We start from the raw sequence: 55416 nt of genomic DNA on the forward strand, positions 1-55416 counted from the left end.
GTTGGACCGTGCGCCAAGGTGTGGCGGGGGTGGTGCCCGGCAGTTGAAAAGACCCGCCGGTATACAAGGGTAACCCTTGAGTCATTTTTTGGGGTTGCACGGCTAAAATGAACCGATGCAAATAGAAACCCCGTCCGCGCCCAAAAAATCATTCAAAGTTCAGATGCTCGCTGCCCGCGAGGTCGCGATCATCCAGTCGGTCAACCGTTTGTTGGCTGAAAAAGGCTTTGATGCGATGACGGTGGACGAGGTCGCGGCGGAGGTGGGTATCGCCAAGGCCAGCCTGTACAAGCACTTCACCAGCAAAGAAGAGCTGGCCTGCGCCGCCATGGTCACCGCCATGCGCCGGGCGCAAGAAGTCATCCAAAGCACCGATGCCAGCTTGGCCCCGCTGGAAAAACTCAAATTCGTGACCCGCTGGACCATGACGCTCAAGCTGCAAGGCTTGATGCCCTCATTGCCCAGCCAAAACTCCAGCCTTCGCTCGACCCTCATGGGCAGCAAAGATTACATGGACGGTTTGATGGAGGTCAGCGACGCTTTGGGCGGTTGGATCGAAGAGGCCCAAGCGCAGGGCCAGATCAACAAAGCCTTGCCAGCCGTGGCCGTGCTCTACACCTTGTTTGCCCGCGCCTGCGACCCGGTGCTGGAATTCCTCAAGATGGGTGAGCAGCACACCGATGAGCAGATCCTCGATTTGGTCATGAGCACCTGCTTTGATGGACTGAACGCCCGCTGAGGTCAGGCGTTGGCATTCGGGGATTTTGACAAAGCCCCAAACCGTTCATAAGCGCTTTGACGTATCTCATCCGACACCCTTTGTATGGATTCGGAAGATTGGGTGTCAACGCGGAGGGTCAAACCGACGGGTCCCTCTGTGGCGCTCGTATCGATCTGTAGGCGCACCAGCGAACCTTGAAGCAAATCATTTTCTATGGCGCCCAGTGGAACAAACCACACAGCGTCGCTGTGCAGCACATAGCTGCGGCCGAATGACAGGTCTATGGTTTCAATGACTTTCAAAGGCAGCCCCGTGCCCACGGCCATGAAAAAGCGGTCTGCAGCTTCTCTGGCCCGCGTCCCTGCATCGGGCAGAACCAAACGGTAGCCGTCCAAAAGGGCGGGATCGATTTTCTGTCGCAAAGACAGATCATGCCCCGGGCGAACGACGAGCAGCAAAGGCTCGGTGTACAGGTGTTCAAAGGTCAAACCTTGCATGTCCGATGGCTCTGCGAGGCGACCAATCACCATGTCCAGAACCCCTTGTTTCAAGGCGGCAATCAGCTGTGCATTGCTGCCTGTTCGCACGGCTACGCGGGCCCGTGGCGCCGCGGCGGCAAAGCGCACCAGAGCGGGCGCCAGCACCGTGGCACCGACATTGGGCAAGGCGCCAATCACAAGGGCAGGGGCCTCGCCCTCTTCTTCGGCAGACAGGCTGGACAGCCCATCGTGGATCGCCCGCAAGCCGGATCCCGTGTGCCTGACCAAAATTTGACCCGCCCCGGTCAATGTGACGCCTTTGGGTGAGCGTTCAAAAAGTCGATGGCCTGCAATGTCTTCGAGCTCGGCCAGGGTTTTGGTGACAGCGGGTTGCGAAATGCTCAAGGCTTTGGCGGCGCGAACCAGTGAGCCGTGTTCGGCAATCGCCACCAAGGTGCGCAGGTGACGCATTTTGAGGCGGTCTTTCAATGACATCAGACAAGCATAACCTGCAAAAAACGCGGTCGATGTGGGCACAGACCGTATGCCCTGTTGGCATTCAGGTCAGTCGTGCCAACAAACTGGCGGCGTTGCCAGACATGACCTGGGCCTGATCGGCCGCCGACAGTCGAGATTGTTGAATGCCCGCCAGAGTTCTGGCGGTATCGAAAATGGGGCAATCCGTGCCCAGCACAACCCGATCGGCACCGAATACCGCCACAGCTTGTTCCAAGGCCTGAGGGCCCAGCGATGCGCAATCCACCCACACGGCGCGCGCCCGGCTCGATGGCATGGCGCGGGCCGGGTCGCGCAGGGCCAGCATGTGGTCCATGCGTTCGACCACAGCAGGAAAGGTGCCACCCAGGTTGGCCACCTGAACGGTGATGTTGCGCCACGGTTGCAAAAAGTCCGACAGCAGCAGGGTCACCATGGCTTGACCGACCTCGTGCTGAACGGCCAGCGCACGGCGTGCCAGATCGTGGTCAGGAGGCGCATCGGGCAAGGCACCGCTGTCGGGCATGCGTCCGGGGTGTACAAAGAAGTGCGCCCCCAGCGCCTCGGCCGCTTCAAACAAGGGTCGGATGCGAGCGCTGGCGGCTTCGCTGCGAAAGGCGTCCACCGGCAAAATGGCCCCCAGCAGCCCCAGCTCCCGTCGCGCTCGGCGCAGTTCTGCCACGGCCGCGTCCATATCGGCCAAGGGCAGCGCGGCGAGTCCGCAAAATCGGTCGGGGTGGGTCTGGCACAACTGCCCACAAGCATCATTGAAGGCGCGCACCAGCGGCGCTGACTGGTCAAAAGGCAAACTGTCGATGCCAAACAGACCGGGCAATGACAGCATTTGTTTGGCCACGCCTTGTTGCACCATGTGCTGAAGTCGCTGTGACGGGTCGGTGTGAGCCTCGCTGAAACCCAGGGTGCCAATCGGCATGACCAAGCGCTCGGCCCCATCGGTAAGCACCTCTAGGCGTGGCACCTGACCTTGACGCTGGCGCAGCGCATGGGCCACCTGCGGGGGCACCCAGTGCGCATGCATGTCGATGGCCTGGGCGCCCATGATCACTCCGCTTTGGCGCCAGACGCTTTGACGACTTCAGCCCAACGTGTGACTTCGCTGTCAATGAATTTGCCGAACTCCTGCGGTGATGAGATCGAGGGCGCAGCACCGACGCTGGCCAGCATCTCTTTGACGTCGTTTTGCTGCATGATTTTGCCGATCTCGGCGTTCAGCCGGTTGACGATGGCTGCTGGTGTGCCTGCGGGCGCCACAATGCCGAACCAAGGCTCAACGTCAAATCCGGGCAGGCCGCTCTCCGCAATGGTGGGCACATCCGGTATGGCTGCCGATCGTTTCCCGCTGGGCGTTGCCAGCATGACCAGCTTGCCGCCGGCTATATGCGGTTTCGCGACGGCGTATTGCAAAAACATGGCCGAAACTTGGCCGCCCAGAAGGTCGGAAGTGGCCGGGCCATTGCCCTTGTAGGGGACATGCGTCACGTCGACACCAGCACGGGTTTTGAACAACTCCAATGCCAGGTGTGCACCCGTTCCGATGCCACCCGAGGCGAAGTTGATTTTGCCGGGTCGGGCCTTGGCCAGGGCCAGAAACTCACTCACGTTTTTAGCAGGGACAGAGGGGTGGGTGACCAGAACCATGGGCGACCAAGCCGCTCGGATCACAGGGCTGAAGTCCTTGCGAGCGTCATAGCTGAGCCGAGTCGCCATCAAACTTTCATTGATCGCCAAATCGGGTGCGACCAACAGCAGTGTGTAGCCATCGGCAGGCGCGCGCGCGACCAGGGCACTGCCAATGGTGCTGCCGCCACCGCCTTTGTTGTCCACGATCACGGTCTGCCCAAGTCGGGTCTGAAGTTGGGCGGAGAGCAGGCGGCCCAGAATGTCCGTGAACCCGCCGGGCGGGTACGGCACCACCAAACGGATGGGTTTGTCGGGGTAGGCGGTTTGGCTGAAAACACCTGTGCAGGCACTCAGTGCCAGCGCAGCAAAAATGGCACGTCGTGAAAAACGGAACATGGCAGTCTCCTCATTTGAATGGCCAACAGATTGCTTGGGGTTTATCACAAAAGGCGTTGATGCGCCAACAAGCTCAAAGGTCGAGTTGTCTCTTTTGGGCGGTACCCGCCTGGCGAAATTGCGACAAAGGAGGCATCAGATACCGTCGCAGGTCTTTGGGGTCGGCGGCCGGGTCGGCAGCCACAGGGCGGGTACCGGCGATGGTCACGCGCTCCATCAGGCGACGCTGCGGGTAGTAATCGTGCAAGGCGGAATGCTGTACATGGCGGTTGTCCCAGAACACCACCATGTTCGGTTCCCAGCAGTGCCGGTACTGGTATTCATGAATCAGGGTCTTGCGGTACAGCATGTCCAGGATCATGCGGCTCTCATCTTCCGCCATGCCCTTGATGTAAAGCGTGAACTGGGGGTTGACAAAAATAACCCTTTTGCCCGTGATGGGGTGCACCGACACCACCGGATGGGTGACGGCAGGGTAGCGGTCTTCAAAGCGGCGCAACTTTTCGATGCCATCGGCGTCGGTGGGGAAAAGGCTGCGAAAAGGCTTGAAGTCGTGGACGGCTTCCAGACCCGATAAAAAGCGCTGCCAGCGGTCGGACAATCCTTCGTACACCGCCGACATGCTGGCAAATGCGGTGTTGCCGCCGTGTTCAGGAATGATTTTGGAGCACAGCGCCGTACCCATGGGCGGCGCCTCTCGAAAGGTTTCGTCGGTGTGCCAGATGTCTGTGGGCGCGGGGGGATTGCCCTCCTTGTTGTCATAGACGATCAACTCGGGGGCGTCGTTGCTGCTGGTGGAAAAGGGGTGAACGCTCAGGGTCCCGAAATAGCGGCCAAACCGGCGCAGGTCTTCTGAGGAAATCACCTGATCCGGAAAGACCAACACGCCATGCTGGGCGTGGGCCAGTTTGAGGGCCTCGACCGTGGCGTCGTCCAGCGTCTGCTTGAGGTCGATGCCGGTAATGCGGGCGCCCAGAAAAACGCCGGCACGGCGAATTTCCAATGCCGAGGAAGCCGCCGTTGCGGGGGCCTGTTGCGGGGTATCCATGTCCATGACCTATAACTCCTTTGGAGCTGCGAAAGCAGCCAGATTGGACTGTATGCGCAGGAGTCGGTCAAATAAATTGAAATTCCAAGGGCAGCGGTATTCCCTAAGGTTATACCCAGAAGGGCAAGCCCATCGATACAAGGCCCGCCCAGCCGGGTAAGCAGCGGTCTTCAGCGCACCAGCAATACGGGCACTTTGCTGTTGGCCAGCACTTGGGTGGCGACCGAGCCCATGACCAGGTTGCCCAAGGTGCCGTGGCCGTGTGAGCCCATCACCACCAAATCAAACTTGCCGCTGTCGGCTGTTTTGGAGATGGTTTCGCCAGCGTGCCCGACTTTGCTCATGGTTTTGGCGTCGATGTTGTGGCGCAGCAAGAACTTGGTGACCGGGGCCAACACTTTTTCAGCTTCTTCGCGGTGGTAAGCATCCACCATCTCTTTGCCCACGGCGGCGCGCGCGCGGGGGGGCAATTGGGGGTTCACGGTCAGCAGTGTGTAGCTGTTTTTGGCGCTGAAGAGCTCGTCGTGCGTGGTCAGGTAAGCCAGCATTTTTTTGGTGAATTCGCTGCCGTCGATGGCCAATAAGATTTTCATGAGGGTCTCCTGTTGCAAATCAAACAAGGCTTGACCATAAGACTTGTCTGACCGTGCGGCCTTGACTTGGGTCATGAAACGCGCTGTTTGGCAACGGGGGGCCTTGGCCCAATGTGGCAAGCCTTGTGCCGCGCTTTCAAAGGCTGATCAGCTCAATGGGTTTGAAGGTCTTTTGCTCGTTTTTGTGGGCATAGCCCAAAGGGTTGGCCACCACGCGGCAGCCATTCAAGGTGTAGTCGCTGGGGCAATGCAAATGCCCATGCAGCCAAAGTTGCGCCTGCGGCAGCAGTGCGTCCAGCGCATTGCAAAACCCGGCGGTGCCTGGAACCCGGCCGTAGCGTGGATCGGCACTGTGCAAGCTGGGCGCAAAGTGTGTGATGACCACGGTGCGCCCATCAAAGGGGGTGTTCAGTGCCTGGCTTAACCATTCTTGGCATTGCAGCGCTTGCGCGCGCAGCCCTTCGGCCAACCAAGCTTCGCCCTGACGCGTGGTCATGGCTTTGCGCAGGTAATAGTTGGCGGCCCTGAAAGCCTTGTCGCGGGCTTTGATTTGGCGAGTGAACTGGCTGTTGGGGTGGCTGAAGTGCGCCGGAATTTTGTCCACCAGTGGGTCGGGTATCTTCTGCCCCGCCAATGGCCCCAGCGCGTCAAAGTCGGTCCACAGCGTGGTGCCCACAAAACGCACTTGGCCCATTTGCACCACTTCTCGTTCTAGCCAGGTGATGCCCAGCCGGGCGCAACTGTCTTGCAGCCGGGCGTGGGCCTCGTCAAAGTCCAAGCCGTCGTACTCGTGGTTGCCCGGCACAAACAGCACCGGTGTGGGCCAGCCGTGCAGGGGTGAAAATCGCGCCAAGCCAAAGTCGGTATCGCCGGTTTTGCTCAAGGCCGAACCCGCTTGGTAGGAGCCAATGTCACCCGCCAGCACCAGCACATCCGTACCGGGTGCGGGGCTGGGCATGAAACCGGGGTTGGATTCCAGGTGCAGGTCAGAAAGCAGTTGGATCTTCATGCGCAGTCCTCGGCGCGAAAGGCTTGTTGCGCCGCTTGTTGCAATTGGGCGCGCAGCCACTGGTGCGCGCTGTCGTGTTCGCGTTTCCGGTGCCACAGGGCGTGCACCTGAACGGGCGGTACGTCAAAGGGCAAGTCGTGCAATGCCAATTCTTTGGCCATGCCGGTGGTGGGCACGAAGTGGCGCGGCAGCACGGTGAGCAAGTCGGAGTTCACCACCACCCGCCCAGCCGTGAAGAACTGATTCACCGTGAGCACGATGCGCCTTTGTTGACCGATCACAGCCAAGGCCTCGTCCACAAAGCCATAGGCTCGCCCCGAAAAGCTCACCAGCAAATGGCGTGCGTTGCAATAGTCCTGCAGGGTGATGGGGCGTTTGGCCAAAGGGTGGTCTTTGCGCATCACACACACGTATTCGCCCGAATACAGGCGTTGGTGCGCATAGGGAATGGCTTCGCCTGATTGGGCCCGGGCCGTCAAGTCAGCCAACACGGCCGGAAAGTAGCCCAGTGCGATGTCTGCGGCATCTTCGCCCAACAGTTTGCGGGGGTCTCGGGTGGTCAAAGGCACCACACGCAGTGACACGTCGGGCGCTTGCTCTTCCATTTGCTTGGCCAAGCCGCCCATGAGTTCGGCCGCGGTGGCGTCGGCCATGGCCAGCACAAAAGTGCTGTTGGCCTGCTGCGGCTCAAAAGCACTGGGCACGATGGCCGCTTGCAGCTGTCGCAAGGCTTCGCGCACGCTCGGCCACAAAGCCAAGGCCCGAGGCGTGGGTTCAATGCCGTGGCCCTGCCGGCGCACCAGTTCATCGCCCAAGGCATCGCGCAACCGCCGCAAGGCATTGCTCACGGCGGGCTGGGTCAAAGACAGGTTGTTGGCGGCCCGGGTCAGACTGCGTTCGGCCATGACTTCGTCAAAGACCCGCAGCAAATTCAGGTCCAGCGTGCGAAAGGCGGCAGGAATGGGGGTGTTCATGTTGGCAGACCTATCTATCACCATTATGAATGATGGGCATCATGAATATAAAGTTGAACAATATACACGTAAACCCTATGATGAGTTCTGATTTTAATGATTAGCAATGCCAAATTGCACAGAATCAATTCTAGGGAAAACACAATGAACACCGCCACCAAAACCATATTGGGTCAGCCAACGCTGCTGCCCACTGCCGCTGAAGCGCCTCTGGCGCTCACCCAACGCTTGGCCACGGTCTTGCTTGCCGCCGGCGTTTCCGCTTTGCTGGTGCTGACCTACCGGCTTTTGGATGGCTGGGCCGAGTCTCATCTGTTGGCCGCTTGGCTGGCTTTGTGGGCCGTGGCTGTTTTGGCCATTGTGCTGTTGCGTGGGCTGACCCGCGTTTTGGCGCAAAACTTGATGACATTCTTTGACACATGGTCAGCGCAGTTGGCCCGTCGCCGTGCAGACGAGCGTCTGTGGGCCATGGCTCAAAACGACCCGCGTCTGATGCGTGACTTGGAAGTGGCCATGGACCGCGCCCCTGAGCAGCGCAGCGCATTGCAGGGGTTTGAAGACCGCATGTCCCGCCGTGCCGCCCGTTTGGTGCGCGATCGTCTTTATTACATCTGAGCACCGGCGCTTTCAGCGCTTGGAGGCCAGGTAGATGCCCGGCAAGATCAACGCAGCGCCCATGACGTGGTGCCAGCCCATGGCTTCTCCCAAAACGACCCATCCTGCCAAACCACCATACAAAGGCCCCAGGTACAAACTGGCGGCCACACGGCTGGCGCCCAGCACCTTTTGGCAAAAGCCATAGGCCCAATAAGCCCCGAGGCCGGGCAACAGCCCAGCGGCCACAACGAGCAGCGTGGCTTGCACTGTCCAGGCCGGGCGCTCAGGTTGAAGGAATTCCCACAGGCTGAAGGGCAGCAGCACGATCACACCACCCATGCAAATGGCGGCCAGTCGCGCCGTCGAACCCAGAGGCGTGGGCCACTTTTTTTGCAACAAGGCAAAAGCCGCCCAGGCCGCCATGGCCAGCACAATCCAGCCGTCCCCGGCCACCCATTGCACCTGAGCCAAAACCAACCACTGCCCTTTGACCACCACATGGAATACCCCGGCCATGGCCACGACAACGCCCAGTCCTTGGCGCCATGAAAAGCGCTCGCCCAGCCACAGGACGGCGCCCAGCGCAATCAAAACGGGCGAGGCGGCATAAATCAGGGCGATGTTCATGGCCGTGGTGGTCTTGCCCCCTTGGTAGACCCAGGCCCCGCAAATCAGCATGCCCAAGGCCCCCAGCAGCAGATACCTGCCACCGTCTGCCAGAGTGCTGCGCCTTTCTCGCCACAGCTCACTGCGTGCGATAAAGGCCAGGATCACGCCTGCCAAAGCCCAGCGGCCCAAGGCCAGCATGTGGGGCTCTACCACGCCCGGCGCTGAGCGCGCCACGATGTAGTTGACGGACCACAAGGCGGGCGTGACCCATATCAGCCATAAGGCGATGCGGGTTCGGGATTCAGCGGTTTGAAACAAAGACATGACACCGATTGTGCAGGCCAGAAAAAACCGCCCCGGTTTGTGGCCGGGGCGGTTGGAGACTCAGACGCCGAATGGGCGCAGAGCCGGAGCTTTAAGCCAGACGCGCTTGCAATGCGGCCTTGGTGTCCAGCAAAGCTTGGGGCAGGTGGTAGCTCAATTGCGCAAAGTGCTCGTCGTGCAGTTTGAACTCGGCCTGCCAAGAGGCCTTGTCGATGTTGGTGACCGACTTGAACTGTTCGGCGCTGAACGCGATGCCGTTCCAGTTGATTTCAGCGTAAGTGGGCGCAATGCCAAACATGGTTTCTTCGCCCTGGGCTTTGCCCTCCAGGCGGTCGATCATCCACTTGAGGACGCGCATGTTGTCGCCATAGCCGGGCCAGACAAACGAGCCGTCTTCGCCCTTGCGGAACCAGTTGACGCAGTACATGGCGGGCAGTTTGTGGCCAGCGGCTTGGGCCTTGGCGCCGGTGTTGAGCCAGTGCTGGAAGTAGTCGCTCATGTTGTAGCCACAGAAGGGCAGCATGGCGAAGGGGTCGCGGCGCACCACGCCTTGCGCGCCAAAGGCTGCGGCAGTCGTCTCAGAGCCCATGGTCGCAGCCATGTAAACACCTTCGGCCCAGCTGCGCGCTTCGGTGACCAATGGCACAGTGCTTGAGCGGCGGCCACCGAACATGAAGGCATCGATCGGCACGCCTGCAGCGTCGTCCCAAGCGGGGTCGAGCGCGGGGTTGTTGGTCGCGGACACGGTGAAGCGGGCGTTGGGGTGGGCGGCTTTGGCGCCGGTCTCTTTGGCGATCTGGGGGGTCCAGTCCTTGCCTTGCCAGTCGATCAAATGGTCGGGCAACTTGCCGGTGTCTTTTTCCATGCCTTCCCACCACACGTCGCCGTCGTCGGTCAGGGCCACGTTGGTGAAGATCACGTCTTTGTTCAGACTCAACATGCAGTTGGGGTTGGTTTTCATGTTGGTGCCGGGGGCCACGCCAAAGTAACCCGCTTCGGGGTTGATGGCGTACATCTTGCCGTCGGTGTGCGGCTTGACCCAGGCAATGTCATCACCAATGGTGGTGACTTTCCAGCCGTCAAACGCAGCAGGCGGTACCAGCATCGAGAAGTTGGTTTTGCCGCAAGCGCTGGGGAAAGCCGCTGCCACGTGGTACTTCTTGCCTTCAGGATTGGTCACGCCCAAGATGAGCATGTGCTCGGCCAACCAACCTTGGTCTTTGCCCATGTTGGAGGCAATGCGCAGCGCAAAGCACTTTTTGCCCAGCAATGCGTTGCCGCCGTAGCCTGAGCCATAAGACCAGATTTCGCGGGTCTCTGGGAAGTGCACGATGTACTTGGTGCTGGGGTTGCAAGGCCAAGAGGTTTTGTCTTTTTCGCCAGCGGCCAAAGGCGCGCCCACGGTGTGCATGCAAGGCACAAACTCACCATCGGTGCCCAGCACGTCGTACACGGCTTTGCCCATGCGCGTCATGATTTTTTGGTTGACGGCCACATAAGCGCTGTCGCTCAATTCGATGCCGATGTGGCTGATGTGCGACCCCAAGGGGCCCATCGAGAAAGGCACCACATACAGGGTGCGGCCGGCCATGCAACCGTCAAACAAGGGGTTCAGGGTGGCGCGCATTTGCGCGGGATCCATCCAGTTGTTGGTGGGGCCGGCGTCTTCTTTTTGGGCAGAGCAAATGTAGGTGCGGTCTTCCACGCGGGCCACGTCCGACGGGTCGGACCAAGCCAAGAAAGAGTTGGTGCGCTTGGCGGGGTTGAGTTTTTTGAAGGTGCCGGCAGCCACCAGTTCGGCGCACAGGCGATCGTATTCTTCTTGGGAGCCGTCGCACCAGTAAATGTTCGCGGGTTTGCACAGGGCGGCCATTTCTGCGACCCAGGCGATCAATTTGGCGTTCTTCACATAGGCGGGCGTGTTGAGGTTCAGGCCCTGCATCGCGGGTGAATTCATGGGGAAAGCTCCAAAGTTTAAAAATCGTTTTTCCAAAAGCCCAGGGAGGGGATTTTGGAAAAACGGCTTGCAGGCTGAGATACTGAGCGCTGGACATGGACGGGTCGCCAGCAGGGTCTCGATTTTAGGGAGACCGCCTGTTTCTTGCTTGTCAGATTGGCCGAAAACCCCTTTATATCTATGCAAAATAATCATGAAAGTATGCGAGGTGCTCGCTGGCCCATGGCGCGCCAGCGGCGGCGTTGGCTCGGCTTCATGGGGGCCCTGTCGGGGGCTTTGCTGGGGCCATCCTGGGCTTTGGCGCCAACCCGAATCAAGGTGGCGGCCGCCAGCAATCTGAAGTTTGTACTTGCTGACTTGACGGCTCTTTACAGGCAACAAACAGGCGTTCAAGTGGATGTTAACTTGGGCGCTTCGGGCAATTTGGCGCGGCAAATTTTGCAAGGGCTGCCCGTTGAACAGTTCATTTCGGCGGACGAAGCATGGGTGGCCGAGCTGGTCAAAGCAGGCCGGACGCTGGACGCCGGGCAGCGCTACGCCACGGGCCAATTGGCCTTGGTGGTCCCTCAAAATTCAGCATTGCCACTGAGCCAAGGCTTGGCCGCAGTGGTCCGAGCGATGAAGACGGGCGACAAATTCGCCATCGCCAACCCAGCGCTGGCCCCCTATGGCGTGGCCGCCGAGGAGGCCTTGCTGCGCGCAGGCGTTGGGCCCTTACCGGCGCCGAAAAAAGTGTTGGGCGACAACATTGGCCAAGCCACCCAGTTTGTCGCCACGGGTGCAGCGCAAGCCGGCATCACGGCTTTGGCACTGGCAAGTGCGCCCGAAATCGCCAGCGCATTGCAGGTCTTGCCCTTGCCCGTGCATCTGCATTCACCCCTGCACCAGCGCATGGTGTTGTTACAAGGCGCCAGTGCGGCCGCTGTGAATTGGCACCGGTTTTTGCTCAGCCCGCCAGCCCAGACGGTCTTGGTGCGCCACGGCTATGCCTTGCCGCAATAATCAGAACCCCGCATACGCCTTCTTCACCCCATGGATTGGTCCGCCCTTCACGTTTCGCTGACATTGGCCGTTTTGACCACCTTGGTTTTGCTGCCCGTGGGCTTGGCGCTGGCCCGTTGGCTGGCGGTGACCGCTTGGGCAGGGCGGCCCGTGGTCGAGGCCTTGTTGTTGTTGCCTTTGCTGTTGCCGCCCACCGTCATTGGTTTTTACTTTTTGGTGGCCTTTGGCCAAGGTGGCGCTTTGGGCGCCTGGCTCGCGGCCTCGGGTGTGCGTTTGGTTTTCACGCTCGAAGGCCTGCTCTTGGTCAGTGTGTTGGTCAATTTGCCCTTCATGGTGCAACCGATTCAACGCGCGTTTGCCGCGGTGCCCCACAGCCTGCGCGAGGCGGCGTGGGTCTCGGGCCTGTCGAGCTGGCAGACCTTTTGGCGCATTGAGTTGCCGCTGGCCTGGCCCGGTTTGCTGGCGGGCATGGCCCTCACCGTGGCCCACACACTGGGTGAATTTGGCGTGGTGCTCATGGTGGGTGGCAACATCGAGGGCGAGACCCGCACCCTGTCGGTATCGCTCTACGACAAGGTGCAGGGCATGGATTTGCAGTCGGCCCATGTGATGGCGCTGGCGCTGGTGAGTGTGTCCTTGTTGGCGCTGACCGTGGTGTTGGCCTTTGACCGGGTGGGCCAACGCGGCCGCGCCCTGCAGGAGCGCTGATGACCGGCCTGCAAGTGCAATTGCGCTCGGCCAGCCCAATCCGGCTGGCCGCTGAATTTGAATGCGGCGCGGGCGAGTTGGTGGCCTTGGTTGGGCCGTCCGGCAGTGGCAAAACCAGCATGTTGCGCGCCATTGCCGGGCTGTGGACGCCGGCCGATGTGCAAGGCCATATTCGGGTGGGGGAACAGGCTTGGCTGGACACGGCAGCGGGCGTGCAGCTCAGTCCGCAGGCGCGTCGGGCGGGCTTGGTGTTCCAGCAGTACGCTTTGTTTCCGCACATGACCGCCCACGCCAATGTCTCGCTGGCAGCTGGCGCAGGTTGGACCCGTGCGGATGTGCAGGCCTTGCTGTCGCGACTGGGCTTGGCCGAACTGAGTGCGCGCAGGCCCGCGCAACTGTCTGGCGGTCAGCAGCAGCGCGTGGCTTTGGCGCGTGCCTTGGTGCGGGTCATGCCCACGCCCATGGACGCATCGGCTTCAAGCCCCGCCCACTTGCCCGGTGTTTTGTTGTTGGACGAGCCGTTTTCTGCGGTGGATGCACCCACACGGCAGACGCTTTACCGCGAGTTGGCCGCATTGCGTCAAAAGGTGTCGGTGCCCATGGTGCTGGTCACGCACGATTTGGCCGAGGCCCGTCGCCTGGCCGATCGGGTGGTGATTGTGGACGCGGGCCAGACCCTCCAAACCGGTGAGCCCGCCCGTGTGTTCGCCAGCCCGCGCAACGCGCGTGTGGCCGAGTTGGTCGGCATTCAAAACCATTTTGAAGGATGCTTTTTCAAGGACAGGCCGGGTTGGGGCCGCTTGCGCTGGACCGATGCAAGCCATCCTGAATGCCATGTCGAGTTGCCAGTGCCCGATAAAAACAAGATTGACGACGGCATGCCGGTGACTTGGGTGATGAACGGCGAACAAGTCGATGTGCTGGGCGATGGCGATTTGCCCAGCCTGGAAGAGCCGGGTCACACCCGCTTGCGCTGCCAGCTGCTGGAGGTCTTGTCGCTGGGCGAAATCAGCCTGTGCACACTCATGCCCGAAGCCTTGCCCAGCCAAACCATCACCTTGAACCTGACCAGCCGCCTGCTGCAGCGTTTGCAGGTGGGTTCTGGAGGCTGGGTTCAACTCCAGATCGCGCCTGGCGCCTTGCACATCATGCCGGTGCGCACAAACTAACAGGTCTGGCAGCTTGCCCGGTCTGAGGTGCCAAAAAAGCAAGCCATGTTGCTCCACTTGACATGCCAGAGGGCCTGACTCAGAGACAATGGCCTTTTGTTCCATTCATGAAAGAGCCTGCAATGAATACCCACGCCGTGCGACGCATCCTCGGTCTCCTGGCCTGCGCAATGGCTGCCGTCAGCCCCTTGGCCCATGCCCAGACCGACAACTACCCCGCCAAGCCCATCACCATCGTGGTCGGTTATCCGCCGGGCGGCAGCACCGACCTGACCGGGCGCGTGGTGGCCGCAGCCCTGGCCAAAAGCCTGAACGCCACGGTCGTGGTCGAGAACATCGGGGGTGCCGGCGGCGCCATCGGTGCGCAAAAGGTGCTCGGTGCGGCGCCTGACGGTTACACCCTGTTGGTGGGCGCCAACAACGAAGTGGCCATCAACCGGCTGGTTTCGTCCACCATCAAGTACAGCTGGCAGGACTTCACCCCCATTGGGCTGATCGCCTCGCAGCCCTTGGTGCTGGTGACATCGCCCAAGATGGGCGTGAAAAACACCGATGAGTTCCTCAAGCTGGCCAAGTCCAACCCGGGTCGCTTCAGCTATGGCAGCTCGGGCGTGGGCACTTCATTGCACCTGGCCGGTGAAATGGTCAAGGAGCAAGCGGGCATCTTCATGACGCACATTCCTTACCGCGGTGTGGCCCCGTTGGCCACCGACGTGATCGGCAACAACTTGGAGGTTGGCGTGTTCGTGCTCTCCAGTGGTCTGCCCCATATCCGCAGCGGCAAGGTGGTGGCCCTGGGCACCACCGAAAAGAACCGGTCGAAGGTCACTCCGGAGATTCCCGCATTGGCCGAGCATCCGCTCCTGAAGAACACCGACATCAGCACCTGGTTTGTGCTGATGGGCCCTGGCAAGCTGCCAGAGCCGATTGCCGCCAAATTGAAAAAAGGTCTGGCCGATGCCCTGCAAAACCCCGAATTGCGCAGCAAGCTTGAAGCCTCCGGCTCGGCCGTGGCCCAAGGCGCGGTGGACATGAACAAGTTCCTGCGCGAAGAGACCGCCAAGTACCAGCGCATCGTTGACTTTGCCAAGATCCGCGAATGACACCCCTTCCATTTGATCTGCCCTGCCCCGACATCTCGATGTGGCGCCAGGGCAACACCGGCACCGAAGGCGTCTGGCATTTCGATTCGGGACAACCCGGCCGGCATGTCCTGATCAGCGCCCTCATCCACGGCAACGAACTGTGTGGCGCCTGGGCGCTCAAGGGCCTGCTGGAGGCGGGCGTTCGCCCCGCGGTGGGTCAGCTCACCTTGATGTTCGCGAACCTGAGGGCATTCGAGCGCTTTGACGAGGCGAACCACGATGCATCGCGTTTTGTCGACGAAGACATGAACCGCCAATGGATGGACGATCGCATCGCTGAACCCCGCACGCTCGAGCGCCAGCGCGTGGCCGCGCTCGCCCCTTGGGTGCAACAGGCCGACTGGGTGCTGGACCTGCATTCCATGCACGAACCTGGCGCGCCGCTGCTGCTGACCGGTGTGCAGCCACGCAACCTGCAACTGGCACGCCAGCTGGCCAACCCGGTTCACATCGTGGTCGATGCCGGTCACAAGGACGGCGTGCGCATGCGCGACTACGGGCGCTTTGGCCTGCCCGATGACGAGGCGCCCGGGACGCGTTCGCTGCTGATCGAATGTGGCTTCCATGGCGACCCGGCCAGCCGCGATGTGGCGCGTGACCTGAGCATCCGTTTCCTTGAGGTGTCGGGTGTGCTCTCGGCCTCCGCCTTGCAAGCGGCATTGCCCGGCTGGAGACAGGCCGACGCCCAGCAACAGTGGGCCCTCGAAGTGACCGGACCGGTGGTGGCGCGCAGCGAGAAATTCCGTTTCACCGAGCCGTTCAAGGGACTGGAATGCATCGCTCAGGCGGGTACGGTGATTGGCGACAACGATGGCGAGCCTGTCACCACGCCTTATGACGACTGCGTGCTGGTCATGCCCTCGGTGCGACAGGCCCGGGCGGGCGTGACCGTGGTGCGTTTCGCACGGCGGCGGCCCTTGTAGCCAAGCCACCGCCCCAGACCCGCCGCTGGCCGTGCCGGGGCGGTGTGCATCACGCCGGAGCGCACAAAGCAAAACCCGCAAAGCTTGCGCTGTTGCGGGTTTTGTTGTGAAGGGTGCGGTTGAGCGATCAGCGCACCTGCGACTTCAAGAAGCTTCAGGCCATGAAGATGGCAATGAAAGCCAGCAAGAAAATCAGCACCGCACCGGCGGCTGGAATGACCACGGGAATGTGCTTGACCACGTTTTCCACGGGATCGTCAGATGTATGAGAGTCGTTGTGAGCAGACATGGGGTACCCCGAAACAAGAATGCACATATTGTAGCCAAGCGCTCATGGCATTCTTTTCACAAGGCTGACGGGTTGATGGACGCACTCACTCGGCCACGATCTTGCGTTCACGGATGACCCGGCCCCACATGGCCGTGTCGGCGGCCATGTAGCGTGCCAATTCATCTCGGCTGCCAGGCATGGGCGTCAATCCGTGTTTGTTGAGCTGGTCGACCACTTCGGGCGTGGTCAGAACTTTGACCAGCTCGGTGTTCCATCGGTCGAGCAGCGGCTTGGGCACTTTGGAGGAGGCCACAAACGCGTACCAGTTGGTGGCGTTAAAACCCGCTAAGCCCGACTCGGCAATCGTCGGCACCTTGGGCAAGCTGGCCACGCGTTGCGCGCCTGTGCTGGCCAGCGGAATCAACTTGCCCGCCTCAATGTGCGGGGCTGCGGTGGCCATGGTGGCGTACCAACCGGTCACCCGGCCACCCAGTACGTCTTGAAGTGCAGCGGCACCCCCTTTGTAAGGGACGTGCACGGTGTCCAGATTGGCCATGTCATTGACCAATTCACCCGCCAGGTGCGACGCAGAGCCGGGTCCGGTGGAGGCAAAAGTGATCGTGCCTGGGTTCTTGCGGGCACTGGCCAAAAATTCTGCAAAGGTCTTGATGCCCGCACCGGCATGGACCACCAGGACGTTCGGAAAATTAACGGCCATGGTCAGAGGCGCCAGGTCCTTGACGGGGTCGTAAGGCAGTTTCATCATGTGTGGCGCAATGGCCAAGGGTCCCACCGAACCCAACAACAAAACACTGCCGTCGGCTGGGCCGCTGGCGGTGAACTGGTGCGCGATGTTGCCGCCAGCGCCGGCTTTGTTCTCCACGGTGACCGAAATGCCCAGGTTTTCGCCCAAACGTTTGGCGATGATGCGCGCACCCATGTCGGCCGCACCGCCCGCGACAAAGCCCACGACCATGGTCACGTTCTTTTTGGGTGGAAACTCTTGGGCATGGGCTGGGTTGGCCTGCAAGCCCCAAACACCTGCCAGCAATCCAGCGCAGGCCAAAAGCCATGAACGCCGCGCTGTCTGCCCTGCGGCTGTGGTATCCAATCTGAGGTATTTCATGTTCAAGCTCCAATCCATAGAGCCATAAGCCTAACAGGCCAGACCCCAGGCTGCAGTCGCTTGCGTTGCCCTTGCCTGCGGTTTTTTGAGGTCTGGTTGTTGCTAATAGACGGGGCTGTCACCGTCTCTATACTGATCCAAAGCGGCGCTTTTCGGCTCATGTCAGCGCGCTTCCAACTTCGTTGCACAAGCGGTATTCATCGGTATGGCTTCATCGGTTCTTATTTTGGGCGCGGGCATGGTCGGCATCAGCACCGCCTTGCATTTGCAGCAACGCGGGTTCGATGTGGTGCTGGTGGACCGGCGTGCGCCGGGCCAAGAAACGTCCATGGGCAATGCCGGTTTGATCCAGCGCGAAGCGGTTGAGCCCTACCCTTTCCCAAGGGAGCCCGGCTTTTTGCTGGATGTGGCTTTGGGGCGCGGTGCCAAGGTGCATTGGCACGCTCAAGGGCTGTGGCACATGGGCAAAGAGCTGATGGGCTATCTGCACCATTCGCATCCTTTGCGCCATGCCGTGGCCACTGCGGCCTACAGCCGCCTGATTGCCCATTCCAACAATGAGCATGCCCCATTGATCGCGGCCGCAGGCGCACAGGAGTTGGTGGGGCATGAAGGTTACCGCTATGTTTTTCGCACGCCCGAGGCCTTCGACAAAGCGGCACAGCGGGCCGAAGATTTGCTGACACGTTTCGGTGTGCGCTTCCAAGCAGAAAACGCTGCCCAACTCGCGCAGGCCGAGCCTGCTTTGCACAGGCCGCTGGCGGGCGCCGTCCACTGGCTGGACACCTGGGCTGTGAATGACCCGGGTGCTTTGGTGCAGCGTTATGCCGATTTGTTGGAGGCGCGTGGCGGCTGTCTGATGGTGGGCGACGCGGCCAGTTTGCAGGCGCAAGGCGCGGGCTGGTCGGTCAACACCACCGATGGCCCGGTGCACGCCCAGCACGCTGTGCTGGCCCTGGGCCCTTGGTCCGATGGCTTGATCCGCACACTGGGCTACCGATTTCCTCTGTTCATCAAGCGCGGTTATCACCAGCACTACACACCACCCGCCCCCTTGAGGCAACCCCTGCTCGATGCCGAGCGTGGCTACGTGCTGGCGCCCATGCAGCGTGGCTTGCGCCTGACCACCGGTGCCGAGTTTGCGCCCATCGATGCCCCGTCCACGCCGGTGCAACTGGCCAAGGCCGACGCCTTGGCGCGTGAATTGATGGATTTGGGCCAGCCCCTGCCCGAGCCACCTTGGCTCGGCGCGCGTCCTTGCGTCGCCGACATGCTGCCCGTGATCGGCCCGGCGCCGCGCCACCCTGGGCTGTGGTTCAACTTTGGTCATGCGCACCAAGGCTTCACCATGGGCCCGGTGTCAGGCCGCTTGCTGGCCGAAATGGTGTGTGGCGAGCCAATTTGCGTCGACCCGACGCCCTATTCGCCCGCGCGGTTTGGGTGATCAAGGCCAGCCCAAGGCCTCAGCACACCCGGTAAAAGCTCATGAACACCCCATCGGGTGCGCGGCGGCCAACGCCGATGAACTGGCTTTCGCTCAGCCAAGCCCACTGGGGTGTGGTGGCTTCAAGCTTGGGTTGGCAGCGGAAGTACACCTCGTCCGGGTTGACGGGTTGGCCGTTCATGATGCGTTGAGAGTTTTCCAGCGAGGCCACGCGCAAAGCGGTGTTTTGCACAAACACCCGGCTGCCGTCGTCGAGCTCGATGACATAGCGCGCATCCAGGTGTGCCTGCGTGCCGCCGCCCAAAATCAGTTGAAAGTCGGCCCCACCGGCCAACACTTTGCCGTTCACCCGGGGGCCCGTCACGGTGCCGCCCGTGATGGGGATCATGCGGCGCAAGCCGGCAGCGGTTTGACCCACTTCCACGGGGGCAGCGATGGTCACGGCCAGATCGCACAGGTGTTCAAGTGTGGGGGGTGGCAAGGTCAAGTTCATGGTCATCCAAAAAATGGACGCCTTGAGGGTTCAAGGCGTCACACTGTTTTCACCGAACCCGATCAGAAGGGGTAGTGGCGCGGCGTCGTCTGGATGGTGATCCAGCGCAACTCGGTGAATTCGTGGATGCCGGCTTTGCCGCCAAATCGACCGTAGCCACTGCCTTTGACACCGCCAAAAGGCATTTGTGCCTCATCGTGCACGGTGGGGCCGTTGACATGGCAAATGCCGGAGTCGATCTTTCGGGCCACGTTGAAGGCGCGGGCAATGTCTTTGCCAAACACCGATGAAGACAGGCCATATTCGTTGTCGTTGGCGCAAGCGATGGCTTCTTCAACACCTTGAACGCGCACGATCGCTTTGACGGGTGCAAAGCTCTCTTCGCGGTAGATGCGCATGGCCGGCGTCACATGATCGAGCAGCGTGGCGGGCATCAGCGTGTCGGTGGACTTGCCACCGCAGAGCAACTTGGCGCCCTTGGCCAATGCGTCGTCGATCAGGCCGTTGCAATGCTCGACCGTGCTCATGCCAATCACGCTGCCCAAGACCACAGGCTCGGGCTTGCGTGGGTCGCCCAAGGGCAGGTTGCTGGCTTTGTTGGCAAAGCGCTTGACAAATTCATCGGCAATTTTTTCGTCCACGATGATGCGCTCGGTGCTCATGCAAATTTGACCGCTGTTGGCAAAACTGCCAAAGGTCGCACCATTCACCGCGTCGTCGATGTCGGCGTCATCCAAGATCACCATGGGCGCCTTGCCCCCCAGCTCCAGGATCACGGGCTTGAGGTATTTGGCGCAGGTTTGCGCAATGATTTTCCCCACTTTGGTCGAGCCCGTGAAATTCACACGGCGAACCGCTGGGTGAGCGACCATGGCCTCCACCACGGCACCGGCATCTGCAGGCGCGTTGGTGATGTAGTTCACCACGCCTGCAGGAAAGCCGGCCTCTTGAAAAGCTTCCACAATCAGCTGGTGTGTTTTGGGGCAATTTTCAGACCCCTTGAGGATGACCGTGTTGCCGCAAGCCAAGGGGGTGGCGATGGCACGGACGCCCAAAATGACCGGGGCATTCCAAGGTGCAATGCCCAGCACCACGCCCGCAGGTTGACGAATGCCCATGGCCAAGCTGCCCGGCACATCCGAAGGAATCACTTCACCCGAGACTTGTGTGGTCAGTGACGCGGCTTCGCGGATCATGCCCGCAGCCAAGAACACATTGAAGCCCGCCCACATGCCTGTGGCCCCCGTTTCGGCAGGAACCGCTTCGATGAAGTCCGGTGTTTTGGCTTCCAGTTTTTCGGCGGCTTTGAGCAACAGGGCTCTTCTCTCGTTGGGGCCTGTCTCACTCCAGGTTTTAAAAGCTTCGGCAGCCGCTTCGACCGCCATGATCGCGTCCGCGGTCGATGCAGCGGGGGCGCGTGTGGCCACCGTGCCATCCAAAGGGTTGCGCCTCTCAAAGGTGGCGTTGTTTTCGGCAGTGACCTTGAGGCCATTGATGAGCATGGACATGTCGGACATGGAATTGCACTCCTGGAAAATGAAAAATCAAATGGATCGAACCGTTTTTTCTAGCGCTTGAGATGCGGAGCGTGTATCGCTGGATGCGGCGCCCAAATAAGCTTCGCGAATGACACTGGAGCGCACCAGCAACTGCGATGAACCGTGCGCCACCAAATTGCCACGCTCGATGACATAACCCCGGTCTGCGACGGCCAGTGCTTTTCTGACGTTTTGCTCCACCATCAAAACCGTGGTGCCGCTGTCGGCGATGCGCCGCGTCATTTGCAGCAATTCATCGACCATGCGAGGCGCCAAGCCCAAAGAGGGTTCGTCCAACATCAAGAGCTTGGGCGCGGACATCATGGCGCGGGCAATGGCCACCATTTGTTGTTCGCCGCCACTCATCGTGCCGGCCAGTTGGTTGAAGCGTTCACGCAGTTTGGGAAAGTCATCCATCACCGCATTCATGCGGGCCTGCCGGTCTGCAGCGGACTGCAGCCAACCGCCCAGTTCAAGATTTTCTTGAACGGTCATTTGGGGGAACAGTTGCCGACCTTCAGGGACCAAGGCCATGCCGGCCTGAACGATCTCATGGGCTTTTTCGGGCAAGTCATCGCCATTGAACAAGACCTCGCCGCGCATCGGTATTTGACCGGACAGGGCGCGCAAAAGCGTGGTTTTGCCGGCGCCATTCGGACCCAAAATGACCGTCAATCCGGGCAAAACGTCAAAGTTCAAATTGCGAACCACTTCAAAGGGCCCGTACCCTGCAGACAAACCGCGCACCTTGAGTTGGGCTTTTCCGGATCCACCCAAAACAAAGGGCTGAGGGCGATACCACATCATGCCAATCCCTCCGAAGCGTTGACCATTTCGTCACCCAAATAAGCCTCGATGACGTCCTTGTCCCGAACCACCTCTGAGGGCCGGCCGTCGGCGATCTTTTTGCCCTGGTGAAGCACGATCACCCGCTCGACATGCTTGAGCAATATCTTCACGGCATGCTCGATCCAGATGACCGACAAATCGAGTTCGTCACGCAGCCGGCGAATCAGCCGGGCCATTTCTTCCACTTCAATCTCGGTCAGTCCGGCGGCCACCTCGTCGAGCAGCAAAATGCGCGGACGTGTCGACAAGGCCATGCCGATCTCCAAGATGCGCTGCTGCGATGGGGTGATGGCCGCAGCCGGCAAATCGGCCAGCTGTGACAAACCAATCACCGACAAAATGCTGCTGACGTCGCGCAGTGCCCATGGCACACCGATTTCTTCGCCCCAAAAAATGTATTTGCGCGGTCTGCGGCCTGCAAACTGCAAGCCAAAACGGATGTTTTCACTGACGCTCAAGTCGGCAAACACGCGCGGTGTCTGAAAGGTTCGGGCCAGCCCACGCGCAGCAAAGCTGTGCGGAGCGGCACCGGCCAAAGATTTGCCCTCGATGGCCAGCTGTCCGCTGGTCAGAGGCGTGACCCCCGAGATGGCATTGAAGAACGTGGTTTTGCCAGCGCCATTGGGCCCCATGATGCCCACCAATTCACCGGCTTGGATGTCCACACTCACCGCATCCACGGCGGTCAGCCCGCCAAAACGCACGGTGATGTCTTGGGCACGCAGCAGGATGTTTTTAGGTGCCGACACTGCGTCTCTCCTTGGCGCGCTTTTTGTCGCGCGCTTTGTCCCCGCTCAGGTCGTAGCGAAGGTCTTTCCACCATTGGCGGGTGTCAGTGCGCCAGTCTTTGAAGGTTTGCCAACGCAGCGAAGCCAAGCCCCCGGGCAAATACAGCACACTGAGGATCAGCAAAAAGCCGAGCGTCATCATGTAAATCTGAGGGGCTTGCAGGCGCAAGGTCTCGGCCAAAATGCTGAACACAATCGCCGCAATCAAGGGCCCCCAGATGGTCATGGCGCCGCCGATCAGGGCAATCAACACGGTCTGAAACCCGATGAAGGGGTTGAACGCCGTGTGCGGGTCAATGTAGGTCCAACGCACCGCCATGGCGGCCCCCACGCCCCCCGCCACCGCCGCGGTAAAGGCAAAACCGGCCACCTTGATCCACCGCGTGTTGACCCCCAAGGTTTGCGCCCGTTGCTCGTCCCCGCCAATGCCCAGCAACGCCAAACCAAAGCGGGTGCGACGCAATCCGATCGACAGGCCCACCGAGATCACGGCCAGCAACAAAACCGTGTGGTAAATCGTGCTCATGTCAGGCACGGTGGTCAGCACCCGGCCCACGGTGCCATGCACCGATTTTTCGTAATAACTGATGGCGTGGCGAATCAACTCGGCCATGCCAAAGGTCAGCACGGCAAAGTAAGTGCCGCGCAGGTGCAACACCCCCAAACCCATGACCACCGCCACGGCCGCAGCCACGCCAGAACCCAAGGCGATGGCACTGGCCCAAGGCAAGGTGTCCAAGTTCATGGCCGTGGTGTAAGCGCCCAGACCAAAAAAAGCCGAGGTGGCCAAGGACAAATAGCGCGAGGCACCACAGAAGAAGCCCCAGCTGGTCGACAGGGCCACGTACATCAAGCACGTCAGCGCCATCGACAGCGCAAATTCGCTCCCATACCCGGGCAGTGCCAATGCCCAGCCGGTCAGGCCAAACAGCACCAGCACGTCACGCCACAACAAGTTCTTGGAGTTCATTTTGCAAAAAGCCCTCTTGGACGAAACAACAACACGCCAATGAAGACGACATAGGACAGCAGCGCCTTGAGCGACGGGTTGGTGAAGTGCATGCCCAGTGCTTCAATCACGCCCAACATCAGGCCGCCTGCCAGTGCGCCGCCCATGCTGCCAAAACCGCCCAGGGTGATGACGATCAAAGCCGTCACGGTGTAGGGTTCGCCCATCGCTGGCGAAATGGTGTAAGCCATCGACAGCAAACACCCGGCCAAACCGGACAGGCCCAGGCCAATGCCAAACATCAAGGGGTGCAAGGTGCGCGTGTTGATGCCCACCAATTGCGCACCCACTTGCGACTGCATGAGCGCCCTGACGCCTTTGCCCAACAACGTTTTGCGCAAAACGATCATCAAGCCCAGGCTGAACACCAAGGCCATGGCAAAGACCAACAATTTGTTGCCTGCGAACTGGGCGCCCCCCATGGCCACCGGGTCGGTCATGAAGTCGTAGCCCCGAAGCTCTCCCCCCCAAATGGCCGAGACCATGTTTTGGATCAGGAACATCAGGCCAAAGGCCACCATCAGGCCGCGCGCCTCGAAGATGTCCAGGGTCGGCGATGTCGCATTGAGCCGCCTGAAGCACAGCCAGTGGATCACCAAGCCCAGCAGCATCAGCACCCCAAAGGACACGGGCAGCATGAGCAGAGGCGACAAGCCAAACTGGGTCTGAACCATCCAGGTGAGGTAAGCCCCCACCATCAAAAATTCACCGTGCGCAATGTTGAGGATGCGCATGAGGCCGTATTGCAAATTCAGCCCCAGCGCCACCAATGCGTAGATACCGCCAGTGATCAAGCCACTGGCAATGAGCTCCATCCAGGCGGTGATCGACACGGCTTACTTCCAGACAGGTTTGTTGGTGTTGATCTTGGCCGTGGCCAATTTGGGCGGCCAGACCACTTCAAACTCACCGTTCTGCCATTGGCTGACCGTTCCTGGCGTGGCCGTGTTTTCACTGCCTGTGAACTTCACGTCACCAATGATGGTCTTGTGGTTGGTGTTGGCGATGTAATCGCGCAAGGCCTTTTTATCGAGGCCCACTTGCTTGACGCCTGCGGTCAGGATCTCCAAGCCAGCCCATGTGTGGCCGCTGGCCCAGCGATCGGGTTCTTTGCCCGCAAATTTCTTGGTGTGTGCGTCAAAGTAAGCCTTGGCACCGGGGCTGGTCTTGGCGTTCCAAGAGCCCATGCCCATCACGCCTTCGGCGCCGGCAGGGGTCATGACGTTGCGGTACAGCTGGAAGGCCGTGCCCACCGAGGCGTAGAAAAACTTGGGGTTGAAACCCACTTCTTTGGACTGGCGGCTGGCCAAAATCGTGTCCGGTGGGTAGGTGAAGCCCACGAACGCATCTGGGTTTTTGTCCTTGATGGAGCGCAAAACAGGCGACAAGTCTTTCACACCGCCGGGGTAGCTTTTTTCTTCCACCATTTGGATGCCACTGCCTTGCAAGGCCACTTTCAAGGCGGCGTAGTTCTCAAGGCCAAACAGATCGTCCACATAAATGCAGGCAATGGTTTTGACGCCGTTGGCCTTGAACATCTCGACCAAGGCATTGGTCATGGGTGCAGGTTGCTGCAGCAGCAAGAAGAAGTAGGGCAACTTCATCTCCACCAATTTGCGACTCAAAGCTGTAGGTGCCAAGAAGGGATAACCGAAACGGTTGGCCAAAGGGGCCACGGCAAAGTTGGCATTGCTGCCCCAAGGAGGCAAGACCAGATCGACTTTGTCCGATCCCATCAGCTTTTCATAAGTTCTGACACAGGTTTCCACATCGCTGCGGTCATCCGAGCTGATCAACTCGATGGGGCGTTTGACGCCTTTGACATCCAAACCGCCTGCCGCATTGACTTGTTCGGCCCAGAGCAGATAGTTCGGCTCTTGACTGACTTGAGCGCCCCCGGTCCATGGGCCGGTCCTGGCCATGGCGTAACCGATGCGCACAGGCTTGACCTGAGCACGCAGGGCGGGTGCCAGCGAAGCAGCACCCAAGGCTGCGGCACCTTGAATCATTTGTCGACGTGTCGTCATGTTGTGTCTCCTGGTGATGGATCTGCTCAGACCCTGTTGAGTGAAAGAAAACCAACTCGTAACTTACTAGCAAAATGCCCAGCTTGCTGTGCAATTTGTGCACTGTTTCCACCTCAACAGGCGTCTTGACATACGGGTAATCCCTCAATCTTGGCCGTTGAGGGGGATTTGGTGCTTGTCCATAATCGTTTTGTCAGCCCAACTCCCATGTCCAAGACCCTGTCCCTTTCCACCGATGCACTCCCTGTCAAAGACAGGATGGGCCAGTGGTCGGAATGGATCACGCAGCAATTCGGCGGTTTGCAATCCGACCTGTACGGCGACACGGTTTTCGATGGCCACATGCAAACCTCCCGTGCGGGTCAGGTCATCTTGACCAAGCTGGAGGCTTCCAGGCACCGGGTGGTCAGAACCCCACAGATGGCCCGAACCAGCGAGGTGCCCTACCTGAAAATCGTGGCCCCCTGGCAGGGCCAAGCGCAAGTGCACCAAATGCAACGCGAAGCCAAGGCCGACGTGGGTGGCTGGGTGATTTACGACACCACCACCGCCTATGAAGTGGCCAATCCCAGCCGCGTCGAGCATTTGATCGTCATGGTCCCCAAAGACCAAGCGGCCCAAAGAGGCTTGCGCTTGGATGGTTTGATGGCCCGGCGTTTGGGCGCGGGGGGGATCTCGCGGGTCGCCTTGGAGGCGATGCGCAACACCTACCTGGAGTTGCCTTACATGAGTGACAGCGCCGCGCAGGGTGCCGGCGACCTGATCATTGACCTGGTCAAACTTTCTTTGTCCGAGCTGGCAGGCCAAGAAACCGCCATGACCCAGCGCGAGGCTTTGCGCGACAGGATCAGGCACCATGTTCACAAGTACCTCAGAGATCCTGACTTGAGTGTGGACGGCATCGCGCGCGCCCTCAATTGCAGCCGCAGGCATTTGTACAACGCCTTTGAGGGCGAGGGCGAGTCGGTGGCGGCTTACATCCAGCGCATGCGCCTGGAGGCTTGCATCAAAGACCTGCAAGCCAGCACACCCAAAGCCCGTCCCATCACCGACATCGCGGTCTCATGGGGGTTTGGCAACCCCTCTCACTTCAGCCGACTGTTCAAAGAGCACACCGGTGCCAGCCCCAGCGATTTTCGCAACCAAAGCCTGGAAAAGCTGAGCGGCCATTTTTAGACCAGACCTTTATCGCTTGGATGGGGCTTGTCGGCCACAACTTCAAGCTTCAGTCTGAGTGGGTCGGTTTGGTGTTGCCCATCCAGGCGGTCAATGAAGAGCGCATGGCTTCTTCGACCGACATGTCCAGCACCTGCACCCATTCACGCGGCACAAACACGGTGTAGCCGCCGATCATGTAGCCCATGGGCAAATACACCGCCACGTGTTGGCGGGTGTGTGCGTCCAGTGGCAGGTCCGTCAGGTTTTGGCGTGTGACCAAACCGATGATCGAGATGTCGCTGCCGGGCTTCTTCAAAAGCACCACTTGTTGTGCATCGCGTTCGTGTGGCGAAAAATAATCCGCAAAACTCTTGAGCGAGGAGTAGATGCTTTTGACCAAGGGCAGGTTGGTGAAGGGCAGCTCCACCCAGCTGAGCATGCGGGTCATGAAGGGCTGCGAGACCACAAAACCCAGCACCAAAATCAAGCCTGTGCCCAGGACGATGCCCAAGCCGGGCAGGTAAAACTCACCCGTGAACGGGCGCAGCACCTGCATGGCCAAACCTTCGACCCAGGTCACAAACAAATACAACACATAAACCGTCAGGCCGACAGGCAAAAAGCTGATGAGGCCACGGAAAAAATAGGCGTAAAGGCGTTTCATGCGGTCCATTGTGACCGCACGCCAATGGACCGAAATTGGCGGGGGAAAGTGGGCTTGCCGGCCCATGCGCGGCCCAGAAAGCGGGCCTGCGTTTTAATACGGGCTTGCTTTTCTGGCCCACGAAACTTTGCTTTTCATCCACCCCATGCTTTCCACCCAAGACAAAACCCGCATCGACGACACCCGCATTGCCTCGGTGCGCCCCCTCATGACACCGGCCCTTTTGGAGGAGCGGCTGCCCGCTTCGCCTGCCCACTTGGCTTTGGTGGAGCGTTCGCGGCAAGACATCTCGAACGTGTTGCAGGGTCAAGACGACCGCTTGGTCGTGGTGGTTGGGCCCTGCTCGATTCACGACCACGATCAGGCCATCGCTTATGCCCGTCTGCTCAAAGCCGAGGCCGACAAGCACGCGAAGGACCTGCAGATCGTGATGCGTGTGTATTTTGAAAAGCCACGCACCACGGTGGGTTGGAAGGGCTACATCAACGACCCGCACTTGGACGGCAGTTTTGCCATGAACCAAGGGCTGGAGATGGCCCGCAAACTGTTGCTGGACATCCTCGATGTCGGCCTGCCCGTGGCCACCGAATTCCTGGACTTGCTCAGCCCGCAGTACATCAGCGACCTGGTCACCTGGGGCGCGATCGGCGCCCGCACGACGGAGAGCCAAAGCCACCGCCAGCTGGCCAGTGGCCTGTCGTGCCCGGTGGGCTTCAAAAACGGCACCGACGGCGGTGTCAAAGTGGCCGCAGATGCGGTGGTGGCGGCCAAAGCCGCGCACGCCTTCATGGGCATGACCAAGATGGGCCAGGCCGCGATCTTCGAGACACGCGGCAACCAAGACGTGCACATCATCTTGCGCGGCGGCAAAGCGCCCAATTATTCGGCCGCCGATGTGGACGCCGCATGCAAAGCGCTGGAGTCTTCAGGCATTGCACCGCAGGTCATGGTGGACGTGTCGCACGCCAACAGCAGCAAACAGCACGCCAAGCAGATCGAGGTGGCGCAGGACGTGGCCGCTCAAGTGGCAGGCGGGGACCGCCGCATCATGGGCCTGATGATCGAGAGCCACTTGAACGAGGGCCGACAAGATCTGAAAGAAGGTCAGCCGCTGGCACACGGCGTGTCCATCACCGACGCCTGCATCAGCTTTGCGCAGACCACGCCGGTGCTGGACGCGCTGGCGCTGGCTGTTCAAAGGCGCCGAGGTCGCGCCTGAAAGCGCCCGCGCAGTGCGCAGGTCGCCTTGGGCTCAGTCCAGACTCAGACCAATTTTGCGCGACACGGCGCCCCACTTGGCAAAGTCCTTGGCCACTTTGGCGACCGCCTGCTCCGGCGTGCTGCCGATCACGATCTGGTCGGAGGCCCTGAGCCGCTCGGTGGCCTCTGGGGTGCGCAGCGCGTCGACCACCGCCTGGCGGAATTTGGCCACGATGTCATCGGGCACTTGTTTGGGGGCGATCAAGATCAGGCTGAAATCGGCCTCGTAGCCTTTCACCCCGGCTTCTTCGATGGTGGGCACTTCAGGCAAGGAGGGCGCGCGCGCCTGGCCCGACACGGCCAGCGCCGTCAATTTGCCCGAGCGCACATGCGGCAGCACCGTGGGCCCGGCCAGCAAACCGCAAGGCACCTGGTTGGCCAGCACGTCTTGCATGGCGGGCGCTGGGCCTTTGTACGGGATGTGCGTCATTTGCATGCCGGTCATGCTCAGCAGCAACTCGGTGGACAAATGCCCCGGCACACCCGCGCCGCCCGAGGCATAGCTCAAAGGCGTGGTTTTGGATTTGGCGATCAGCTCGGACACTGTCTTGACGCCCAGCGAAGGGTTGCACACCAAGGTTTGGCTGAACGAAGACAACACGCTGATGGGCTTCAAGTCGTCGAGCTTGAAAGGGATGGTTTTGTACACATGCGGGTTGACGGTGAGCAGGGTGTCGGTCGCGAACAAAAAGGTGTAGCCATCGGGCGTGGCACGCGCCACGTTGGCGGCGCCGATGTTGCCACCCGCACCAGGCTGGTTCTCGATCACGATGGGTTGCTTGAGGTTGGCCAAAATTCTTTCGGCCACTGTGCGCATGACCAGGTCACTGGGCCCACCGGGCGGGAAGGGAATGACCACTTTGATGGGGCGCTGTGGCCAGGCTTGGGCCAGGGCGGTGCTGCTGGCACACACGACCAGCAAAGCGGCGATGAGGGACAAACCCCGGGCTCTGGGCGCAAAGGCAAGGGGGGCTGAAACAAAAAACGGCATGTTGAACTCCTGAAGGATCAGGACATGCTATCGAAGCGCTCCCAGAACGCTCACCTTGAAAACCCTGAAGCGCGGCGTTCAGCTGTCGCCTGCAAGACCCGAAGGCCCTGCAGGGTGTTTAACCCGCCAGCCCCACAAACACGTTTTGCACGTCGTCGTTGTTGTCGATCGCGCCCAAAAAGGCTTCGACTTCTTCGAGCTGTTCGGCGCTCAGGTTGGCCGGGTCGACCGGGTTCTTGGGTTTGTAGCCCAGTTTGGCCGACACCACGGTGAAGCCGTGTTCGGGCAGGGCGCGGCTGACCAGGTCCAGGTCGGTCGCTTCGGTGATGAAAATCGAAACACCGTCTTCGTCGGCAGGCTCAAAGTCTTGTGCACCGGCTTCGATGGCGGCCAACTCCGGGTCGGCACCGGCCTGGGTGGGTTCGGCTTCGATGAAACCCACATGGTCAAAGTCCCACGAGACCGAGCCCGAAGTGCCTTGCTGGCCCTTGCGGAACAACACGCGCATTTCAGACGCGCTGCGGTTCACGTTGTCGGTCAGCACTTCGATCATCACCGGCACTTGGTGCGGGGCAAAACCTTCGTAAATCACGCGTTCAAAGCTCACGGCATCGCCCAACAGGCCGGCGCCTTTCTTGATGGCGCGCTCCAGCGTTTCTTTGGGCATGGACACCTTGCGGGCCTGCTCGACCACCAAGCGCAGGCGCGAGTTGGCGGCCGGATCGGCGCCGTTGCGGGCGGCAATCATGATGTCCTTGGCCAATCGGCCAAACAATTTGCCTCTGGCGTCTGCGGCTTGTGCTTTGCCTTTGGCTTTCCATTGCGCGCCCATGGGGTCTTCCTTGTGTTGGGGTCAAAGCTGGAAGTTTAAGCGCTCGCTCGCCCATTGCGGGTCCAAGGCGGGTCTCACAGGTCACAGGCGTCAGGGCCTGGCAGGGCAATAATGCTCTTTCAAATTCAACACGGCCCATGAACCACCCTGCTTTGCCTTTGTTTCCCAGTTTTGCCCACCACCTGGTGGCGGTCAGCCCTGGCATGTCGATTTCGGCCATGGTGGGTGGGCAGGGCCCGGCCTTGCTCTTGCTGCACGGCCATCCGCAAACCTTGGCCATCTGGCACAAGGTGGCCCCGATGCTGGCCCAACACTTCACGGTGGTGGCGGCCGATTTGCGCGGCTATGGCGATTCGTCCAAACCTGAAGGGGGACCCGACCATGCGGCCTATGCCAAACGCAACATGGCGCAAGACATGGTGGCTTTGATGCGGCATTTGGGCTTTGCGCGATTTGCGGTGTTGGCGCATGACCGCGGCGCCCGGGTGGCGCACCGACTGGGCTTGGACCATTCTCAAGCGGTCAGCCGCATGGCCCTGCTCGACATCGCGCCCACCTTGGCCATGTACGCGCAGACCACCGAGGCCTTTGCCCGCGCCTATTGGCATTGGTTCTTTTTGATCCAGCCGCAGCCCATGCCCGAGCGCCTGATCGAGGCCAATCCGGCGGCTTATGTCACCGAGGTCATGGGCAACCGCAGCGCCGGACTGGCGCCATTCGATCCGCGCGCCCTGGCCGAATACCAGCGCTGCCTGGCCCTGCCGGGCGCAGCCCATGGCTTGTGTGAAGACTACCGGGCCTCAGCAGGCATTGACCTGGTGCATGACCGGGAGGACATCGCCCAAGGGCGACACTTGCAGATGCCGATCCAGGTGCTGTGGGGCGCGCAGGGCGTGGTGCAACGCTGTTTTGACCCGCTCAAGGCGTGGCAAAAAGTGGCCACCCAAGTCAGCGGCCAGGCCCTGCCCTGCGGCCACTACATCGCCGAAGAAGCGCCCGACGCCTTGCTGGCGCAGGTGCTGCCCTTTTTGAAGCCAACGCCTGCATGAGCCAGCACAACCGCCGAGGCATCGTCACCATGACCGGTGCCATGGTGTTCTTTGTCGTCAACGATGCGCTGGTCAAATGGGTCAGCGCCGACCTGTCTACACCGCAACTGATTTTTGTGCGCGGCGTGATGACCACCACATTGCTGCTGGCCCTGGCGGGTTGGATGGGCCAGTTGGCGATGTGGCGCACCACGTTGACCCGCTCTGTGCCTGCCCGCGCCGTGCTCGACAGCCTGGCATCCTTTACCTACCTCACCGCGGTGTTTCACATCCCTTTGGGCAACGCCACGGCCATCAACCTCGCGGGGCCCTTGTTCCTGACCCTGATGGCGGTGTTCTTTTTGCACGAGCGGGTCACGCTGGGCCGCTGGGCGCTGATCTTGCTGGGCTTTGCGGGTGTGCTGTTGGTGGTGCAGCCGCGCATGGGCGACTTCAATGCCTATGCCTTGCTCTGCCTGTTCGCAGCGGTGCTGCACGCAGGGCGCGATTTTCTGACGCGCCTGGTGCCCGCGCAAGTGCCTTCGCTGTTGATCACCTTGTCGACGGCGGTGATGGTCACGGTTCTGGCCGGTGTGTGGAGTTTGTTCGAGCCCTGGAAGCCCATGGCGACGCAGCACCTGTGGCAGCTGTTTGGCGCATCGCTGTGTCTGGCGGCGGGGTACCACTTGCTCACGCTCAGCATGCGTTTGGGCGACATGAGCGTGATCGGGCCATTCCGCTACAGCGGCCTGTTGGTGGCGCTGGTGCTGGGCTACTGGATGTGGGGCGATGTACCCAACCCGCTGGCCTGGTGCGGCATTGCGCTGGTGGTGGCGGCTGGACTGGGCTTGCTGCAGGCCGAGCGCCTGCGCCGGCAGGCTGCGGGAGGTCTGTAGGTCGGCAGCTTCAGCCCCAATGCGGAGGCTCAGCGGCTGGCTTTGTCCAGCGCTTGGTCGATGTCCCACAGGATGTCGTCCAGATGTTCCAGGCCCACCGAGATGCGCACCATGTCGGGTGGGACACCCGCCGCGAGTTGCTGGGCCTCGTCGAGCTGGCGGTGCGTGGTGCTGGCCGGGTGGCTGATCAGGGTGCGGGTGTCGCCGATGTTGACCAGGTGGCTCATGAATTGGGCCGACTCAATGAAGGTCACGCCCTGGGCCAGCCCGCCTTTGACGCCAAAGGACAGCAGGCCCGAGGCACCGCGCATCTGGCGCTGCATCAAGGCATGCTGCGGGTGGTCGGGCAGGCCGGGGTAGTTGACCCAGGCCACACGCGGGTCGGCCTGCAAAAACTTCGCTACGCCCAAAGCGTTGTCGCAGTGCTTGTGCATGCGCAGGGGCAGGGTTTCGACGCCTTGCAGAATTTGCCAAGCGCTCATGGGGCTGAGCGCGGCGCCGAACACGCGCAGGCTTTCCATGCGGCAGCGCATGGTGAAGCCGAAGTCGCCAAAGGTCTCGTAAAACTTCACGCCGTGGTAGCCCTTGGACGGCTCGGTCATGCCCGGGAACTTGCCGTTGTCCCAAGGGAATTTGCCGCCCTCCACCACCACGCCACCCAGCGTGGTGCCGTGGCCCGCCAGGTATTTGGTGGCCGAATGCACCACGATGTCGGCGCCCAGCGCGAGCGGGTTGCACAGCAGCGGGCTGGGCACGGTGTTGTCGATGATGAGCGGCACGCCGTGTGCGTGGGCCACCTCGGCCACGGCGGCGATGTCCAGCACCACCATGCTCGGGTTGCCCAGACTCTCGGCATACACGGCTCGGGTATGGGGGCGCATGGCGGCGGCAAAGGCTTCGGGCTTGGTCGCGTCCACAAAGGTGGTCTCAATGCCGAACTTGGCCAGGCTCACGGCCAGCATCGTCACCGAGCCGCCGTACAAAGCCCCAGCGGTCACCACATGGTCGCCCGATTGCAAGATGGTCATGAGCGCCATGGTTTCGGCCGCCATGCCCGAGGCGCTGGCCACCCCAGCGCGCCCGCCTTCCAGGGCCGCCACACGTTCTTCGAGCACCGCCACCGTGGGGTTGCTCAGGCGCGAATACACATTGCCAAAGGTCTGCAGGTTGAACAGCGAGGCCGCGTGCTCGGCGCTGTCAAACACAAAGCTGCTGGTTTGGTAGATGGGCAAGGCGCGTGCGCCGGTGGCCGCATCGGGAATTTGCCCGGCGTGGATGGCCAGGGTCTCGGGGTGGAATGTGCGATCGGTCATGGTCTTTTTATACCAGCCGCCGCGCCGAGATGATCCCGGTGTTCACGCCCACCCAGTTCAGGCCGCCAAACAGCCGGGCGTGCTCAATCTTCACGCAGCGGTTGGTGACCGAATCCATGCCCGCCTTCTGGGCCATGGCGTCGGCTTCAGGGTTGGCGACACCCAGTTGTTGCCAAAGACACTGGGCACCGATCTGAACCGCTTGCTCGGCCATCGGCAATACGTCTTGGCTGCGGCGAAACACATCGACCATGTCCACTTTGAAAGGGATGTCGCCCAGGTTGGCGTAACAGGTCTCACCGAGGATCTCGCCGCCCGCATAGCGCGGGTTGACCGGCACGATCTTGAAGCCATGCGACTGCATGTACTTGGCCGCGAAATAGCTGGGCCGGTGCCACTCCGCCGACAGGCCCACCACGGCGATGGTGTGGCAAGTTTTGAGGATGCGCCGCAGCGCGTGCAAATCGTTGTGCATGCAAGTCCTTCTTTTTCTTCAATACTGCGCCAAGCCACTGCGCTTCATTTGCCGTGATGCCCATGTGGCGCACAGCGACAGCACGCCGCACACCGCCATCACGCCCAAATAATGGCCGTTCCAATCAAATGCGGCGCCCGCCAGCACCGGGCCCAGCAAGTTGCCCAAGGCCGCGCCGCTGTAGAGCGTGCCCACCACGCTGGCCACCGATTTCCCGCCAAAGTAATCCATGCAGATGGCGGGCAAAAGCGACACGATGCTGCCGTAACTCAGGCCAAACCACAGCGCAAACACCACCAACAGCCCTTGCCCCCCGGCAGCGCCCCACAGCACATACGATGCGCCCATGGACAGCTGCATCAGCACCAGCGTCTGCGCCCGGCCCAAGCGGTCGGCCACCAGACCAATGGCAAAGCGCCCCACCAGACTGCCCACGCCAATCAGCCCCACCAAGCCCACGGCAAAGGCTTCACCCAGGCCCAGATCGCGTGCCGAAGCCGACACGTGCGCGAACGGGATGAACATCACCGGTGAGGCCAACACCGTGGCCAGGTACAGCCAACGAAACGTGGGGCTGCGCAAGGTCTCGCGCAAGCTCAGCCCTGTGGCCGATTCGCCTGCACCCGGGCCACCTGAAGCCGCTGCCGCAGGTGCGCGCCGCAACAAAGCCGCAGCCAGCAGGCCCAGCACCAACACGCCCAGCGCCAAAACCTGCATCGCCTCGCGCCAGGGCATGGGGCCAATGGCCATGGCCACCAGCACGGGCACCAGCAAGGTGCCCGCCCCCACGCCCGAGCTGGCGATGCCTCCGGCCAAGCCGCGCCGGGTGGTGAACCAAGGTTGCACGCTGGCAATGGATGGCGTGTACACCAGCGCGATGCCCAGGCCCACCAACAAGCCGTAACTCACATACACCGCCAGCAAAGACGTGGCCCAGCTGGTGGCCAGCAAGCCCAGCGCAATGAGGGCCATGCCTGCCGAGCACACGATGCGCGGGCCGAAGCGGTCGGCCAGCATGCCGCCGCCTGCGCCCAACACAAAATAAACAAAGCCCGAGAGGCCAAAGATCCAGGACACATCGGCCCGCTGCGCCGAGAACTCGACGGCGAACGATTCAAAAAACGCCGCAAACGAATACGACACCCCAAAGATCACAGCCAGGCACACGAATGTGGCCCAAACCACCACCCAGGCGTAGGGGGTTTCTTTCATGGTGTCTCCGGTGTTCGCATGTTGCAAAGCATTGTGCCTTGCACGGGATGGGCGCACCCCTGGGGCCACAAAGCCTGTGTCACACTGGCGCGCATGGACTCCTCACTCGAACAAGCCCGCCAGGCCTTTCTGGATGGCGTTGAACAGTTTGAACGCCACCAATTTGAGGCGGCGGCATCCCTCTTTGAACGGGCATTGCAGCTGGCACCGGGCAGGCCGTCGGTGTTGATGAACCTGGGCGCCAGCTGCGTGCAGCTGGGTCGCTTTGAGCAGGCCGACGCGTGCCTGCGCCAAGCCTTGGCGGCCGATGACCAGCAGAGCGATGCCTGGGTCGCTTGGGGGGTCACGCAGATGGCGTTGGGCCAATGGCCACAGGCCCTGCACAGCCATGAGAAAGCCCGTGCTTTGGGCGCGGATGGCGCCGATTTTTGTTTGCGCTGGGGCCAATGCCTGGCCCATGCAGGCCGCCTGCCCCAAGCCGTGCAGGCGTTTGACCAAGCGCTGGCGCACGACCCCAACTTGGCCGAGGCTTTTAGCCAACGTGCCCATGCCCAGCGTGACATGGGGCAAACCGCGGCAGCGATCGCGGACTACCAACGTGCGCTGGCGCTGGGGGCCGACCCGGAGCTGCACCGTTACTACTTGGCCGCCTTGAGCCCGGATCAGCCCTTGGTGAACGCGCCAGCGGCGTATGTTGAAAAACTCTTTGACCAATACGCCGACGACTTCGAGGCGCACCTGGTCGGGCAACTGGGTTACCAAGGGCACAACGTGCTTTTGCAGCACCTGCCGGCCGAGCCGGGTGCCCGTTTTGAACGGGTATGGGACCTGGGCTGCGGCACCGGTTTGTGCGGTACGCTGATCCGTCCCCGTGCCGACCGTTTGATCGGCGTGGATTTGTCATCGGCCATGGTGGCCAAGTCGCGTGCGCTGGGGGTTTACGACAGCCTGCATGCGCAGGAGTTGGTGGCTTTCATGCAGCAAACCACCGAGCCAGCCGACTTGGTGCTGGCGGCCGATGTGTTCATTTATGTGGGTTGGCTGGAGGCGGTTTTTGCGGCCCTGAGCCCCCGCGTGCGTTCGGGCGGCTGGCTGGCCCTGACCGTTGAAGAGGCCGACCCGGGTTTTGAAGTGCAGCTGCACAGCAGCTTGCGTTACGCACACGCCCTGAGCTATTTGCAAAAACTGGCCGCAGCGCACGGCTGGCAATGGGCCAAGGTGCACCGCGCGCCCTTGCGACTGGACCAAGCCCAGCCGCTCATGGGTGCTTATGTTTATTTGCAAAAAACCTGACAATGGGGAATCCCCAGCCATGGCCCCGCCAGGAGAACCTCGCTCATGAACGCACAGGAACGCGACCAACTTCAGCAATTCTTGGCCACCTTGCGGCAACAGCGTGTTCAGGCCAAAGACCCGGTGGCCGATGGCCTCATCCGCGATGCCTTGGCCTCGCAAGCCGATGCCACTTACCTGCTGGTGCAACGGGTCATGGCCATGGGCTTGGCACTGGAAGCCACGCAAAACCGATTGAAGCAATTGCAAGCCTCATCGGCTGCGGCGCTGCAAGCTTCCAACCCTGACGCCAACGCTGCGCCCGCTCAGACGCCAGCGCCCATGCCGAATGGTGGCGCCCCAACGGCGCAACCCAGCCTGTGGATGCGTGGCTTGGTGGGGCAAGTGGGCGGCACGGCGTTGGGCGTGGCTGCGGGCGTGGTGGCGGGCGGCGCTGTGTTGCAAGGTCTGCAAGCCTTGTGGGGCGATGATGCCGCTTCGCCCAATTTGGCCCAAGGCCCTGCTGGGGGCTTGTCTGCGGCTGAACCGGATGCGGGCGACGGTCTGTGGGACTTGGGCGACGACTGGACCTGAGTTCAAGCGCCTCCTTCAGCGGCAGATTCAGCGGCAGTTTCAGCCGGTGATTCAGCGGCTGTAGGCCAAGCCCAGCGCCACGCCGCCAAACAAATCGCCTTCCACCACGGGCACACCCGCAAAGGCGGCTTGCAGGGTCTGCTGGAACGTGCTCAAAGCCGACGACCCACCCGTGAGGTAAATCGCATCCAGTGATGCATCGCTCAGGCCAGCGTTGTGCACGCATTCGCGCGCGCAGGCCACGGTGCGGCTCAGCAAATCGTGCAATTGCGCTTGCATGTCGTACACGCTGAGCTGCGCTTGTAAACCCTGCTCTAACACCGACAGGTCAATGCCCGTGTCAGCTCGGCTCACAGAGCAACGAATTTTTGCCTGTTCCACCTCATGGGCCATCAGGTGGCCATGCCGCTCGGTCAGCACGCGCATCAGACGCGCATGCAGGCAGGGGTCGCTGTAATTGCTGCGCAGGGTTTTGGCGTGGGCAATGGCTTTGGGTTGGTATTGCCAGTGGATCAGGTGCCAGGTGGCCAGGTCAAAAAACACGCGGCTGGGCACTTCGCGCTGTTCGGGGCCGATGTGTTTGTAGCCCAGCAAAGGCATCAACTGCGCCAAATGCAGTTGCCGGTCGTAATCGGTGCCGCCGATGTGCACACCCGTGGTGGCCAAAATGTCTCGACTGCGGTCAGCGTGCCGCACGCGTTCGGGCCCCAAGCGCACCACCGTGAAGTCTGAGGTGCCGCCTCCCAAGTCCACCACCAACACCGTGCTTTCTTTCGTCAAGCGCTGCTCGTAGTCGAGGGCTGCGGCAATGGGTTCGAGCTGAAACGACACTTCGTCAAAGCCCACCGACAACACCGCCTGGCGCAAAGAGGCTTCTGCTTGTGCATCGCGCTCAGCGTCGTCGTCCACAAAATGAACGGGCCGGCCCATCACCACGCGGCGCGGGGCGCTGCCCAAGCTTTGGGTGGCGCGCTCCCGCAGGGTCGCCAAAAAGGTGGCAATGATGTCCTGAAAGCTGATGTGCTGATGGCCGATCTGCGTGGTCTCCAGCAGCAGGGGGCTGCCCAGCAGGCTTTTGAGCGAGCGCATCAAGCGGCCTTCGGTGCCTTCCAAATAATGCCGGATGGCGTCGCGACCGAAGTGGGTGCTGTTGTCTTCAGCGTTGTAAAACACCGCTGTGGGCATGGCCAAGGCGTCGCCCTCCAGTGCCACCAGGCGTGCGCTGCCTTGGGGTCCTCGCCAAGCCATGGCCGAGTTGGAAGTGCCGAAATCAATGCCAAGCGTGCCGACGGGAGAAGAGTTCATGGAGAGGGTAGACAAAAGCCGACAGTCACAGTGCAGGTGCCTGCCATAGCGGGCAGACCTTGAAGACCGGGCATTTTGCCACCAAGCGGCACGGTGATGGCCGCAGTGCCGCGCTCAGTTTGGTATTGTTCTGAGCCGCAGTGCAAGCGTCGCACAGCTTGCAAACTGCGCGTTCATGGAAGTCTTATCGCGCTCAGCGACGGTTGAAATACTGCCGCATTTCAGCGAGGGTTTGAGACTCCTTGGGTTTGACCGCAACGACTTTGGCCGCACTGCCCGGAAAAACGTCTTCTATGCTTAAGTTGTACTTTTCCATCACCGCCATGATCTGAGCGGTGCCCTGGTCCACCTCTTCTTGCCGCAAGCGTGCTTGCTCCAAATCAACGTCCATCTTTTTCAAGATTTCCAGCGACTGCGTGATTTTGAAATCAAGCTCTGCTTTTTGCTGCTCAAGCTGTTTCAGTGAAGGCATGGTGAAGGTCCCGAAGAGTGAGTGAAGAAGATGCTTGCAATCTAACCGTCACGCTGGCGTGACCTCACACCAAAGATCATGAAAACACACAGATGCTCACGCCGGAAGGCTTCAGCGTTGTGCGGGGGCTGCACATGCTCACAGTTGCTCTCACTTTCAACCACTCATTTCGCTTGTATTCACAGCCATGTGGTTTATGTCATCTCAAACTTCTATGATGGGATGCATCCATGAAACGCTTGTGTTGTCTGCTGTTGCTGTTGTTGTTCCAACTGTCCTTGCATGCAGGGCAGGCACGCTATGAAGTCGATACGGCTTTTTTCCACGACGACCGGCAAACACACACGCTGGAGAGCGCCCAAGCGCAGGCATTCAAGCCCTATCAAGGGCATCTTCGCCTCGGATTCACTGGAGGTGAAACTTGGATCCGGATTCGGCTGAAGGACCACCCAGCCAGCGCACCGTCAGACCCGATACCTTCTTTGGTTTTCAGAGTGGAGTCTTACTCGCTGGACCGATTGGATTTCTACCAACAAACCGCTGGCAACTGGACGCACCAACGTGGGGGCGAGTTGCAGTTGCAAAAAAACAATTTTTGCATCGAGCTGCAGCATTGTTTTGAATTCAATGCGTCAAATACCGGCCATCACTATGCCTATTTGAAAGTGCAAACGACCGGTGTTCGCATTGTGCGCACAGATGTGATGACGGCTGACAAGGCTTTCCAGTCATCGATTGGTGTGATCAAAAGCGTGAACACCGCTTTGAACCTTTCCATGGCATTGTGGCTTCTTTCGGTGACATTCCTGTTCTTTGAACGTTCACGCATATTGCTGGTGTTTTGTGGATTTCAAACGACGGTGGTGATGTCGATTTGTGCGTTTTCAGGTGCCCTGCAGCAGTGGTGGGGTTTCATGTCGGCGGTTCCACCCAACACCATGACCGGATTGGCGCTGGTGATGCGGATGGCGATGACGGTTCTTCTGGCATGGGTCATTCTTGCCACTTACAAGCCCCACAGGGCGTACAACAAATGGGTCGCCGCTGTTCTTGTGGTGTGCGCTGTCAATGTCCTGCTTGTTTTGTTGGGGTACGAAACCGAGGCAGCCCTGTTGAACTACGGACTGGGTTTTATAAGCCCGTTCATCCAAATCTGGGGTGCGCGTTCGGTCAGTACAAACATGCCTGGACGATGGATTTTCGTCGCAGGATGGTTGATCGTTTTGATTTTCTTTGTTTTAGGATTTCCTCTCAATTTGGGTGAACAAGACTGGCGGGACCAATACAACTTGGTGCAAAACAGTGGTGACTTGCGACTCAATGGCATCCCGATTGGGATCGTGGTTTTTTGGTTGGTTGCCACGGAAAAAGCCAGCCGCAATCGGAATAAATTCTTGGAGTTGCAGGCTTTGAAAATTCAGGCGGCAGCGTCCAAAGCCCATGAAGAAGGTTTGAAAGAGCGTCGCGATCTGATTGACATGCTGACCCATGAGTTGAAGACGCCTTTGAGCACCATCAAGTTTGCCATGGCTTCGCTCAAAAGAACGGCCTTGGCTCAGGGAGAGTCTTTCGACAGGATGCAGCACATCAATGCCTCGGTGGAGCGCATGGACGCCATGATTGAGCATGTCGCACTCTCCAACAAAATTGAACGCATGGAGGCGCTGGGTGCGGAAGAGAGCGTTTCGGCACTCGAACTGATGAACGTGGTGATGCAGGAGTACCGTGAGCCTGAGCGCTTTGAGCTTGACATTCAAGAGGGTGTTTTTTTCCGAGCTGCTCCCCATTTCTTGGCTTTGATCATCGAGAACTTGGTGAGCAATGCTGTTAAATATGCGCAGGACGGCAAAATCAGGATCAGCATCCAAAATGAAGATGCGAAGACCACTTGTTTTCGCATCAGCAACAAGGTGGCGGACGATCACCATCCAGACGAGGCGCGTTTGTTTGAGCGGTATTACCGCCATCCCAGTTTCCAGAACAGCCCGGGCATGGGCATTGGCTTGAGCTTGGTTCATTCGGCCGCGCAAAAAATGGGTGCGCAGGTGCAGTACCAAAAAATAGACCAAGACGTGGTCTTTGAAGTGAGGTTTCCCCGTTGAATGATTTACAACATGGCACCAGAGACACGCCTTGGCCTTTGGTGCTGGCTTTGGTGGAAGACGATCGCTTGCTGCGTGAAGAAATCGAAGTGCATTTGAAGGCTCACGGCTTTGAGGTTCATGCGGCCAACAGTGCCATGGGTCTGGACGATCTCAATGCCCGCATTGCCTTTGACCTGTATCTGATTGACTTGAATCTACCGGGTGAAAACGGCTTGAGCCTTTGCCGGCGCGTGCGGCAATCACGCCCCGATGCAGGCATTGTGATCATGACCGCCCGAGTGGCGCTGAACGACCGGATTGCAGGCTACAAACAGGGCGGGGCCGATGTGTACCTGACCAAGCCGGTGGCGCCAGACGAGCTGGTGTTGGTGTTGTTGAGTTTGGGGCGACGCCTCAAGCAGACGCAAACGGCTCAAGAGTGGTCTTTGAGTTTGCGCGATCGCACCTTGCTCCCGCCAGATCACGATAAAAAACTGAGGTTGACCAGCAAGGAAAAAACCATTTTGTTGGCGCTCGTCCAGGCCAAAGACAACACGCTGGAATCCGGCGTACTGTGCGATTTGTTTGCCGAAGAGGACAGCGACGCCTTGATGAGCAAGCATGCCTTGGAGGAGCTGATCGCCCGTTTGCGCAAAAAATTCAAAAGCGCACAGGTGGATGGCGATGAGCCGGCCATCAAATCGGTGTGGGGTGTTGGTTACCAGCTGTGTGTGCGCATCCAATTTGTCAATTGAAGGCGCACCTGGTGCTCCAGGAACATGAAAACAGCCATGCCCCTCGGGTTTTGGTATAGATTCGGTAGGTTTTTTACAAGTTCAAACCCATGACCGAACCTTCCACTGACGCCGCATCTCGTCCAGCACTTCCTGACCGCCTGGCCATCGACACCCGCAGCCCGCACCATGTGCGCGCCGTGTTCGAGCACGACATTGGCATCCGCTTCAATGGCAAGGACCGCAACGACGTCGAGGAATACTGCATCAGCGAAGGCTGGGTGCGCGTGCCTGCGGGCAAGACCTTGGACCGCAAAGGCCAGCCCTTGCTGATCAAGCTCAAGGGCAAGGTCGAAGCGTTTTACCGCTGACACCTCCGGTGGCGCTTAGCCGCCGATGCGCCGCTGCAATGCTTCAAAAGAGATCAATTCTCCGGCCAGCGCACTGGCCATCACCGTGGGCGGACTGGCCAGCCAGACTTGGCCCGGGCCTGAGCGGCCCGGAAAATTGCGGTTGATGGCGCTGACCGTGACCTGCGCCGAGTCTGTGGACGAACCCGGCCCGCAGTTGGCGCAAGCCCCGCAAGAGGGCTGCAAGATGCGCACGCCCAAAGCGGTGAATGTCTGGTCGTAACCCTGCGCCACACAGTAGTCACGCACAGCGGTCGTGCCGTATTGCAGAAACACCTGCACCCCCACAGGCAGCTTGAGATGGTTGTTCAGACCCCAGGCCAGCACCGCGTGGTAATGGTCAAAGTCTTCGCGCTTGCCTGCTGTACAGGAGCCGCCATAGGCGATGTCGATGCGCACGCGTTCTTGCAGGTCTGACAGCGCCAGCCCCTGACCCGGGTCACCGGGCCGCGCCACCATGGGGCAGAGGGTGTTCAGATCGACCGTCATGTCGTGGGCGTAATGCGCGCCATCGTCGCTGTGCATCCAGTCGTCGATCACCGCTTCTACACCCCGTCGTTCGCGGATAAAGCGCAGGGTTTCGGCATCGGGCGCCACGATGCCGCTGAGCCCACCCAGCTCGGCGCACATGTTTGTGAGCGTCGCGCGTTCGTCGGTGCGCAGGTGGGCGATGCCTTCACCCGCAAATTCGAACACCTTGCCCACCCCGTGCCCCTCGCGGATGTAGGGGGTGGCCAGCAGGTGCAGCATCAGGTCTTTGGCGGTCACGCCCGGCTGCAAATGGCCCTGCAGTTCGACGCGCACGCATTCGGGCCAGCGCACACGCACCGCGCCGGTCACAAAGGCATTGGCCATGTCGGTGGTGCCCACGCCAAAAGCCACGCAACCCAAAGCGCCACTGTGCGGGGTGTGCGAATCGGTGCCCACCACCACCTGGCCGGGCAGGGCGTAGTGTTCGGCCACCATGGCGTGTGAAATGCCCGCCACATTTCGCCCGTCGTCTTGAAGCACTTCGGCATCGGTCAGGGTGCGGTGCATGCGCAGGCCGTGGCGTGCGGCAAAGTTGCGCTGTGCTTGGCTCATGGCGTGCATGTTGGCGATCAGGCCCCCCCGCACATGGGCCGGGCTTTCTTCGACGTAGGAGGTGTGGTCTTCAAACACCACAATCTGCGCTGGGCTTTGCAAGGTGAAATCTTGCCCCAGTGCATTTTTCATCAAGGTGTCGGCCATGCCGGTGTAGTACTCGTGAATAAAGCGCCAGTCGGCCCGTACGAAAAGCCCGTCGCCGGTTTGCGGCCGATCGGGTGTGTGCGGGGCTGTCAGGCGGTGGCGCTTCAGGATTTTTTCAAACAGGGTTTGAGGGACGGCCGCCGCAGGCAGGGGTGTGCTCCCACCGCCCAGCGCCCTGGTTTCTTTTGTGGGAGCCCACCCCGTGGGCGAATGAACCCTTGCCAGAAACCGCTGCCCCCAACGCAGCAGCCCACCCGCCGACAGGATCGAGGCCGCCAGCGCCTCGCGCCCCTGCACCAGATCGTCCAGCGTCAACGTCTCACCGCGCGCCATGCGGTCCAACAAACCAAAATCGGTCGAGGTGAACAAGCCAATGTTGTCGGCGTTTTGGCGGTAGATGCGCTCAAAACTTTCGGCAATCACCAGTTGCACGCCCGCCAGCTTTTCGGCGGTGGGGCTGTGCTCGCGCGAGGAGCCCTTGCCATAGCGGCGGCCCGCCACCAGCACCTGAAAACCGGCTTGACGCAGGGCTTGGCGAGCGATGGGGTTTTCTCCTTGGCAGCTCAGCCCGGTGTGGGCAAACTCGCCCAAGGTGTTGTCGTAATGGCTCAGGATGTGCACCGGCGTGATTTCGTCGGTCGAGACATCGTCACGCAGCGGCCCGGCCTGTGCGCGGTCCATGACCTCTCCCGACAGCTGGCGGCTGATCAGACCAGGGTCTTGGCTGAGGTAAAGGATCTTCCAGTCGGAGGTGTTCATGTCAGGGCGTGTGCGTGGGGAATGCTTCGCCCCTTTGGCAGAGGTCAGTCTCAATTCTATGAGCGATCCGAGCCATTAAACTCCTCGAACACCCCAGCAAAGGACACCTGACGTGAGCACATTTCATTGGCCCCAGCGCGTGACGATTCGTGAAGTGGGCCTGCGTGACGGGTTGCAAAGCATCGCTCGAACCTTGCCCACTGCGCAAAAATTGCAATGGATTCAGGGCGCTTACAACGCCGGCATCCGTGAGATCGAAGTCGGCTCGTTTGTACCGCCCAAACTCTTGCCCCAGCTGGCCGACACCGCCGAACTGGTGGCCTTTGCCAAAACCCTTCCGGGCCTGGTCGTGTCGGTTTTGGTGCCCAACCTCAAGGGGGCCGAGCGCGCCATGGACAGCGGTGCCGATTGGATGCTGCTGCCCCTGTCGGCCAGCCACGCGCACAGCTTGGCCAATTTGCGCAAGACCCCCGACCAGGTGTTGACCGAGATCGCCGCCATGGTCGAGGCACGCCGCGCACGCGCTTCGACCATCCGCATCGAAGTGGGCATCAGCACCGCTTTTGGCTGCACCTTGCAAGGCCGGGTAGAAATCGGTGAAGTGCTGCGTCTGGTCAAGGCCGTGCTGGACTTGGGTGTTGACCGTGTGGGCTTGGCCGACACGGTGGGCTATGCCGACCCGCGTCAGGTGGGCGACTTGTTTGCCAAGGCCCGCGAAGTGGCGGGTGACCAACTGGGCTGCGGCCACTTTCACGACACCCGTGGTCTTGGCTTGGCCAACGTCATGGCTGCGCTGCAAGTGGGTGAGACCCGTTTTGACGCCTGCCTGGCCGGCATCGGCGGTTGCCCGCATGCCCCCGGGGCCAGCGGCAATGTGGCCACCGAAGACCTGACGTATTTGATGGCCAGCATGGGCATCAACACCGGCATCGATTTCGCTAAGCTCATGGCTTTGCGCACCCAAGCGGCGCAGTGGCTCGCAGGCGAGTGCCTGCATGGTTCGATCGCGCAAGCGGGCTTGCCTAAAATCTTGCAAATGCCAGAAATGACTGCATGAACACGTCCGACAAGAAACTCCCGCTCGAAGGCCTGCGCGTCGTCGAGTTCACCCACATGGTCATGGGGCCCACTTGCGGCATGGTGCTGGCCGACATGGGGGCCGAAGTCATCAAGGTCGAGCCCATCGAGGGCGACCGCACACGGCATTTGCTCGGTTCGGGCGCGGGCTTTTTCCCGATGTTCAACCGCAACAAGAAAAGCATCCAGATCAATCTGCAAAGCCCCGAAGGTGCCGAGATGGCGCGGCGCTTGTGCGCCACGGCCGATGTGGTGGCCGAAAACTTCAAACCCGGCTCGATGGCGAAGTACGGCCTGGACTACGCCAGCCTGTCGGCCCACAACCCCAAGATCATTTACGCCAGCCTCAAGGGTTTTTTGCCAGGGCCTTATGACCACCGCACCGCGCTCGATGAAGTGGTGCAGATGATGGGTGGCTTGGCCTACATGACGGGCCGCCCCGGCGACCCGCTGCGCGCGGGCACCAGCGTGAACGACATCATGGGCGGCATGTTCGGTGCGATTGGCGTGCTGGGCGCGCTCATCCAGCGCGGCATCACCGGGCGTGGGCAAGAGATTCAGTCGGCCTTGTTTGAGAACAACGTGTTTCTGGTGGGCCAGCACATGCTGCAGTACGCCATCACCGGCAAGGCCGCCGAGCCCATGCCCAACCGCATCTCGGCCTGGGCGGTGTACGACGTGTTCACCGTCAAGAACGGCGCGCAAATCTTTTTGGCTGCCGTGAGCGATGCGCAGTGGGCCACTTTTTGCGATGTGTTGGGTTTTGCCGACCTCAAGGCCGACGCGCGTTACAGCGACAACAACGCCCGCGTATCGCTGCGTGCCGAGCTGATGCCTGAGTTGCGCCGCCGCTTGGAGGCCTTCACCGCCGCCGAGTTGACCGCCATTTTTGAAAAAGCCGGACTGCCCTTTGCGCCCATCGTCAAGCCCGAAGAACTGTTTGACGACCCGCACCTGAATGCCACCGGCGGTTTGGCCGATGTGCGCCTCACCGATGGCCCCAAGGCGGGGCAGACGGCCCGCGCGGCCCTGTTCCCTTTCACCATGAACGGGCAACGCCTGGGCGTGCGCCACCAGCCGCCCAAGCAAGGTGAAAATACCGATGAATTGCTGCAAGGCTTGGGCCTGAGTGCGGCAGAGATCGCCAGTTTGCGAGCCAGCAAGGCGGTGGCCTGACGTGGGCCATGGGCCTGATGCGTTTTATTTCCCATCAACTTCAAGAAAGAGACACACCATGAAAACACCCATCACCCGGCGCAGCGCATTGGTCGCTTTGTCATCGGTCGCCGCCGCAACTTTGCCGGGCATGGCGCTGGCGCAAGCGGACCGTCCCGTCAAATTCATCCTGCCCAATGCCACCGGCTCGGGTGTGGACGCCATCACACGCGCAGCAGCGCCCGCCATTGGCAAGGCTTTGGGTGCCAACGTGGTGGTGGAAAACCAATCGGGTGCCAGTGGCGTGATTGGTTTGCAGGCCATGGCCAAGAACCCGCCCGATGGCTTCACCTTGTCGGTGGTGTCCAACAACGTGGTGATTTTCCCCAGCGTCATTAAAAACCTGCCGTTTGAAATGCCCGCCGATTTCACACCGATTGCGGTGCTGGGATCCACCCCCTTGGTGTTGGTGGCGAACCCCCAAAAAGTGCCCTCCAACAACAGCCGTGAATTCATTGCCGCCCTGCGTGCCAAGCCGGACGGCTACAACTTCGGCTCTGGTGGCACGGGAACGATCTTGCACCTGGCCGCCGAGATGTTTGTGGACGAAGCCGGTGTCAAGGCGCGCCATATCCCCTACAAAGGCGTAGGCCCCATGGTCACTGACTTGTTGGGGGGTCAAATTGACTTTGCCGTCTTGGCTTTGCCCAGCGTACAGCAGCACATCCGAAGTGGTGCGCTCAAGGCCGTGGGCATGTGTGGCGACAAGCGAAGCGCCGCTGCGCCAGACATTCCTACCTTTGTGGAGCAGGGCTTGCCCACTTACGTGATCGATGCCTGGTTTGGTGTGCTCGGCCCCAAGGGCATGAGCGCTGCCAATGTGAAAAGGGTCAACGATGCCTTGGTGCAGGCCTTCAACGATCCGGCCGTCAAGGAAGTCATGGCCAAGCAAGGCAACACGATCGCCATCAGCACGCCAGAGCAAGCTCAGCGCGTCTTCCGAAGCGAAATGGAGCGCTTTGCTGCGCTGGTCAAGAAAGCGGGCATCGAGCCACAATAAGGCCCATCGCCCATCCCTCGTCGCTTGACATTTGGCGGTCAGGCGACGACCATGGGCGCATGTCCATCCAGGTTTTGATTTTCGGCATCCACCTCGCGCGCAGCACGCGGGGCAAGCCCTGCGCACCGCCGCAGGGTGTTTAAACACTCCCCCTGTTTCGTTTGACCGATTTCAATTCGGGCCGCGCTCACCTTGCAGCGTGGTCCTGCTTTTCACTGGAGATTTTCATGGCCGATTTGTTTGACAACCCCATGGGTTTGTGTGGTTTCGAGTTTGTCGAGTTCGCTTCCCCCACCCCCAACACCCTGGAGCCGCTGTTCGCGCAGATGGGCTTCTCGCTGGTCGCCAAACACCGCTCCAAAGACGTGGTGCTCTACCGCCAGGGCGACATCAATTTCATCGTCAACCGCGAGCCCAAAAGCCTGGCCGGTTACTTTGCTGCCGAGCACGGCCCATGTGCTTGTGCGCTGGCGTTTCGGGTGAAGGATTCGCACAAGGCTTATGCGCGGGCGCTGGAACTGGGTGCGCAGCCGGTGGATGTGCCCACTGGCCCGATGGAGCTGCGCCTGCCCGCCATCAAGGGCATTGGCGGCGCGCCCTTGTATTTGATCGACCGCTTTGAAGATGGCAAGAGCATTTACGACATCGACTTTGAATTCATCGATGGCGCAGACCGCCACCCGCCCGGCCACGGCCTCAAGCTGATCGACCACATGACGCACAACGTCTACAAAGGGCGCATGGCTTACTGGAGCGGCTTTTATGAAAAGCTTTTCAACTTTCAGGAGATTCGCTACTTTGACATCAAGGGCGAATACACCGGCCTGACCAGCCAGGCCATGATGGCCCCGGACGGCTTGATCCGCATCCCGCTGAACGAAGAGTCGGGCAAGACCGGTGGCCAGATCGAAGAGTTTTTGATGCAGTTCAACGGCGAGGGTATCCAGCACATCGCCCTGCTCACCGACGACATCCTGAAGAGCGTGGACGCGCTCCAGATGGCCGGCATCCCGCTCATGACCGCACCCAACGACATTTATTACGAGATGCTGGAAGAGCGCTTGCCTGGCCATGGCGAGCCGGTGCCCGAGTTGCAAGCGCGCGGCATCTTGATGGACGGCTCCACGGCCAATGGCGAAAAGCGCTTGCTGCTGCAAATCTTCAGCCAAACCCTGCTGGGCCCGGTGTTCTTTGAGTTCATCCAGCGCAAAGCCGACGAGGGTTTTGGCGAAGGCAACTTCAAGGCGCTGTTTGAAAGCCTGGAGCGCGACCAGATTCGGCGGGGGGCGATTGCGGTGGAGTGAGGGTTTGGCTGTGGACGCGTGTACGCCCGACGAACCCCACAAGGTCGTGTGCTTTTTTAATTGCCCTTGATTTTAGTAACACCTTGTGTGATACTTGGAAAAATAGGGAGGCGCAAATGGACATCTTTAAAAGTGCGTGGTTCACGCGCTTTGCCCGAAAAGAAAAGATTTCTGTTGCTGCGCTTCACGATGCAGTCGTCCGAGCAGAACGCGGTTTGATCGATGCCGATTTGGGCGCAGGTGTGATCAAGCAACGAATCGCTCGCCCAGGCGAGAGTCGTTCAAAGGGTTATCGAACGATTCTGCTGTTTCGTCAGCAGCATCGGTGTTTCTTTGTTTATGGCTTTGCCAAGAGCGAGTTGGAAAACATCAGCGCCTTGGAAGAGGCCCAATTCAAGCAGATGGCTCGTCACGTATTGGATTTAACGGATGCCCAACTCATGGAGTTGGTGACTCAAGGACATTTTGAAAAGGTGGTGCAAGATGCCTAAAAAATACCGCAGTGATGCATTGGCTGCGATTCACGAAACGATGGAGGCTTTGCATGAAGTGGGCGCTGTGGACCGCCAGACCATGCGGGAGTTTGACGAGACTTGCCTCACGCCCATTGAGGTGATGCTGCCTGAACAAATCAAAGCACTGAGGATGCGCGAGCATATTTCGCAGCCGGTGTTTGCGCGATACCTGAATGTGTCAAAGAACCTTGTTTCTGATTGGGAGCGCGGCATCAAAAAGCCCGGCGGCCCAGCGCTCAGATTGCTCACGGTGATTCAACACAAGGGCTTGATGTCGATCGCTTGACACAATGCTGTCGTCTCCACTACCTCACTCGTCACCCCGCATATGAAGGAAATCGATTTGAACTTGTCGCAAAAATTTTCACGGGAATCGGCAGAGACGCTGGCCGACATGAAAGCCACGGGCACAGGCCATGCGTTGGACGATGTTCGGGTTTATTTTTCTCAACTTAAAAAGCATCGCCAAGGGCAATCTGAGCGGCCAGCTATGCTGCAACCGAAAAAATGTCCTGACTCATTGGCTTTGCTGACTCGCATTCGTCACAAGTGACAAACTGAACGGGCCTGCCGCCCTGTTCTAAAAATCAGCCAACTTCTTTCCAGACGCGCTCGAAGCAACAGTCTCGGATGTGACTTGGTAAGGGCTGTTTCGAAAACTTTGGGTTTTTACCCGATTGCACAAAAGGGGTCTTCTCGCCACAGTTGAACGCTGTTGCTTTGAACAAAGGGTCCCCCGTCATGAAACTGAACGTCAACGGTAAAAACCGCAGCCTCGATGTCGAGCCCGAGATGCCCCTGTTGTGGGCCTTGCGCGATGAGCTTGGCATCCAAGGCCCCAAGTTCGGTTGCGGCATCGCCCAATGTGGGTCGTGCACAGTGCTGCTCAATGGCGAGCCGGTGCGCTCTTGTGTTTACCCGGTCTCGGCCTCTGCGGGGCAAAAAGTCATCACCATCGAAGGCCTGGCCGACAAGGGCCGCTTGCACGCCGTGCAGCAAGCCTGGATCGACCACCAAGTGCCCCAGTGCGGTTATTGCCAAGGCGGGCAGATGCTCGCAGCCGTGGCCCTGCTCAAGAAAAAGCCCAAACCCACCGACGAAGACATCGATGCCGCCATGACCAACATTTGCCGTTGTGGCACCTATGCACGCATCCGCACCGCCATCCACGCCGCTGCCAAGAAAGGGACCCGCGCATGAGCACCCCCCATCTGACTTCCGGCATGGACCGCCGCCACTTCTTGAAGATCTCCAGCACCGCCACGGCGGGCTTGTCGATGGGCTTTTTCGTGCCACAAAGTGCGCAGGCGGCCGCAACGCCCCAGCTCAATGTCTGGGTCGAAATCGAGCCCAACGACACGATTGTCATCCGCTACGCCCGTGCAGAAATGGGCCAGGGCAGCATGACCTCTGCGCCCATGATGATTGCCGAGGAGTTGGAGGCCGATTGGAAAAAAGTGCGCGTCGAGTACGCCACGGCGCATGAAAACCTGCGCACCAAACGCGCCTATGGCGACATGGCGTCGGTGGGCAGCCGCACCATCCGCAACTCGCAAGAATATTTGCGCAAAGCAGGGGCCACCGGGCGCGAGATGCTGATTGCCGCTGCCGCGCAGCAATGGGGCGTGCCAGCCAGCGAGTGCAAAGCCGCGCTCAGCAAGGTCACCCACCTGCCCAGCAAGCGTGTGCTCAGCTACGGCAAACTGGCCGCCGCGGCGGCCAAACTGGAAGCCCCCAAAGACGTCAAGCTCAAAGACCCCAAAGCCTGGACCCTCATCGGCAAGTCCATCCCGCGTGTGGACATCCCCGACATCGTCACCGGCCGTGTGAAGTACGGTATTGACGCACAAGTGCCCGGCATGCTGCACGCGGCCATTGCGGCTTGCCCGGTGTTCAACGGCACCATCAAAACCATGGACGCCTCCAAGGTGGAAAACCGCAGGGGCATCGTCAAGGTGTTGAACATGGGCACCTTTGTGGCCGTGGTGGCCGACAACTGGTGGCGCGCCAAAGAAGCGCTGCGTGATGTGGCGGTGGACTGGGATGTGGGCGAGCACGGTACCTTGAGCAGCGCCGTCATCATGTCCCACTTCAAAGCCGGTATGGATCAGCCAGAACTGGCGGTGGCCCGCAACGACGGCAACACGGCCGATGCGCTGAGCAAAGCGGCCAAGGTGGTGGAGGCCGAGTACTTCACACCCTATTTGGCGCACGCCACCATGGAGCCGATGGTGTGTACCGCTTGGTTGCAGGGCGAACAACTCGATGTGTGGTGCTCGACGCAAAATCCTGAAGCCACTTTGGCCGTGGCGGCTGCGACAGCGGGCGTGCCACAGGCCAACGTGAAAGTGCACCCCATGCAATTGGGTGGCGGTCTCGGGCGCAAAAGCCCGCAAGACTTCACACGCCAAGCCGTCGCGATCGCCAAGGCCATGCCCGGCAAGCCCGTCAAAATGCTGTGGTCTCGCGAAGAAGAAATCCAGCACGGCTTGTACCGCCCGGCCAGTCTGATGCGTTTCAAGGCGGGTTTGAGTGCCACGGGCAAAGCCGAGGCGCTGCACATCCGTGTCAGTGCCCCATCCATCTTGGCCACCTTGCTGAAACTGCCCTTGCCCAGAGGCGTGGACGGTCAGGCCGTGGCCAGCTTCAACGACCACCCCTATGACATCCCCAACACCTTGGTGGACTATGCCCAGCGCAACACCAATGTGCCCGTGGGTTTTTGGCGCACCGTGGGGCATTCACAAAACCCGTTTGGGCGTGAGTGCTTCATCGACGAGATGGCCCAGGCGGAAGCGCAAGACCCGGTTCAATACCGCTTGGCCATGCTGCCCAACAATGAAAAAGCCAACCGCGACCGTGCCATCTTGTTGGCCGTGACCCAAGCAGCCGGGTGGGACAAAAAACCGGCCCCCGGTGTGTTCCGGGGTGTGGCCGCCACCGACGGATATGGCAGCTGGACGGCTTGTGTGTGCGATGTCTCCATCAACGCCAAAAACGAGGTCAAGATCCACCGCATCGTGATCGGCATTGACCCCGGTTATGCCGTCAACCCCGACAACATCGTGGCCCAGTTCCAGGGCAGCGTGGTGCACGGTTTGACGGCCATCTTCTGGGGTGAAAACACCATCAAGGATGGGCGTGTGGAGCAATCCAACTTCCACGATTACCGCATGATGCGTTTGAACGAAATGCCCAAGGTGGAGGTGGTGATTGCCCCCACGGGCGGCTTCTGGGGCGGGGTGGGCGAGCCGGCCCAAGCGCCTTTGGCACCGGCGGTGGCCAACGCCATTTCGGCGGCACTCGGCAAACGCATCCGCAGCTTGCCTTTGAAGAACCATGGTTTGACTTTGGCACGCGCATGACGGTGCTGGGCTTGGCAAGGGTGTGGGCCTTGGTGTTCAGCGCTGGCTGGGGCTGGGCCGCAGCGCAAACGCCTGTGGCCCTTCAAGCCGGCTCGCCAGAGCGGGGCAAGGCCTTGCTCTTGCAAAGGCAAGACAGCGGTTGTGTGCTGTGCCATCAAGTGCAGGGTTTGCCTGCAGGTGGTGCACTCGGCCCGTCTTTGGTCGGTTTGCCCGAGCGCAGCACCAAAGACCAAGCCCGCGAGCGCATCGCCGATGCCCGGCGCTTCAACCCGCAAACCATCATGCCCGCCTATTTGAGTACCGAGGGTTTGAACAAGGTGGCGAGCCCTTACAAGGGGCAAACCATTTTGACGGCGCAGGGGCTTGAAGACATCTTGAGTTACTTGTTTTTGCCCAGCAAGGCCACGCCATGAAGTGGCCCACATTGACCCGTCGCGAGGGCTTGCGGCAGACGCTGCGGGCCGGTCTTTATGGGCTGGCAGTTCAGCTGTGGCCCAGCCGCGCCCAAGACATGGCATCGGGCCAGTTGTTGAGCTTGGCGCAGATGATGGGGCCCCTGACCCAAGGCGCTCGCTTGTTACAACAAGACGTGAAGATCGTGGCCCCTGTGTTGGCCGACAACGGGACTTTGGTGCCTGTCACGGTGCAGGTGCAAAGCCCCATGACGCCCCAAGACCATGTGACGCATCTGTACCTGTTGTCTCAGCGCAATCCGGTGACCCAAATGGCGGTCTTCCATTTGGGGCCGTGGAACGGACGCGCCGAAATCAGCACACGCCTGCGCTTGGCGGGCACCCAGCAAGTGGTCGCTTTGGCGCGCCTGTCCAGTGGCGAGTTTCGTTATGGCCAGATGGAAATCATCGTCACCGAGTCGGCTTGCGTCGACGCCTCATGACCATGGCATTTGCACGCATCCAATGGCCTGAACGCGTCTTGGCGGGGGATGTGGTCAAAGTGCGTCTGCTGGTGCAACACCCCATGGATACGGGGTACTTGCAAGACCTGTTGGGCAAATTGGTGCCGCGCAATGTGATCCGGTCATTGACATGCACCTGGGGCCAGCAAGAGGTGTTCCGTGTGGAGCCATCGTCGGGGATCTCGGCCAACCCTTTGTTTGAATTTTTTGTGCGGGCAGAACAAACGGCCGAGATGCATGTGGCGTGGATCGATGACCGGGGTGTCAAAGGCCAGTTGCGGCAAATGTTGCCGGTTTTGCCCAAGAGCAGCCCCTGAGCGCATGAGCAGCAGAGCGTTCGCATCGGAGCCCGCAGCGTGGTGTGTGCGCACCGTGCTCCAGTTGTGCTGGCTGGTTTTCATGCTGATCGCGTTGTGGTCGGTGAGTGGGTACGCCGCTTCGCAGACGGCAGCGCCACCCGCACGCAGCTTGCCTTTGTCGCAGCTCAAATCGGGCCTGCATTATTCGGGCAAGGATGTGCAAGCCTTGCAGGCCGACGAATTTGCCAACCCCGCCCAGCTGTGGCTCAGCCAAGGCGCGCAAGCTTGGGGCCAGCCCAGTGCCGCGAACGGCAAATCGTGCGTGAGTTGCCACGGCGCAGTGGCCACCAGCATGAAAGGCGTCGCCACGCGTTACCCCGCCATCGATGCCGCCAGTGGGCGCCTGTTCAACCTCGAAGACCGCATCCACCAATGCACCACGCGCCATCAGCAAGCACCCGCACTCGCGCCCGAATCGGATGCCTTGCTGGGCTTGACCTTGCTGGTGACGCAGGCCTCCAAAGGCATGCCCTTGCGGGTGGACATTGGCGGTGCGGCGCGCGGCCACTGGCAAGCGGGGGCGACATTGTTTTCTCAACGCCAAGGCCAAATGAATTTGTCGTGCGCCCAATGCCATGACCACAATTTTGGGCAACGCCTGTTCACCGACCTGCTGAGCCAAGGCCAGCCCAATGGCTACCCGGTGTACCGTTTGGAATGGCAAAAACCGGGATCGCTGGAGCGGCGTTTGCGCAGTTGCTATGCCGGTATTCGCGCGGAAACCCCGCCTTGGGGTGCTTTGGAGATGCGGCAACTGGCGCTGTACCTGATGTGGCGCGGTGAGGGCTTGCCCATCGAGGTGCCGGCTGTGCGCAAGTGATCAAGCCGCGACGCGCTTTCGCGTTGTCGTTCTTGGACGACCCGTCAAATTTCGCTCCACCTCCATCCGCAATGCAGCATTGATGCGCGACTGATAACCAGCCCCTTTCGACTTGAAGAACTCCAAAATATCAGCATCCAAACGAAGAGAGGTGAGCACCTTCGTGGGCGCAGCTTGAGGCCCGCGTCCACGCTTGAGCACCGGCGCACCCAGCATGTCCTCAGTCCATGCGGGATTGTCAGGATCGTTGACCTTAGCCGAGGGTTTCTTTGGCAACTTGGCGGTAGTAGCGAGCTTCATGTTTTTCTGCCTTTCGCAGCGATATCACGTGAGCCCCTCTCGGGCGCTCGGTATAAACCAACGAAGTCAAGCCCGTGTTCTTGATGTTCAGCTTGCGCTTTGGCTCGTGCCATGTGAGCATATTAAATTGTATCTACAAAATAAGTAGACGCAAGGTGCAATTTAACGTTTGACTTGATTCCAGGAATAACCAGCTTCTGGGTCTTTCTCAAAGTCGGCCAATCGAGCTTCAAGTTCGATTTTTAAATCGGGCGAGTCCTGAATGCCGTGAGGGAAGGCAGCGATGCTTTCCCAAATCACTTCAACGCGCTGCTTGAACGCCTGTAGCGCGACCAGATCGGGCGCGGAGCGATTCAGGTGGAGTGTTGAGCGGATTTTTTTCTAGACCGAAGCGCCGCTGCATAGGCAAGGGACGCCCAATCCTTTGCCATCTCTGGATCGTCGAATAACTCTATGGGCGCTGAGGAGTAGGACATTTTCATGGTGGTGCCATTCTTGGTGTACTCAAAGGGCACACAACC

60 protein-coding genes (1 of these 60 only partly in view) are annotated in these 55416 nt (G+C 60.4%); 30 read left to right on the forward strand and 30 right to left on the reverse strand.

Annotation, left to right across the window (positions count from 1 at the left end; translation table 11 throughout):
* The first annotated feature begins 115 nt into the window (after window positions 1–115).
* Window positions 116–739 carry a TetR/AcrR family transcriptional regulator gene (locus B472_RS09190; RefSeq protein ID WP_019427293.1) on the forward strand — a complete coding sequence of 208 codons (624 nt, stop codon included), beginning with the start codon at window positions 116–118 and terminating at the stop codon, window positions 737–739.
* A 2-nt stretch (window positions 740–741) separates the two neighbouring features.
* On the opposite strand, the gene pcaQ is transcribed toward B472_RS09190, so the two are convergent.
* The 7 genes from pcaQ to B472_RS09225 all read right to left on the reverse strand — a co-directional run bounded on the left by pcaQ (window position 742) and on the right by B472_RS09225 (window position 7356).
* The gene (gene pcaQ, locus B472_RS09195; RefSeq protein ID WP_019427294.1) at window positions 742–1695 is read right to left on the reverse strand and encodes a pca operon transcription factor PcaQ; all 954 of its coding nucleotides are present in this window, start codon (window positions 1693–1695) and stop codon (window positions 742–744) included.
* Between the two features lie 64 nt (window positions 1696–1759).
* Window positions 1760–2755, reverse strand: coding sequence for an amidohydrolase family protein (locus B472_RS09200; protein ID WP_040505986.1), 996 nt, complete (start codon window positions 2753–2755; stop codon window positions 1760–1762).
* Window positions 2756–2757: 2 nt separating this feature from the next.
* Entirely contained in the window at window positions 2758–3732 is a 975-nt protein-coding gene (locus tag B472_RS09205) for a tripartite tricarboxylate transporter substrate binding protein (RefSeq protein WP_019427296.1), read from the reverse strand.
* 73 nt (window positions 3733–3805) lie between these two features.
* On the reverse strand, window positions 3806–4786 hold the full coding sequence (locus B472_RS09210) for a TauD/TfdA family dioxygenase (RefSeq protein ID WP_019427297.1): 981 nt from the start codon (window positions 4784–4786) through the stop codon (window positions 3806–3808).
* A gap of 164 nt (window positions 4787–4950) precedes the next feature.
* Complete coding sequence (locus B472_RS09215) at window positions 4951–5373, reverse strand: universal stress protein (RefSeq protein ID WP_026039604.1); 423 nt, start codon at window positions 5371–5373, stop codon at window positions 4951–4953.
* Between the two features lie 136 nt (window positions 5374–5509).
* Window positions 5510–6382: a metallophosphoesterase gene (locus tag B472_RS09220; RefSeq protein ID WP_019427299.1), complete on the reverse strand. Its 873-nt coding sequence runs from the start codon at window positions 6380–6382 to the stop codon at window positions 5510–5512.
* Window positions 6379–7356, reverse strand: coding sequence for a LysR family transcriptional regulator (locus B472_RS09225; RefSeq protein ID WP_019427300.1), 978 nt, complete (start codon window positions 7354–7356; stop codon window positions 6379–6381). Before B472_RS09225 ends, B472_RS09220 begins: the two co-directional genes overlap by 4 nt.
* Before the next feature lie 144 nt (window positions 7357–7500).
* On the opposite strand from B472_RS09225, the gene B472_RS09230 reads away from it, so the two are divergent.
* The gene (locus B472_RS09230; RefSeq protein WP_050995460.1) at window positions 7501–7971 is read left to right on the forward strand and encodes a hypothetical protein; all 471 of its coding nucleotides are present in this window, start codon (window positions 7501–7503) and stop codon (window positions 7969–7971) included.
* 12 nt (window positions 7972–7983) lie between these two features.
* Here the strand turns inward: B472_RS09230 and B472_RS09235 are convergent, their stop codons facing one another.
* Together B472_RS09235 and B472_RS09240 are read right to left on the reverse strand one after the other, a co-directional pair.
* Entirely contained in the window at window positions 7984–8886 is a 903-nt protein-coding gene (locus B472_RS09235) for a DMT family transporter (RefSeq protein WP_019427301.1), read from the reverse strand.
* Window positions 8887–8977: 91 nt separating this feature from the next.
* Window positions 8978–10843: a phosphoenolpyruvate carboxykinase (GTP) gene (locus B472_RS09240; RefSeq protein WP_026039605.1), complete on the reverse strand. Its 1866-nt coding sequence runs from the start codon at window positions 10841–10843 to the stop codon at window positions 8978–8980.
* A 201-nt stretch (window positions 10844–11044) separates the two neighbouring features.
* On the opposite strand from B472_RS09240, the gene modA reads away from it, so the two are divergent.
* From modA to B472_RS09265, 5 genes are all read left to right on the forward strand, one after another.
* Complete coding sequence (gene modA, locus B472_RS09245) at window positions 11045–11845, forward strand: molybdate ABC transporter substrate-binding protein (RefSeq protein WP_019427303.1); 801 nt, start codon at window positions 11045–11047, stop codon at window positions 11843–11845.
* A gap of 30 nt (window positions 11846–11875) precedes the next feature.
* The gene (gene modB, locus B472_RS09250; protein WP_019427304.1) at window positions 11876–12553 is read left to right on the forward strand and encodes a molybdate ABC transporter permease subunit; all 678 of its coding nucleotides are present in this window, start codon (window positions 11876–11878) and stop codon (window positions 12551–12553) included.
* Window positions 12553–13722, forward strand: coding sequence for an ABC transporter ATP-binding protein (locus B472_RS09255; RefSeq protein WP_019427305.1), 1170 nt, complete (start codon window positions 12553–12555; stop codon window positions 13720–13722). The genes modB and B472_RS09255 overlap by 1 nt, the downstream gene beginning before the upstream one ends.
* A 122-nt stretch (window positions 13723–13844) precedes the next feature.
* Complete coding sequence (locus tag B472_RS09260; RefSeq protein WP_019427306.1) at window positions 13845–14825, forward strand: tripartite tricarboxylate transporter substrate binding protein; 981 nt, start codon at window positions 13845–13847, stop codon at window positions 14823–14825.
* A complete protein-coding gene (locus tag B472_RS09265; RefSeq protein ID WP_026039607.1) occupies window positions 14822–15790 on the forward strand; it encodes a succinylglutamate desuccinylase/aspartoacylase family protein in 969 nt (322 codons plus the stop codon). The genes B472_RS09260 and B472_RS09265 overlap by 4 nt, the downstream gene beginning before the upstream one ends.
* A gap of 154 nt (window positions 15791–15944) precedes the next feature.
* On the opposite strand, the gene B472_RS17435 is transcribed toward B472_RS09265, so the two are convergent.
* Together B472_RS17435 and B472_RS09270 are read right to left on the reverse strand one after the other, a co-directional pair.
* The gene (locus B472_RS17435; protein WP_019427308.1) at window positions 15945–16079 is read right to left on the reverse strand and encodes a hypothetical protein; all 135 of its coding nucleotides are present in this window, start codon (window positions 16077–16079) and stop codon (window positions 15945–15947) included.
* A gap of 85 nt (window positions 16080–16164) precedes the next feature.
* A complete protein-coding gene (locus tag B472_RS09270) occupies window positions 16165–17187 on the reverse strand; it encodes a tripartite tricarboxylate transporter substrate binding protein (RefSeq protein ID WP_050995461.1) in 1023 nt (340 codons plus the stop codon).
* A gap of 205 nt (window positions 17188–17392) precedes the next feature.
* Here B472_RS09270 and B472_RS09275 point away from each other — a divergent pair, with 205 nt between their 5' ends.
* Window positions 17393–18631 carry an FAD-binding oxidoreductase gene (locus tag B472_RS09275; RefSeq protein ID WP_026039609.1) on the forward strand — a complete coding sequence of 413 codons (1239 nt, stop codon included), beginning with the start codon at window positions 17393–17395 and terminating at the stop codon, window positions 18629–18631.
* A gap of 19 nt (window positions 18632–18650) precedes the next feature.
* On the opposite strand, the gene B472_RS09280 is transcribed toward B472_RS09275, so the two are convergent.
* From B472_RS09280 to B472_RS09310, 7 genes are all read right to left on the reverse strand, one after another.
* Entirely contained in the window at window positions 18651–19124 is a 474-nt protein-coding gene (locus B472_RS09280; protein ID WP_238147419.1) for a DUF3237 domain-containing protein, read from the reverse strand.
* A 62-nt stretch (window positions 19125–19186) separates the two neighbouring features.
* Window positions 19187–20641, reverse strand: a complete 1455-nt coding sequence (locus B472_RS09285) for an aldehyde dehydrogenase (protein ID WP_019427312.1) — start codon at window positions 20639–20641, stop codon at window positions 19187–19189.
* A gap of 27 nt (window positions 20642–20668) precedes the next feature.
* Complete coding sequence (locus B472_RS09290) at window positions 20669–21469, reverse strand: ABC transporter ATP-binding protein (RefSeq protein ID WP_019427313.1); 801 nt, start codon at window positions 21467–21469, stop codon at window positions 20669–20671.
* Window positions 21466–22260 (reverse strand): ABC transporter ATP-binding protein, encoded by a 795-nt coding sequence (locus B472_RS09295; protein ID WP_019427314.1) that lies wholly within the window; start codon window positions 22258–22260, stop codon window positions 21466–21468. The genes B472_RS09290 and B472_RS09295 overlap by 4 nt, the downstream gene beginning before the upstream one ends.
* On the reverse strand, window positions 22247–23269 hold the full coding sequence (locus B472_RS09300; protein ID WP_019427315.1) for a branched-chain amino acid ABC transporter permease: 1023 nt from the start codon (window positions 23267–23269) through the stop codon (window positions 22247–22249). The genes B472_RS09295 and B472_RS09300 overlap by 14 nt, the downstream gene beginning before the upstream one ends.
* Window positions 23266–24141: a branched-chain amino acid ABC transporter permease gene (locus B472_RS09305; protein ID WP_026039611.1), complete on the reverse strand. Its 876-nt coding sequence runs from the start codon at window positions 24139–24141 to the stop codon at window positions 23266–23268. Before B472_RS09305 ends, B472_RS09300 begins: the two co-directional genes overlap by 4 nt.
* 3 nt (window positions 24142–24144) lie before the next feature.
* Complete coding sequence (locus tag B472_RS09310) at window positions 24145–25335, reverse strand: amino acid ABC transporter substrate-binding protein (protein ID WP_019427317.1); 1191 nt, start codon at window positions 25333–25335, stop codon at window positions 24145–24147.
* 207 nt (window positions 25336–25542) lie between these two features.
* Here B472_RS09310 and B472_RS09315 point away from each other — a divergent pair, with 207 nt between their 5' ends.
* Window positions 25543–26511 (forward strand): helix-turn-helix domain-containing protein, encoded by a 969-nt coding sequence (locus B472_RS09315; protein WP_019427318.1) that lies wholly within the window; start codon window positions 25543–25545, stop codon window positions 26509–26511.
* Window positions 26512–26560: 49 nt separating this feature from the next.
* Here B472_RS09315 and B472_RS09320 read toward each other — a convergent pair whose 3' ends face one another.
* Window positions 26561–27157, reverse strand: a complete 597-nt coding sequence (locus tag B472_RS09320) for a DUF502 domain-containing protein (RefSeq protein WP_202862780.1) — start codon at window positions 27155–27157, stop codon at window positions 26561–26563.
* Between the two features lie 145 nt (window positions 27158–27302).
* Between B472_RS09320 and B472_RS09325 the strand changes: the two genes are divergently transcribed.
* Window positions 27303–28376 carry a 3-deoxy-7-phosphoheptulonate synthase gene (locus B472_RS09325; RefSeq protein WP_019427320.1) on the forward strand — a complete coding sequence of 358 codons (1074 nt, stop codon included), beginning with the start codon at window positions 27303–27305 and terminating at the stop codon, window positions 28374–28376.
* 33 nt (window positions 28377–28409) lie between these two features.
* Here B472_RS09325 and B472_RS09330 read toward each other — a convergent pair whose 3' ends face one another.
* Complete coding sequence (locus tag B472_RS09330; protein ID WP_019427321.1) at window positions 28410–29408, reverse strand: tripartite tricarboxylate transporter substrate binding protein; 999 nt, start codon at window positions 29406–29408, stop codon at window positions 28410–28412.
* A 118-nt stretch (window positions 29409–29526) separates the two neighbouring features.
* A complete protein-coding gene (locus B472_RS09335; protein WP_019427322.1) occupies window positions 29527–30240 on the reverse strand; it encodes a YebC/PmpR family DNA-binding transcriptional regulator in 714 nt (237 codons plus the stop codon).
* 137 nt (window positions 30241–30377) lie between these two features.
* On the opposite strand from B472_RS09335, the gene B472_RS09340 reads away from it, so the two are divergent.
* Entirely contained in the window at window positions 30378–31289 is a 912-nt protein-coding gene (locus B472_RS09340) for an alpha/beta fold hydrolase (protein ID WP_019427323.1), read from the forward strand.
* Complete coding sequence (locus B472_RS09345) at window positions 31286–32164, forward strand: DMT family transporter (protein WP_019427324.1); 879 nt, start codon at window positions 31286–31288, stop codon at window positions 32162–32164. The genes B472_RS09340 and B472_RS09345 overlap by 4 nt, the downstream gene beginning before the upstream one ends.
* 29 nt (window positions 32165–32193) lie before the next feature.
* On the opposite strand, the gene B472_RS09350 is transcribed toward B472_RS09345, so the two are convergent.
* Genes B472_RS09350 through B472_RS09360 form a run of 3 tightly spaced genes read right to left on the reverse strand, consistent with a single transcriptional unit; the run spans window position 32194 to window position 35164 of the window.
* Window positions 32194–33477 (reverse strand): O-acetylhomoserine aminocarboxypropyltransferase/cysteine synthase family protein, encoded by a 1284-nt coding sequence (locus tag B472_RS09350; protein ID WP_019427325.1) that lies wholly within the window; start codon window positions 33475–33477, stop codon window positions 32194–32196.
* A 7-nt stretch (window positions 33478–33484) separates the two neighbouring features.
* Window positions 33485–33952 carry a CoA-binding protein gene (locus B472_RS09355; protein ID WP_019427326.1) on the reverse strand — a complete coding sequence of 156 codons (468 nt, stop codon included), beginning with the start codon at window positions 33950–33952 and terminating at the stop codon, window positions 33485–33487.
* Between the two features lie 18 nt (window positions 33953–33970).
* The gene (locus B472_RS09360; protein WP_019427327.1) at window positions 33971–35164 is read right to left on the reverse strand and encodes an MFS transporter; all 1194 of its coding nucleotides are present in this window, start codon (window positions 35162–35164) and stop codon (window positions 33971–33973) included.
* An 18-nt stretch (window positions 35165–35182) separates the two neighbouring features.
* On the opposite strand from B472_RS09360, the gene B472_RS09365 reads away from it, so the two are divergent.
* Both B472_RS09365 and B472_RS09370 read left to right on the forward strand, forming a co-directional pair.
* Window positions 35183–36457: a tetratricopeptide repeat protein gene (locus tag B472_RS09365; protein WP_019427328.1), complete on the forward strand. Its 1275-nt coding sequence runs from the start codon at window positions 35183–35185 to the stop codon at window positions 36455–36457.
* 45 nt (window positions 36458–36502) lie between these two features.
* Window positions 36503–37030 (forward strand): DUF2076 family protein, encoded by a 528-nt coding sequence (locus tag B472_RS09370; protein WP_019427329.1) that lies wholly within the window; start codon window positions 36503–36505, stop codon window positions 37028–37030.
* A gap of 51 nt (window positions 37031–37081) precedes the next feature.
* Here B472_RS09370 and B472_RS09375 read toward each other — a convergent pair whose 3' ends face one another.
* Both B472_RS09375 and B472_RS09380 read right to left on the reverse strand, forming a co-directional pair.
* Window positions 37082–38335: an Hsp70 family protein gene (locus tag B472_RS09375; RefSeq protein WP_019427330.1), complete on the reverse strand. Its 1254-nt coding sequence runs from the start codon at window positions 38333–38335 to the stop codon at window positions 37082–37084.
* A gap of 193 nt (window positions 38336–38528) precedes the next feature.
* Entirely contained in the window at window positions 38529–38807 is a 279-nt protein-coding gene (locus B472_RS09380; protein WP_019427331.1) for a hypothetical protein, read from the reverse strand.
* 230 nt (window positions 38808–39037) lie between these two features.
* Between B472_RS09380 and B472_RS09385 the strand changes: the two genes are divergently transcribed.
* From B472_RS09385 to B472_RS09395, 3 genes are all read left to right on the forward strand, one after another.
* The gene (locus B472_RS09385) at window positions 39038–40909 is read left to right on the forward strand and encodes an ATP-binding protein (RefSeq protein WP_019427332.1); all 1872 of its coding nucleotides are present in this window, start codon (window positions 39038–39040) and stop codon (window positions 40907–40909) included.
* A complete protein-coding gene (locus tag B472_RS09390) occupies window positions 40906–41646 on the forward strand; it encodes a response regulator transcription factor (protein ID WP_019427333.1) in 741 nt (246 codons plus the stop codon). Before B472_RS09385 ends, B472_RS09390 begins: the two co-directional genes overlap by 4 nt.
* An 89-nt stretch (window positions 41647–41735) precedes the next feature.
* Entirely contained in the window at window positions 41736–41996 is a 261-nt protein-coding gene (locus B472_RS09395) for a DUF3297 family protein (protein WP_019427334.1), read from the forward strand.
* A 15-nt stretch (window positions 41997–42011) separates the two neighbouring features.
* On the opposite strand, the gene B472_RS09400 is transcribed toward B472_RS09395, so the two are convergent.
* Window positions 42012–44024: an aconitase family protein gene (locus B472_RS09400; protein WP_019427335.1), complete on the reverse strand. Its 2013-nt coding sequence runs from the start codon at window positions 44022–44024 to the stop codon at window positions 42012–42014.
* 112 nt (window positions 44025–44136) lie between these two features.
* Here B472_RS09400 and B472_RS09405 point away from each other — a divergent pair, with 112 nt between their 5' ends.
* The 13 genes from B472_RS09405 (at window position 44137) to soxA (ending at window position 54595) form a co-directional block, all read left to right on the forward strand.
* Window positions 44137–45081 carry a hydroxymethylglutaryl-CoA lyase gene (locus B472_RS09405; protein ID WP_026039614.1) on the forward strand — a complete coding sequence of 315 codons (945 nt, stop codon included), beginning with the start codon at window positions 44137–44139 and terminating at the stop codon, window positions 45079–45081.
* Entirely contained in the window at window positions 45078–46277 is a 1200-nt protein-coding gene (locus B472_RS09410; protein WP_019427337.1) for a CaiB/BaiF CoA-transferase family protein, read from the forward strand. Before B472_RS09405 ends, B472_RS09410 begins: the two co-directional genes overlap by 4 nt.
* A 58-nt stretch (window positions 46278–46335) precedes the next feature.
* Window positions 46336–47316 carry a tripartite tricarboxylate transporter substrate binding protein gene (locus B472_RS09415; RefSeq protein ID WP_019427338.1) on the forward strand — a complete coding sequence of 327 codons (981 nt, stop codon included), beginning with the start codon at window positions 46336–46338 and terminating at the stop codon, window positions 47314–47316.
* Between the two features lie 227 nt (window positions 47317–47543).
* Window positions 47544–48620: a 4-hydroxyphenylpyruvate dioxygenase gene (hppD, locus tag B472_RS09420; protein WP_026039615.1), complete on the forward strand. Its 1077-nt coding sequence runs from the start codon at window positions 47544–47546 to the stop codon at window positions 48618–48620.
* Between the two features lie 116 nt (window positions 48621–48736).
* Window positions 48737–49111, forward strand: coding sequence for a type II toxin-antitoxin system RelE/ParE family toxin (locus tag B472_RS09425; protein WP_019427340.1), 375 nt, complete (start codon window positions 48737–48739; stop codon window positions 49109–49111).
* The gene (locus B472_RS09430; RefSeq protein ID WP_019427341.1) at window positions 49104–49421 is read left to right on the forward strand and encodes a DNA-binding transcriptional regulator; all 318 of its coding nucleotides are present in this window, start codon (window positions 49104–49106) and stop codon (window positions 49419–49421) included. The genes B472_RS09425 and B472_RS09430 overlap by 8 nt, the downstream gene beginning before the upstream one ends.
* Window positions 49422–49478: 57 nt before the next feature.
* Complete coding sequence (locus tag B472_RS09435) at window positions 49479–49688, forward strand: hypothetical protein (RefSeq protein WP_157951969.1); 210 nt, start codon at window positions 49479–49481, stop codon at window positions 49686–49688.
* A gap of 188 nt (window positions 49689–49876) precedes the next feature.
* Window positions 49877–50335 (forward strand): (2Fe-2S)-binding protein, encoded by a 459-nt coding sequence (locus B472_RS09440; protein ID WP_026039616.1) that lies wholly within the window; start codon window positions 49877–49879, stop codon window positions 50333–50335.
* Window positions 50332–52500 carry a xanthine dehydrogenase family protein molybdopterin-binding subunit gene (locus tag B472_RS09445; RefSeq protein WP_026039617.1) on the forward strand — a complete coding sequence of 723 codons (2169 nt, stop codon included), beginning with the start codon at window positions 50332–50334 and terminating at the stop codon, window positions 52498–52500. The genes B472_RS09440 and B472_RS09445 overlap by 4 nt, the downstream gene beginning before the upstream one ends.
* A complete protein-coding gene (gene soxX / locus B472_RS09450; protein ID WP_019427345.1) occupies window positions 52497–52913 on the forward strand; it encodes a sulfur oxidation c-type cytochrome SoxX in 417 nt (138 codons plus the stop codon). Before B472_RS09445 ends, soxX begins: the two co-directional genes overlap by 4 nt.
* Window positions 52910–53395, forward strand: a complete 486-nt coding sequence (locus tag B472_RS09455; RefSeq protein WP_019427346.1) for a thiosulfate oxidation carrier protein SoxY — start codon at window positions 52910–52912, stop codon at window positions 53393–53395. The genes soxX and B472_RS09455 overlap by 4 nt, the downstream gene beginning before the upstream one ends.
* Window positions 53392–53733: a thiosulfate oxidation carrier complex protein SoxZ gene (soxZ, locus tag B472_RS09460; RefSeq protein WP_019427347.1), complete on the forward strand. Its 342-nt coding sequence runs from the start codon at window positions 53392–53394 to the stop codon at window positions 53731–53733. Before B472_RS09455 ends, soxZ begins: the two co-directional genes overlap by 4 nt.
* Before the next feature lie 4 nt (window positions 53734–53737).
* Window positions 53738–54595 (forward strand): sulfur oxidation c-type cytochrome SoxA, encoded by an 858-nt coding sequence (gene soxA, locus B472_RS09465; RefSeq protein WP_019427348.1) that lies wholly within the window; start codon window positions 53738–53740, stop codon window positions 54593–54595.
* Here the strand turns inward: soxA and B472_RS09470 are convergent, their stop codons facing one another.
* The 3 genes from B472_RS09470 to B472_RS09480 form a co-directional block, all read right to left on the reverse strand.
* Entirely contained in the window at window positions 54596–54895 is a 300-nt protein-coding gene (locus tag B472_RS09470) for a BrnA antitoxin family protein (protein WP_081504976.1), read from the reverse strand.
* 162 nt (window positions 54896–55057) lie between these two features.
* Complete coding sequence (locus B472_RS17490) at window positions 55058–55195, reverse strand: addiction module protein (RefSeq protein ID WP_202862781.1); 138 nt, start codon at window positions 55193–55195, stop codon at window positions 55058–55060.
* A gap of 53 nt (window positions 55196–55248) precedes the next feature.
* On the reverse strand, window positions 55249–55416 hold the end of the coding sequence (locus B472_RS09480; protein WP_019427350.1) for a TfoX/Sxy family protein. It continues 186 nt past the right edge of the window; 168 of the gene's 354 nt are visible here — the last part of the coding sequence; its start codon lies off the right edge, out of view — the gene reads right to left on this strand; the stop codon is at window positions 55249–55251.

The sequence above is a fragment of the Limnohabitans sp. Rim28 genome (genome assembly GCF_000293865.2).
GTDB lineage: Bacteria > Pseudomonadota > Gammaproteobacteria > Burkholderiales > Burkholderiaceae_C > Limnohabitans_A.

Coding starts and splice junctions, on each gene's coding strand:
- B472_RS09230 (WP_050995460.1), top strand. CDS start 7,501: ATGAACACCGCCACCAAAACCATATTGGGTCAGCCAACGCTGCTGCCC.
- B472_RS09440 (WP_026039616.1), top strand. CDS start 49,877: ATGAAACTGAACGTCAACGGTAAAAACCGCAGCCTCGATGTCGAGCCC.
- B472_RS09355 (WP_019427326.1), bottom strand. CDS start 33,952: ATGCACAACGATTTGCACGCGCTGCGGCGCATCCTCAAAACTTGCCAC.
- B472_RS09335 (WP_019427322.1), bottom strand. CDS start 30,240: ATGGGCGCGCAATGGAAAGCCAAAGGCAAAGCACAAGCCGCAGACGCC.
- B472_RS09385 (WP_019427332.1), top strand. CDS start 39,038: ATGAAACGCTTGTGTTGTCTGCTGTTGCTGTTGTTGTTCCAACTGTCC.
- B472_RS09205 (WP_019427296.1), bottom strand. CDS start 3,732: ATGTTCCGTTTTTCACGACGTGCCATTTTTGCTGCGCTGGCACTGAGT.
- B472_RS09360 (WP_019427327.1), bottom strand. CDS start 35,164: ATGAAAGAAACCCCCTACGCCTGGGTGGTGGTTTGGGCCACATTCGTG.
- B472_RS09200 (WP_040505986.1), bottom strand. CDS start 2,755: ATGGGCGCCCAGGCCATCGACATGCATGCGCACTGGGTGCCCCCGCAG.
- B472_RS09425 (WP_019427340.1), top strand. CDS start 48,737: ATGGACATCTTTAAAAGTGCGTGGTTCACGCGCTTTGCCCGAAAAGAA.
- B472_RS09380 (WP_019427331.1), bottom strand. CDS start 38,807: ATGCCTTCACTGAAACAGCTTGAGCAGCAAAAAGCAGAGCTTGATTTC.
- modB (WP_019427304.1), top strand. CDS start 11,876: ATGGATTGGTCCGCCCTTCACGTTTCGCTGACATTGGCCGTTTTGACC.
- B472_RS09320 (WP_202862780.1), bottom strand. CDS start 27,157: ATGAAACGCCTTTACGCCTATTTTTTCCGTGGCCTCATCAGCTTTTTG.
- B472_RS09375 (WP_019427330.1), bottom strand. CDS start 38,335: ATGAACTCTTCTCCCGTCGGCACGCTTGGCATTGATTTCGGCACTTCC.
- hppD (WP_026039615.1), top strand. CDS start 47,544: ATGGCCGATTTGTTTGACAACCCCATGGGTTTGTGTGGTTTCGAGTTT.
- B472_RS09350 (WP_019427325.1), bottom strand. CDS start 33,477: ATGACCGATCGCACATTCCACCCCGAGACCCTGGCCATCCACGCCGGG.
- soxA (WP_019427348.1), top strand. CDS start 53,738: ATGAGCAGCAGAGCGTTCGCATCGGAGCCCGCAGCGTGGTGTGTGCGC.
- B472_RS09410 (WP_019427337.1), top strand. CDS start 45,078: ATGAACACGTCCGACAAGAAACTCCCGCTCGAAGGCCTGCGCGTCGTC.
- modA (WP_019427303.1), top strand. CDS start 11,045: ATGCGAGGTGCTCGCTGGCCCATGGCGCGCCAGCGGCGGCGTTGGCTC.
- soxZ (WP_019427347.1), top strand. CDS start 53,392: ATGACCATGGCATTTGCACGCATCCAATGGCCTGAACGCGTCTTGGCG.
- B472_RS09260 (WP_019427306.1), top strand. CDS start 13,845: ATGAATACCCACGCCGTGCGACGCATCCTCGGTCTCCTGGCCTGCGCA.
- B472_RS09240 (WP_026039605.1), bottom strand. CDS start 10,843: ATGAATTCACCCGCGATGCAGGGCCTGAACCTCAACACGCCCGCCTAT.
- B472_RS09190 (WP_019427293.1), top strand. CDS start 116: ATGCAAATAGAAACCCCGTCCGCGCCCAAAAAATCATTCAAAGTTCAG.
- B472_RS09325 (WP_019427320.1), top strand. CDS start 27,303: ATGCTTTCCACCCAAGACAAAACCCGCATCGACGACACCCGCATTGCC.
- B472_RS09235 (WP_019427301.1), bottom strand. CDS start 8,886: ATGTCTTTGTTTCAAACCGCTGAATCCCGAACCCGCATCGCCTTATGG.
- B472_RS09215 (WP_026039604.1), bottom strand. CDS start 5,373: ATGAAAATCTTATTGGCCATCGACGGCAGCGAATTCACCAAAAAAATG.
- B472_RS09455 (WP_019427346.1), top strand. CDS start 52,910: ATGAAGTGGCCCACATTGACCCGTCGCGAGGGCTTGCGGCAGACGCTG.
- B472_RS09275 (WP_026039609.1), top strand. CDS start 17,393: ATGGCTTCATCGGTTCTTATTTTGGGCGCGGGCATGGTCGGCATCAGC.
- B472_RS17435 (WP_019427308.1), bottom strand. CDS start 16,079: ATGTCTGCTCACAACGACTCTCATACATCTGACGATCCCGTGGAAAAC.
- B472_RS09345 (WP_019427324.1), top strand. CDS start 31,286: ATGAGCCAGCACAACCGCCGAGGCATCGTCACCATGACCGGTGCCATG.
- B472_RS09370 (WP_019427329.1), top strand. CDS start 36,503: ATGAACGCACAGGAACGCGACCAACTTCAGCAATTCTTGGCCACCTTG.
- B472_RS09315 (WP_019427318.1), top strand. CDS start 25,543: ATGTCCAAGACCCTGTCCCTTTCCACCGATGCACTCCCTGTCAAAGAC.
- B472_RS09270 (WP_050995461.1), bottom strand. CDS start 17,187: ATGAAATACCTCAGATTGGATACCACAGCCGCAGGGCAGACAGCGCGG.
- B472_RS09300 (WP_019427315.1), bottom strand. CDS start 23,269: ATGAACTCCAAGAACTTGTTGTGGCGTGACGTGCTGGTGCTGTTTGGC.
- B472_RS09310 (WP_019427317.1), bottom strand. CDS start 25,335: ATGACGACACGTCGACAAATGATTCAAGGTGCCGCAGCCTTGGGTGCT.
- B472_RS09220 (WP_019427299.1), bottom strand. CDS start 6,382: ATGAAGATCCAACTGCTTTCTGACCTGCACCTGGAATCCAACCCCGGT.
- B472_RS09285 (WP_019427312.1), bottom strand. CDS start 20,641: ATGTCCGACATGTCCATGCTCATCAATGGCCTCAAGGTCACTGCCGAA.
- B472_RS09280 (WP_238147419.1), bottom strand. CDS start 19,124: ATGAACTTGACCTTGCCACCCCCCACACTTGAACACCTGTGCGATCTG.
- B472_RS09210 (WP_019427297.1), bottom strand. CDS start 4,786: ATGGACATGGATACCCCGCAACAGGCCCCCGCAACGGCGGCTTCCTCG.
- B472_RS09415 (WP_019427338.1), top strand. CDS start 46,336: ATGAAAACACCCATCACCCGGCGCAGCGCATTGGTCGCTTTGTCATCG.
- B472_RS09400 (WP_019427335.1), bottom strand. CDS start 44,024: ATGAACACCTCCGACTGGAAGATCCTTTACCTCAGCCAAGACCCTGGT.
- B472_RS09445 (WP_026039617.1), top strand. CDS start 50,332: ATGAGCACCCCCCATCTGACTTCCGGCATGGACCGCCGCCACTTCTTG.
- B472_RS09225 (WP_019427300.1), bottom strand. CDS start 7,356: ATGAACACCCCCATTCCTGCCGCCTTTCGCACGCTGGACCTGAATTTG.
- B472_RS09365 (WP_019427328.1), top strand. CDS start 35,183: ATGTTGCAAAGCATTGTGCCTTGCACGGGATGGGCGCACCCCTGGGGC.
- B472_RS09340 (WP_019427323.1), top strand. CDS start 30,378: ATGAACCACCCTGCTTTGCCTTTGTTTCCCAGTTTTGCCCACCACCTG.
- B472_RS09395 (WP_019427334.1), top strand. CDS start 41,736: ATGACCGAACCTTCCACTGACGCCGCATCTCGTCCAGCACTTCCTGAC.
- soxX (WP_019427345.1), top strand. CDS start 52,497: ATGACGGTGCTGGGCTTGGCAAGGGTGTGGGCCTTGGTGTTCAGCGCT.
- B472_RS09265 (WP_026039607.1), top strand. CDS start 14,822: ATGACACCCCTTCCATTTGATCTGCCCTGCCCCGACATCTCGATGTGG.
- B472_RS09255 (WP_019427305.1), top strand. CDS start 12,553: ATGACCGGCCTGCAAGTGCAATTGCGCTCGGCCAGCCCAATCCGGCTG.
- B472_RS09430 (WP_019427341.1), top strand. CDS start 49,104: ATGCCTAAAAAATACCGCAGTGATGCATTGGCTGCGATTCACGAAACG.
- B472_RS09330 (WP_019427321.1), bottom strand. CDS start 29,408: ATGCCGTTTTTTGTTTCAGCCCCCCTTGCCTTTGCGCCCAGAGCCCGG.
- pcaQ (WP_019427294.1), bottom strand. CDS start 1,695: ATGTCATTGAAAGACCGCCTCAAAATGCGTCACCTGCGCACCTTGGTG.
- B472_RS09290 (WP_019427313.1), bottom strand. CDS start 21,469: ATGATGTGGTATCGCCCTCAGCCCTTTGTTTTGGGTGGATCCGGAAAA.
- B472_RS09470 (WP_081504976.1), bottom strand. CDS start 54,895: ATGAAGCTCGCTACTACCGCCAAGTTGCCAAAGAAACCCTCGGCTAAG.